The following is a 57,671-nucleotide window of genomic DNA, read 5'->3' on the forward strand; positions in this document are numbered from 1 at the left end:
TCGCCGCTGCGTAATGCGGCGGGTATCTTTATTCTCACCACCTTGTTCTACTTTATCGGTGCGGAATTACGTCTGGTCGAAGCCTTGTCGCTGTTCTGGCCGCTGAATGGCGTGATGGCGGGCGTCTTTGCCCGTTATACCTATCTCAATCGCCTGCATAACTACGCGGTGTCGTATGTCGCCATGCTGATGTACGACGCGGTCACCACCAACTGGGGAATGGCCTCGGTGGTCATCAACCTGTCGAATATGGTCTTTATCGTCGTTGTCGCATTGCTGGTGGTGCGTGATAAACGGTTGATGAAGAAAACCCCCGATCCCATTAATGCGCTGCGGCTGTTCAATTATTGTCTGATCGCCGCCTTATTATGTGCGCTGCTCGGCGCGACCGGGTCGGTGGGGATCGACAGCCATACCTTCTGGCCGCTGTTTGCCGACTGGTTCAGCGAGCAGTTCTCAACCGGCGTGCTCATTTTACCCTGCATGCTCACGGTCAGTATGCCGACGCGGGCATTCAAGCTGCGTCTGGAGCAACTTTTACCGGTCATTGCGCTGATTGTCTCGGTGATGGCATCGGTGGTGATTGGCGGGGCGGGAAGCCTTGCCTTTCCGCTGCCGGCGCTGATCTGGTGTGCGGTCCGCTACTCCTTGCCCGCGACCTGTCTGCTGACGTTTCTGACCGGCGGTCTGGAGATCGTTCTGGTCGCTAACTCCATTATAAATATCGCCGTGGGCACGCCGCTCTCTACCCCGATGATGTTCTCCGCACGGCTGGGGATTGCTACCATGGCGATCTGTCCGGTTATGGTCTCCGTCAGTATGGCGGCCATTAATTCGCTCATCCGTCAGGTGTCATTGCGCGCGGATTATGATTTTCTGACCCACGTTTATTCACGCTCCGGGCTCTATGAGGCGTTAAAGCGGGAAGAGGCGCAGCGGCAGACACGTTTTCTGTCCGTGATGCTGCTGGATATCGATTACTTCAAAAGCATCAATGATAACTATGGGCATGAGTGTGGCGACCGCGTGCTGGCCGCGTTTGCCCGCGAGGTTCAGCAGGTTGTCGGAGACGACGGTATGGTGGCGCGTATGGGCGGAGAAGAGTTCGCGGTTGTGGTGAACACCGGTGACGCGCAGCACGGCTTTGCGCTGGCGGAACGTATCAGACTCACCATTGCCGCTCATCCGTTTACCTGGCGCCAGCAAACGCTCTATCTGACCGTGAGTATTGGTCTCGGGAGCGGGAAGGCGGCGTCGTGGCAGTTGACCGAAGTCTTCAACAGGCTGATGGCCGAAGCAGACGATCATCTCTATCGTTCCAAAAAAGCGGGGAGAAATCGCACCAGTGCGCGTGTGTCAGACGATCCCATTACCCCGACCCCGGAGAGTGAAACCTGAGCGCAGCCTGCATTCTGCCGGGGATGAATCATAACGAATAGCAGATAAATTGCTTGCTAGGTATTTTTAACGTCAATAAGATACCGTAAGAAAGCTATCGGAAAATTCGCAGAATGAATGCAGCTGACAAACTCAGTAGACCCCCTCGTGTACCAGGAAGCCGGTTTGTCAAACGTATGTATCTGATGCGTATTCTCGGCACGTTTCTCTGTTTTATTCCCATCCTCTCCGTACTGATTGAACAGAATCGTTCAATCTGGCTGATGTGTTTGCTGGCGTTGAACGCGTTTATCTGGCCTACGTTTGCCTGGTATCGGGCGCGAAATTCGGCCATGCCGCTGGTGACTGAGCATCAGAATCTGGTGCTGGACGCCGGGGCGGGGGGATTCTGGATCGCCATGATGGCGGTTAATCCGCTGCCGTCGGTGGTCATTGCCACCATTATGCTGACCGACCGGCTCTCGGCAGGGGGCGTTAGGCTGATGAGAAAGGCGGCCATCACCATGGTGGGCGTTTTTCTGATGACCTGGCTGACGCAGGGAATGGCGGTGGATATGTACGTTTCGCAGCGCACCATGTTTGCCACGCTGCCTCTGATTGCAATTTATCTGCTGGCACTGAGCATATTAACGGACAGCATTGCGCTGCGCCTGCGGATCAAGAGCCGGGAGCTTGAGCGGATCGCGATGATGGATCCGCTACTGGATATCGCGAACCGACGTCTGCTCGAAAAGCGCATTGACCACGAACTGAATAAACTGCGCCAGACGTGCCGGGAATCGGCCCTGATGTTCATCGATATCGACAATTTTAAAGACGTTAACGATCGTTTTGGCCATAAGGTTGGGGATGCATTGCTGGCGGCCGTCTCGCAAATACTGCATTTGTCGACACGCCCGAACGATACCCCCGCACGCCTTGGTGGTGACGAATTTGTGGTGTTGCTGCCGGATACCACCCTTGAAGAGGCGCAAGTTGTCGCCAGACGCATTATGGATGCGGCTGCAATGAAAAAGGAGGTGGCTCAGGAGACGGTGCATTGCACGCTCAGCATCGGTATCGCCTGTGCCACGCGAGAAATGATAAGCGTAACCGACTGGCTACAGGCCGCGGACAACGCCCTGTACCGCGCCAAGCGGGACGGTAAGAACAGAATATTCGCGCACTGACAATGTCTCTGTTTAGGCTACGCTTTGAGTAACGCTTTGCGTCAGGAGACGTTATGAAAACACCTGCAACCCCAGCAAATGAAATGGAACGTCTGAACTCGCTGCGCGAGTCAGGCCTGCTTGAGATCGACAGTTCCCCGGCGTTTGACCGACTGACACGTCTGGCAAAACGCTTCTTCCAGGTTCCCCTGGCGATGGTCAATCTTATTGATGAACACTCGCTGATTGTGAAGTCGGCCGATGGTCAGGCGCCTGACACCGTTCCGCGTAATATCTCGTTTTGCGGCCATACGATCCTCAGCGAAGCGCCGCTGGTGGTTGCCGATATGCGTCAGGACGATCGATTTGCCGATAACCCGCTGGTGGCCGGTGAGCCTGGCGTAAGGTTCTATGCCGGTTTTCCACTGCGTTTACGTGACGGGGCGAGCGTGGGATCGCTGTGCCTGATTGATTATTCTCCTCGTGAATTTTCCGCAGCCGATCTTGCCGTGCTGGGCGACCTGAGCGCGCTGGCGGAAGACGAGTTTGCTGCCGTCAGCGCGGCGACAACCGATGAATTAACCGGTCTGTTTAACCGTCGGGGCTTTAACCAGCTGCTCCGGTTCACGCTCTCCGTAGCCAGACGTCGGGCGGAGCCGTTAACTCTGGGCTGGCTGGATCTGGATCGCTTCAAAGAGATTAACGATCGCTACGGACATGAAGAGGGCGACAACGCGCTGAAAGTGATGGCGGAACTGATGCGCACCTCTTTCCGTGAAGCGGATTTGCTGGTTCGCTTTGGCGGCGATGAGTTTGCCGTGCTGTTTGCCGATACCGACGAGCAGGGGGCCTGGATTGCCATGCAGTATCTGGCCGAGCAGGTTGAACAATACAATGCGCGCAGGCTGCATCCCTGGTCACTCCATTTTTCCTGGGGGCTGAGCGAGTTCGATCATAACGGCAACGATCTGCAGCAGTGGATGAAAGACGCGGATGAAAAAATGTATGCCATGAAGCAGCAGCGCAAGCGGGCAACATGACATAACAAAAGCCTATGTCTGATGTGATTGCGTTACGTAAATGTTAAATGCACAGTGAGCGTATTCAACGTAAGGAAAACCCATGAATACCTCACTGCAGATCAAAACCCTCACCCGGGACGATATTCTCACCCACCTCGATGCGCTGGCCGATATCCTTGAAAACTGTGTCAGGGGCGGCGCTTCCGTCAGTTTTATGTTGCCATTCAGTACCGATAAAGCTCGTGCTTTCTGGCAGGATATTGCCGGGAGCGTAGGGCGTAACGAACGCGTTGTGCTGGCCTGCATCGATTCTCAGGATGGCGTGATTGGCACCGTGCAGCTCATTACCGATCAGCCGGAAAACCAGCCGCATCGTGCCGATGTGGCAAAGCTGCTGGTGCATGAAAAAGCGCGTCGTAAAGGTGTCGCGATGGCGCTAATGGAGGAGCTGGAAGTGCAGGCCAGAGCAAGAGACATCTCGGTGCTGGTGCTGGATACCTCAACCGGCAGCGGAGCGGAGACCTTCTACCAGCGTGCTGGCTGGCAAAAAGTGGGGGAGATCCCGCGTTATGCGCTAATGCCGGATGGCGCGATGACTGCCACATCGGTCTTCTATAAGTTCTTGTGATTATTTCACTCAATGACGTGATGAATTGATCAAAAGCGGGGTTCTGGTCGAAAACCTTTGGTAAGTTATCATACCAATTTAATCAGGTTGTACGACTAATCATAAAAGGACCCCATTGTGAACACACTTAACCGTCGTGATTTCCCCGGTGCTCTCTACCCCGAACGAATCATTCAGTTTGGCGAGGGCAATTTCCTGCGTGCGTTTGTCGACTGGCAAATCGACCTGTTAAACGAACATACCGATCTCAATGCCGGCGTCGTGGTCGTACGCCCAATTCAAAGCGACTTCCCGCCGTCATTAAGCACTCAGGATGGCCTGTATACCACGATCATTCGTGGTCTGAATGAGCAGGGCGAGGCGGTCAGCGAAGCGCGTCTTATCCGCTCGGTGAATCGAGAGATCAGCGTCTACAGCCAGTACGATGAATTTCTGAAACTGGCGCACAATCCGGAGATGCGTTTTGTCTTTTCCAACACCACCGAGGCGGGGATTAGCTGGCACGCGGGCGATCGTTTCGAAGATGCGCCAGCGGTGAGCTATCCGGCGAAGCTGACGCGGCTGCTGTTTGAGCGCTTCAGCCATTTTAACGGCGCCGCGGACAAAGGCTGGATCATCATTCCGTGCGAGCTAATAGACTATAACGGCGAAGCGCTGCGCGAACTGGTGCTGCGCTATGCACAGGCATGGGCTCTGCCAGCGGAATTTATTCAGTGGCTGAATGCGCATAACAGCTTCTGCTCCACGTTAGTTGACCGCATTGTAACGGGGTATCCGCGCGACGAAGCGGCGACGCTGGAAGCCGGGCTTGGCTATCACGATGCGTTCCTGGATACCGCTGAACATTTCTACCTGTTTGTTATTCAGGGGCCTGAATCCCTGGCCAGCGAACTGCGTCTGGACAAATTCCCGCTGAACGTGCGGATTGTGGATGACATTAAGCCGTACAAGGAGCGCAAAGTGGCGATTCTCAACGGCGCGCACACAGCGCTGGTGCCGGTGGCGTTCCAGGCGGGGCTGGATACGGTGGGCGAGGCGATGAATGATGCCGACATATGCGCATTCATCGAAAAAGCGATCTATGAGGAAATCATTCCGGTCCTGGATTTGCCGCGTGATGAACTGGCGTCTTTTGCCAGCGCCGTTACGGGTCGTTTCCGCAATCCGTATATCAAGCATCAGCTGCTGTCGATTGCCCTTAACGGCATGACCAAGTATCGCACGCGCATTCTGCCGCAGCTGTTGGCGGGGGTGAGGGCATCTGGCACGTTGCCCGCTCGCCTGACGTTCGCGCTGGCCGCACTGATCGCGTTCTACCGTGCAGAGCGTAACGGGGAGAACTATCCGGTGCAGGATGACGCGCACTGGCTTGCTCGTTACCAACAGCTGTGGGCGCAGCATCACGATAAACAGATCACCACCCGCGAGCTGGTCGCCTCCGTTTTAAGCGTTACTGAGCACTGGGAGCAGGATTTAACTCAGGTAGAGGGTCTTGTCGGTCAGGTTTCGCGCGATCTCGACGCGATTCTGCAACAGGGGATGCGGGCCGCAGTAAAACCGCTTTGTTAAACCATATCCGGCTTCGGCCGGGTATTTTATACCTTATTAGTTACAACATACTATGAACTCTTTTATGTAAAGCAGGCTCTAGCACCGTGCGGTTTATTGCTTATAAGGTGATAAAATGCAATCTCTTATTAACAAGCTTGCAACCGTGACAGGGATCACGTTTAATAACGCGGCTCTTTCCTTTCCTGAAGCTGACTATGATTGTTCGTCCCAAACAGCACTGGCTACAACTGATTTTCGTCTGGCACGGTTCGGTACTTCCTAAAATCTATACCCGGTTGTTACTTAACTTCCTGCTATCCATCGCCGTTATTCTGATGCTGCCGTGGTATACCTCGCTGGGCATTAAATTTACCGTTGCACCGTTCAGCATCCTGGGTGTGGCCATCGCTATCTTTCTGGGGTTCAGAAACAACGCCTGCTATTCGCGCTACGTTGAGGCTCGCCAGCTGTGGGGGCAACTGATGATAGCGGCACGCTCGTTATTTCGCGAGGTTAAAAACACCTTGCCGGATGATAAACATCTGGGTGAGTTCGTCCGCCTGCAGATCGCCTTTGCCCATTGTCTGCGCATGAGCCTGCGTCGTGAAAAGGGGGAAGGGCAACTGGCGCGCTATCTGGCGGCGGAGGATTTACGCAACGTCATTGCCGCCAATTCCCCGGCGAACCGTATTCTGCTGATCATGGGTGAATGGCTGGCCGTCAGACGCCGTAACGGAGACCTCTCCGATATTCTGTTCCACAGCCTGAACAACCGTCTCAACGATATGTCGATTGTCCTGTCAGGCTGCGAGCGCATCGCCACCACGCCCGTGCCATTTGCTTATACGCTTATCCTGCACCGTACGGTCTATCTGTTCTGCATCATGCTGCCGTTCGCGCTGGTCGTTGACCTGCACTACATGACGCCGTTTGTCTCTGCGCTGATTTCGTATACCTTTATTTCGCTGGATACGCTGGCAGAAGAGCTGGAAGATCCGTTTGGTACCGAAGACAACGATCTGCCGCTGGACGCCATCTGCAACATGATGGAACGCGATCTGCTGCAGATGAACGATGAAGAGAACATTCCGGAAAGGCTGATGCCTGATAAGTATTATCAGCTGACCTGACGGGCGTTCCACTCGTCCCGGGTGATTTCCCACAGCTCAGAATCGAGCATACCGCTGACGTACGCTTTCTTTTCCGTTCTGATAAGCCGCATGCCGCTACTGTCTGAAATACGACGGGAGCGGCTATTGGCGGCCGCCTTCGGCGCGCGCAATACGGGTTTGTTCAGCGTGTTAAACCAGTAATCCGTTGCCGCAATGCTGGCTTCGCGCATATATCCCTTTCCCTGAAACTCCGGCGCCAGCCAAAACCCGCGGTTGTTATCTTCCACATCGTACAGGCAGATAACCCCCATCAGTTCATCCGGCGCGTCACGACGGCGGATGCTCCAGAACCAGGCAATCCCTTTCGCCATATCCGGCAGCGCCACGTTGTTGACATAGTTTTCCGCGCCGTTATCCGGGTAGGGCCAGGGCACGGAAGAAACCAGATAGCGGACGATCTCCCAGCGCGGATAGCGCTTTTGTATCTGAACGGCATCTTCGGCAACCAGCGGTTTTAGCAGCAAGCGTTCTGTCGTGAGCGTCGGTATCGTCATCCGCAGATCTCCATATTTAAGCGTTATGATTTTGTTTGCGTTCTGGTATTTTCATCTCTATCACATTCAGTTGAGGCGTGCTGAGTTTATACCCTACCAAAAATAGGCATCATTTCTTCAATGGCGAAATTTTAATGCGCTTGTGGTCTCTTTTAACCGGACGTGTTTTCCAGGATCTCCTGCAGCATGGCAAAGAGATAGAGGAGGCCATTGCTCGTCGTGATACCCGTGTTTTGAATCATTCCACCCCCGAGCTGGAAGGGTATTTTTCTCGCCCCCTCAGCGAGCTTCCGCGTCAAAATCCTTACCCGGTAGCGGCGCTGTTACCTCTTTTTTTAGTGGCGTTTGCGTTAAACCTTCTGCCTTTTCTCAGCGCGTTGCAGGGTTTGTCACCTTTACACCATGCACTGAGCTTTTTCGCACCATCATTAATAATGACAGGCGCGCTCATTGTTATCAGCGTGCTTCTGGCCCGAGGGGTAACGTCAGGATTGTTGGGGTTTATGGCAGTGTTCATCATTCTGCTGGTCATAACTCTCGTTCAGGTTCTGCATCTTCTGTTTTCTCATAGCGGAAACCTTTGGCCACTGGTCACCGCATCCTTCGCGCTGATACTTTGTCGGATGGTAATGAATAGCAGCGGCTTTGTGCTGTTTACCCTCTATTGTCGCACTCAGCGTATTGCCAGAGTTGCTCGTGAAATCCGGTTAAAAAGCCATTAAAGAGGTGATATGACGTTACGAAAAGCGCATCCGCAGGAAGCTGAAATACTCTGGAATATTCGCAATCAGGCGATTCGTCACGGCTGTAAAACCAGTTACGACGCGGACGTTATTGCGCGCTGGACGCCCGACGACATGCCGGAGCATTACCGGCAAATGGTCATTGAATACCCTTTTTACGTGGTGGAAGATGAAAAGGGCGACATTGCGGCAACTGGCTATCTTGATCTGGATACCCACTGTCTGGAGGCGATATTCACCTTGCCGGCGGCATCCGGAAAAGGCATGGCGACCCGGATTATCGAGGCGCTCAAACAGGAGGCACATAGCCGGGGGTTAACCCGCCTGACGCTCGATGCAACGCCTAACGCCCGGTCGTTTTACCAGAAGCTGGGGTTTGTCACGCTGAGCGAAAAGTATCATCACTCGCGCATGGCGGGCGCTGATTTACGCTGTTTTGAAATGGCGATCAACTTGTAATGTGAGGAACGCATGGCTGTCACGGTAAGACCTTTAAGCGCAGACGATTACGCCCAGTGGCGACCGCTATGGGACGGGTATACCCATTTTTATGGTTGTTTTCTTGATGAATCGGTTACCGCATCGACATGGGAAAGGGCGCTCTCAGCGCATTCACCGATGTTCTGCCGCGTAGTAGAGAAAGACGAAAAGATCATTGGTTTCGCGATGTGCATTCTCCACGAAGGCACCTGGTCAACGGCCCCCGTTTGCTACCTGGAAGATCTGTTTGTCGATGCCACCGAACGCGGTGCGGGGGCCGGGAAGGCGCTCATTGATGCCCTGATAGCCGAAGGCAAGCGCGAAGGGTGGTCGAAACTGTATTGGGTGACCCGGGAGAACAACCCGGCGCGTAAACTCTATGACAAATACGGCGAAGCTGACGATTACGTACGCTACCGCCTCTCGCTGTAAGCCTGAATCACCTGTGTTTGTATCACACTGTATCTGCGTACCGGATACATACACAGGATTGCAATAAACCCCCTTTCGCACATATCCGCTATACAAACGCGTGTTGTTATATCCCCGTCAACTGTTCTTAACCGGAGATACCAACATGTTCAGCAAACTCGCGTATTCAACCCTGGCGTTAACCGTTTCTCTTGGCACCGTCATGTCCTGTCAGGCCGAAGTCACCGGCAAAGATGTTGCCGCAGCCTTCGATCACCCTCAGCAAATTAACGCTGGCGATCTGAATATCGGCTATGTCGATATCGGACCAAAAGAGGGACAGCCGGTGATTCTGTTACATGGCTGGCCCTACGATATTCACAGCTATGCCGAAGTCGCACCCGCGCTGGCGGCAAAAGGCTACCGGGTCATTGTGCCTTCGCTGCGCGGCTACGGCACCACGCGCTTCCTGTCAGCAAGCACGCCGCGTAACGGCCAGCCTTCGGCCATGGCGAAAGATATCGTTAACCTGATGGATGCCCTCAACATTAAGCAGGCTGTTTTTGCGGGATACGACTGGGGCGCCCGTACGGCGGACATTGTCGCGGCGCTGTGGCCTGAACGCGTCAAATCCCTTGTTTCGGTAAGTGGCTATCTCATCAGCAGCCAGCAGATTGGTAAACAGCCGCTGCCGCCAAAAGCAGAGCAGCAGTGGTGGTATCAGTTCTATTTCGCAACAGAACGCGGTGCAGAAGGCTATGCCAAAAATACCCATGACTTCGCCCGTCTGATCTGGTCTCAGGCCTCACCAGACTGGAAGTTTTCCGATGCAACCTTTAACGCCAGCGCAAAATCCCTGGATAACCCCGATCACGTCGCGGTTACGCTCAGCAACTATCGCTGGCGTTTAGGCCTCGAAAAAGGTGAGCGTAAATACGACAGCTACGAGCAAAAGCTGGCGACATTGCCAAATATCACTGTTCCAACAATCACCATCGAAGGCGGCAACAACGGGGCGCCACATCCTGCGCCGCAGGCCTATGCCGGTAAATTCACCGGTAAATATGAACACCGCACCTTTGGGGCCACCGTGGGGCACAACCCGCCGCAGGAGGATCCGCAGGATTTCGTCAAGGCGGTTATCGACGCGGATAAGCTGTGATATGTGCTATTTTCAATACGTTACCCCTCAGTCAGGAGATCCCGGTGGAGCATATTGATCATATCCTTGTCGTCGATGACGACAGGGATATTCGTGAATTGATTGTCGACTATCTCGTCAAGTCGGGCTATCGCGCGTCTGGCGCGGCAAACGGCAAAGAGATGCGGGCCGTGCTAGATAAACAGCATGTCGATCTGGTGGTGCTGGACGTGATGATGCCAGGCGATGACGGATTAACGCTCTGCCGGGGACTGCGCAGCGGTAAACATAAAGATCTGCCGATCCTGATGCTGACCGCGCGCAACGAAGAGACAGACCGGATCCTGGGGCTGGAAATGGGGGCCGATGACTATGTCGTGAAGCCCTTTGTTGCGCGCGAACTGCTGGCGCGTATCAAAGCTATTTTGCGCCGTTTTCGTACCATGCCACCCAATCTGCAGGTGACCGAGGCCGGGCGCCTGGTGATGTTCGGCGACTGGCAACTGGACACCGTTGCTCGTCACCTGATCGACAGCGAGGGGATGATTGTGGCACTCAGCGGGGCGGAATACCGACTTCTGCGCGTGTTCCTAGACCATCCTCAGCGTGTGCTGAGCCGCGATCAGTTGCTTAACCTGACCCAGGGGCGAGATGCTGAACTCTTTGAGCGCTCGATTGATCTTCTTGTCAGTCGGGTTCGTCAGCGACTGAATGAAGATGCCCGCACGCCGGCCTACATCAAGACCGTTCGCAGCGAAGGGTACGTTTTTACCATGCCGGTGATCATCAAAGAGGCCAATGAATGAGGCTCTGGCCACGCTCGTTACTGACGCGACTGCTGATCATCGTGATGCTGGGGCTCCTGCTGGCCAACGCGCTCAGCCTCACGCTGGTCATGCTTGAGCGGATGCGCAGCGCCCGCACGGTGATGCTCGGCAACCTGGAATATGACGTTTCCACCAGTGTGGCCATCCTCGACCGGCTTCCCGCGGGGGAGCGTCCAGCCTGGCTGGAACGACTGGCGCGGGGGAACTATCGCTACATTCTGGGCACCGGTGAACCGGGGCCCGCACCGCATGACAAACGCTCGCAGGATGCCATCCGCACCCTGACAGAGGCGCTGTCGGCAACCTGGCCACTGACGTTTACTGCCGTACCGGGGCCGGTTTCCCATATTCAGGCCCACCTTACGCTGAGCGATGGTTCGCCGCTGACCATTGACCTTATCCCCCGAATGCCTCCGGTCGCCAGCTGGCTGCCTGTAGTGCTTGTGTTGCAGCTACTGCTTCTGGCGTTCTGCTCATGGATTGCCGTGCGCCAGGTTATTAGACCCTTTTCTCAGTTTACCCGGGCGGTGGATTCCCTCGACCCGGCAGCAAGCTCGCCAATGACCGAGGCAGGGCCGGTCGAGGTGCAACGGGCCGCGCACGCCTTTAATGCGATGCAGGCGCGTATCCAGTCTTACCTGCGCGAGCGCGCGCAGATCCTGGCCTCCGTATCGCACGACCTTCAGACCCCGATAACGCGCATGAAGTTGCGCGTCGAAATGGCGGACCAGCCGGAGCTACGGGACAAGTTGCTCAACGACCTGGATAATATGACGCGCCTGGTGCGGGAAGGAATAGCGTATGCCCGGTCATCAGAATCTCTGGAAGAGACCTCGCTCAAGCTGGAGTTGAATGCCTGGATAAACAGCATCGCCAGTGATTACCAGGACATCGGGAAAAACGTGCAGCTTCAGGCAACCGATGCCCGTCTGCCCGTGGTCACGCGTCCGCAGGCGCTACGCCGGGTGATGACCAATCTGCTGGATAATGCGCTGAAATTTGGCGACTACGCCGTCATTACGATTCATTCAGATGCCCGTCATGCCACGATCGCCATTCGCGATGGCGGACCGGGGATACCGGACGCCGAACTGGAGGCAGTATTGCAGCCGTTTTATCGGGTGGAAACCTCACGAAACCGCGACACCGGGGGCACCGGATTAGGGCTGGCGATCGCCGCCCAGTTGACTGCGCAGTTAGGTGGGAAATTGCATCTGGCGAACCACGCCGAGGGTGGGCTGGAAGTTTCGATTACGCTGCCGCGCGGGTAATTGTACGGTTTTGTATCGGACAGCCCTCATGATACGCGCGCAGACAATTCGCGCTGATTTGCACACATCCTGAACATATCAACACGGTGAAATAACCTCACTGCAGCTTCGCAGGGCATCTGTAATGTGAGGTCACTATGTTTCTGATAATCGCTTTTCTGGGCGGGATGATAAGCCTGCTCAGCCCATGCACACTCCCGGTTATTCCACTGCTGTTTGCCGGGTTCCAGGGGCAACGACGGCATATTGTGGCGTTGCTCGCGGGGATGATTGTAATGTTCACCCTCGTGGCACTGGTGGCTACCGCAGCCAGCAACTGGATCGCCCAGGCGACGATAGCAGGGCGCTGGGTCGCACTGGTTGTACTGGCAATAGCCGCGCTGGCTCTTATTTTCCCGACATTCGCCCAGCGTATTGCCGGACCGGCCGTCAGCGCAGGTAATCTCCTCAACACACGCAGCGGGCAGACGCACGGTACTCTCTCCGCGTTTCTGGCCGGGCTGGCCGTTGGGTTGCTCTGGTCGCCGTGCGCCGGACCGATTCTGGGTGCCATCTTCAGCCTGAATATTGCCGGTCACTCCGCCATTGCCACGGGGGCACTGCTGGCCGCTTACGGCAGCGGATGCGCGCTGATGCTGGGGCTGCTGGTTATCGGTGGTCGCGCGCTAATGGCACCCCTGCGTGCCAGATCGGCATTGATGGAAAGGTTACGCAAGGGGGCGGGCGTGGTGATGTTAGCGACCGTTGCGTTTAACGCCACCGGGATGACGTCCGTTCTGAAAGGCGCCAACGGGGTCGCAGACCGTCTGGAAAATTCGCTCCTGACGCTGGCGAAACCCGCAACGGCACCGGTGAAGCTTCAGCCGGTGATGACCGAGCCCAGCAGCCAGTTACCCTCCTTAAGCGGCGGAACAGGATGGGTTAATGGTGACCCTGTCACGTCTGACTCTCTGCGGGGGAAGGTAGTATTGATTGATTTCTGGACGTGGGACTGCATCAACTGTCAGCATACGCTCCCGCACGTTCGCGACTGGGCCAAAAAGTACCAGGCGCAGGGTCTGGTGGTAATAGGTGTGCATACGCCGGAATACCCGTGGGAAAAACCGCTCGCCTCGGTACAAAAAGCAGTGACGAAATGGCAGCTCCCGTATCGGGTGGTCACGGATAATAACTATAAGATCTGGAACGCCTTCGGGAATCAGTACTGGCCCGCGCACTACTATTTCGATGCCAAAGGGCAACTGCGCTACACCTCCTTTGGCGAGGGCAATTATGACCAGCAGGAAAAAGTCATTCAGCAGTTGCTGAAAGAGGCTCGCTCCTGAGCCGACTTATGGCTGACGTTGAGCAACGATAAACAAGCGTGGAAATGCCAGCAGTATCTGCCCGTTTTCCTGAAGCGGATACTGCTCTTCCAGCAGTTCATGGTAGCGTTGCAGGAACTGCTTCTGCTCGCTTTCATTCAACTCCTGTAACCACGGACGCAGCCCCGTGGCGCTGACCCAGTCAATAATCGCCTGATGCGATCCCATTTTATGGAAATAGGTCGTGCGCCAGATATCCACGTCGCAGCCTGCCTCCGTCAGAATATCGTAATACGCATGGACACCGGGCAGAGGTTCACGGCCTCGATTCGGATAACCTTGTTCAACAGCCACTTCGCGCATCGAGACGTGTGTCGGTTCAAGCCAGTTATCAGGCATCTGGATCGCCAGCACGCCGTTTAGCTTCAGCAGCGAAACCAGATGCGGCAGGAGATCGTAATGGTCAGGGATCCACTGTAGCGAGGCATTCGCATAAATCAGGTCCAGCGGCTGGCCTGGCTTGTACTGGCGAATATCGGCCTCAACGAAGTGGCAATCGGGCAACGCCTGGCGCGCCTCTTCGAGCATCGCCGGTGAGTTATCGACACCGGTGATGTGGGCAGAAGGCCAGCGATGCTTCAACAGCGCGGTGCTGTTTCCCGGTCCGCAGCCTAAATCAACGATGGTGGACACCTCATCCAGTGGAATTCTGGCGAGCAGTTCAGCAGCAGGGCGCGTGCGTTCGGCACCGTATTGCAGATAAAGCGAAGGGTTCCAGTCGGCCATTTTTGCCTCTCCGTGTTGAATTCATCAGCAAGAATAGCACAGGCAGAGACCCGCACTGGGGCAGGTCTCGACCGACGCAGTGACTACAGAACGCCTTTCAGCGCGATATGGTAAAGCAGCATGATCGTTTTGCCGTCGACAATCCTGCCGGTATCAATACCGCGCAAGGCCTCATCCAGCGGCATTTCCAGCACGTCGATATCTTCTCCCTCTGACTTGATGCCGCCGCCTGCGCTGGCCCGATCCTGCGGCTGATACTCTGCGATATAAAAATAGAGTTTTTCCGTGACGGAGCCTGGGCTCATGTAGGCTTCAAAAACTTTCTCAACACGGGAGACACGATATCCGGTCTCTTCTTCCGCTTCCGCCTTGATGCGGCTTTCGGGATCCATGTTATCCAGCAGCCCGGCAGCGGCCTCGATAAGGTCGTCCTCATGGCCATTGATAAAGACCGGAAAGCGGAACTGGCGCGTCAGGATCACCGTTCTTTTATCACGGTTATAGAGCAGTATCGTGGCCCCGTTTCCCCGGTCATACACTTCGCGGCTTTGCCGCTGCCATTCACCGTCGCGTCGCTGCAGCTCAAAGGTGTACTTTTTCAGGATGTACCAGTTATCCGACAGCGTTTCATTTTCAATGATGCGCACATCTGCACGTTTCGATTGCACGTTTGCTGCTCCTTACGTAGAGTGATCGTCATAAACAGCATTATCATGCACATTCAAGATAAAACGTGCAACATCAGGAATCCACAATGCTCACCAGTCAGCGAAAACAATTAATCCTCGAGAAGCTTGCCGCTGAAGGCCAGGTCCAGTCTAAAGCGCTCAGCGCACATTTCGCGGTGTCAGAAGACACCATTCGTCGTGATCTCCGCGAACTGGCGGCGGAAGGGCGTTTGCAGCGTGTCCATGGCGGTGCGCTGCCGGCCTCGTCGGCCACTGTGCCATTTGCCGAGCGTAAATCGGTGAAGATGGACGCAAAAAAAAATGTGGCCCGCAAAGGCGCAAAGCTCATTTCCCCTGGGCAGGTGGTGATTGTCGACGGCGGCACAACTACGTCGGAACTGATCGCGTATTTACCGGCGGATTTACGCATTACCGTGGTCACACACAGCCCGAGCATCGCCCTTGGGCTCGTCGAGCATCCTTCGATTGAAGTGATCCTGATCGGAGGACGTCTGTACAAACACTCCATCGTGACGGTAGGCGCAGCGGCCATTGAAGGCATCGACAATATCCATGCGGATCTGTTCTTCATGGGGGTTACCGGCATCCATCCTGAAGCGGGGCTTACCACCGGCGACTTCGAAGAGGCGTGCATCAAACGTGCATTTTCCGGCAGGGCCGCCGAGACAGTGGTCCTGGCATCGCCAGAAAAAATTAACACCGCGTCATCGTTTGTGATTGGCGAGCTATCGCTGGCCAATACGATTGTCGTGGAAGACGATACCGATCGCGCCTGGATTAGCGCGGTAAGGGAGAAGGGCGTCTCCGTGGTAACGACCTCAGATCCAGAATAACCCTTGAACCTGCCTGTGATCAGCAGGCAGGTTCAGGCGCGTCCTCAGGCCTGAGGGATGCTTTCTAATGAGGTGTAAACGTTCAGCCCGAGCTTACGGGCAACCTCGATATCCATATCAGCTCCCTTAGACGCACCGGCAATACGATAAATCGCGTCGCATTTCCCAATAAGCCGGTGTGCAACGGGATAGAGCATCGCTTCACTGATTTCATCCCCAATGGACGTTGAACCAGCGGCCTTTGCCAGCGGTAGCGCAAGCCATTCACCAATCACCGGAACGTGGCCACGCTGGTATACGGCTAACGCTGCGTTTTCCAGACGGGCAAGGTTTTCATCCATTTTGGCCTGGTCGCCATCAGTCCCGCTGCGCCAGGGGCCCGCTATTAAAATCAACTGTTGTGTCATACATACCTCGTTGCGTGATGGTGCATGAATTTGCACGTTATTATTTGAAGCATCGGTTTTTAGCTCTTAAACGTATCTTAATAGGCATTATCGTGCAAATACAAGCAGTGTCATGCATGGCGGTGATGTTGCATAAGCGCGACGCTGGTCTATGCTCAACATGCAGAGACTCGCCATTCTCTGGGGCAATTGAAAAATAACAATAAGTTGCGTTTCAGGGGGTGGAAATGAATAAGGTCCTGCTCGCATTATTATCCTGCGTGCTCTCGGTCATCTCATTTACTGGCGTCGCCGCCGAGCCACGCCAGGAGCCTACTGAGCAGGAGCGGGCCCGAACCGTTTATATTTTTCATCAACCGATTGTGATGTTGCAGGCCAAATTTGGTCTCACGACGCCTGAAGAACGCGTGTTACGTATTCGCCATACCCTGCGCAATTTCACGCAGCAGGACGTACGTGAGCCGCTGAAAATTGTTCCCGTCACCCGTTACAACCAGCAGGGAAGGCTGATTGTCATGAACAATAAGCCTGTTTTATTGCTTACGCAGGCGGACCTGGATGAGGGGGACGATTTGACTCTCGACCAGGCCGCTCAGCGCGTGCTGGCGCGGATGGAGGCGCAACGTACGGCGCTTCGCGATCAATATGACACCGGCTGGCTGGCGCTCTCCGCCGGGAAAACGGTCGTCGGGCTGCTGGTTCTGTCTCTTTTCTGGTACGGGGCGTGGCGGTCGTGGCGCTGGGTTCGCAATGTCTGTCGTCGCCGCATCCTTGAAAACCGCAGCGTTATCCCGCAGAGCTGGCGTAAGTTTGTCGGCGCAATTGAGGCTCGTTTGTATGCTTTGCTGATGATTTTACTGGGCATTCTCGGATTGTATCTCTGGCTGAGTTGGGCGTTCAGCTTGTTCCCCTGGACACGCGTCTGGGGCGCATCGTTAGGCGACTGGACCATGCGCGTGCTGCGGGATATTGCGCTGTCGATTGTCTCGGCCATGCCGGGAATTATGATTGTCCTGATCATCTTTGTGATTACCGCCTTTATTCTGAAGCTCCTGAAGGTGTTGTTAAATCAGGTGGAAGCAGGGCGCCTGCAGCTGCCGGGCATTCATCCTGAAACCGTGGGAGCTACGCGTAAACTGATTTCTGTCGTGGTGTGGTTATTTGCCCTCTCTGCGGCCTATCCGTTTTTACCGGGAGCGAATTCTCTGGCGTTTAAAGGCATTAGCGTCTTCTTTGGCCTGATGCTTACCCTGGGTTCGGCAGGCGTGATGAACCATGCTATGAGCGGACTGGTACTGATCTACTCACGAGCGTTGAGGAAAGGAGACGTTATACGGGTGGCGGATAACGAAGGGCTGGTCACGGAGATAGGCATGCTGGCGACCAAGATCATCACCCGCGAGAATTATGTTGTGACCGTACCCAATGCGGTGGTGGTGAGCGGAAAAATCACCAATCTGAGCGTACAGAATCCTGACGGTGGCGTGAACCTGACGATTGGCGTGACGATTGGCTATGACACGCCGTGGAGACAGGTTCATGCCATGCTGGAGATGGCGGCGAGACGGTCGAAATGTGTTGACCCTTCGCAGCAGCCCCTGGTGCGTCAGCTGGGGCTGATGGACTGGTACATTGCCTATGAGCTGCAGGTAAAATTGCAGCCCGGACAGTCACTTGCCGAAGCCCGCAATGAGCTCCACAGTAACATTCAGGACGTTTTCAACGAGTTCAACGTGCAGATTATGTCGCCAAACTTCGTGATGCAGCCGGAAGGTGCGGTCGTCGTCGCGGAAGAAAACTGGTTCGCAGCACCGGCAGAGAAACCCGCACAAAAACCATCATGAATCAGTCCGGTGCATGACAGACCGCCTCGATATTATGGCCGTCAGGCGGCGAACATCATCCTTTTGTGCAATCCTGTCCAATGCCGAAACGGACAAATGGCATATTCAAAACGTCAGGGTTCGAACTGCTGAAATACACCATTCCCGTACGGTTATCCATCGGCTTGTATTTTTTCAGCATCTCCAGTTCGATACCGGTACTCATAAATGATTTGCCGTTTTTATCAAACAGGAAGAAACACATTTTATTGTCTTTGCCCGGCTCAATACTTTTATCAGACGCGTTATTCAGTGTCACCTTGTAGCTAACCATGTACTGCGCTTCGCCAGTTGTGCTATCCCATTGACTTCCCTGGGATTGCTTTTCAGCAAAAAGAGTAATACCGCCCTGAGACGCTTTCTGAGCTGCCAGGGCAGTTCCGGCTGCAGAAACCGCTAAAGTTAGACATACTGCTTTAATTAAGTTACAACGCATTTTTCCTTCCTCCTGTTAAAATACAGAGCCGCTAAATGGCGGACCGTTTCCGCCCAACAAATGTCCAACGCAGGTAGTCATAAAGCCAGTTAAAGAGCATCGTGTATGGCAGAAAAAACAGTACCAGACCGATCTCGACAAAAAATGCCTCAGTGACTGTTAAATTCAGCATTACCATCGCGACAGGAATTAATGTAATGATAAGTCCTGTTTCAAAGCAGACAGCATGGATTGCACGCACGAGAAATGTTCGTTGAAATGCATATTTTTTCTGCAAGGCGTCAAAGAATTTATTAAACACAAAATTCCATGCCGTGGCGGCAAGTGCAGATATCACGGACAACGAACCCGACTGAAGCACCGACACGTTCATCAGCCACGCAAGTGACAGCGCAGTGATGACATTGGCCGTCACTTCGAAAAGAACCGCATGCAAAACGCGTTCTTTAAAACTTTTATCCAGTTCAATTTCCATTTACTTAGTACGGCTTTTTTTAAAAACTGAAGTATATCAGACGTGCTTCAACTTTCTCTAAACGTGAAGGTTAGAATGGCTGTCAGGCCCCGGTTATTCGGGGCCTTGCTCTATGTTCTGAGGAAAAGATGGAAAATCAACCCGATTACCGCACATGCGGCAATTACGTGTGTGACTTTATATTTGAACCTGAAAAGTGCGATAGCGGCAGCAAGTGCAATGACCGCTGCTATCCAGTCCATTTTGCCATCAAAACCCTGTGGCCAGAGCACGTGGTAGCCAAAAAAGAGTGCCAGATTCAGGATCACGCCAACCACCGCTGCAGTAATTGCGGTGAGTGGCGCGGTGAAATTAATATTGTTGTGCGTCGTTTCAATAAAAGGCCCACCGGCCAGGATAAACAGAAACGATGGCAGAAACGTAAACCAGGTCGCCAGCACGGCCGCTACAGCACCTGCCAGGAAAAGCTGATCCGGGCCATACGCCATATTCACATAGCCACCAACAAATCCCACAAATGCCACAATCATGATAAGCGGCCCCGGCGTGGTTTCGCCCAGAGCCAGACCATCAATCATCTGCGTTGGCGTGAGCCACTGATAATGACAAACCGCGCCCTGGTAGATATAAGGCAGTACCGCATAGGCACCCCCAAAGGTCAGCAGCGCCGCCTTGGTAAAGAACCAGCCCATCTGGGTAAACGGGTGCATCCAGCCAAGGCTCAGATAGAGCATCGCCATTGGCGTTGCCCATAAAAAAACACCGGCAATGATAATCAGGGTCAAGCGTGACCAGTTGAAAACCGTATGCGGAGCCGCTGGCGTATGGTCATCAATAATGGCAGCACCGTAGGATTTTCGGCTGGCGTCATGGGCGTTACCCTGACCAAAATGGTCGGGGAAAAGGCGCCCACCCACATAACCCATCATTGCAGCTGACAGGACAATAACGGGAAAAGGGACATTGAGGGCGAAAATGGCGACAAACGCGGCGGCAGCGATTGCCCACTGCGTGCGGTAACGCAGCGCCCGAGAACCGATACGGTGCGCAGCCTGCACAACAATCGCCGTAATTGCCGGTTTTATGCCGTAAAAGAGACCGGCCACGACAGACAAATGGCCATACGCCACGTAAATCCACGACAGGACAATAAGGATAAAAAGGGAAGGGAGCACAAACAGTGTCCCGGCAACCACGCCGCCCCAGGTGCGGTGCATCAGCCAGCCAATATAGGTCGCCAGTTGTTGCGCCTCCGGGCCCGGAAGCACCATACAGTAATTCAGTGCATGCAAAAAGCGCTGTTCGGATATCCAGCGTCGGTTTTCAACCAGCTCCTGATGCATTATCGAAATTTGACCAGCCGGCCCGCCAAAGCTGATGAATCCCAGCTTCAGCCAGAATAAAAAGGCTTCACGGAAACTGACATGCGGAGGTGGAACGCCCGGTTCGTCGTCGACCGGAGGCAGATTGCTGTTCATGAGTATCTGAACCTGTTTTTGAATTCTGCTGAGAGAAGGATCCGCTAAGCATATGCCATATTTATGAAAGATGAGTGATGATGGCTGAATCAGCAAATTCGATATATGTTGCATATTGTACGTTTCACAAACTCACCCCTTGTATATCGATATCAGGTTCGATACGGTACAAAAAATTGCTCATCGATAAGGATTATCCATGTATATCGCCGTCCCCCCTGGACAAAAAAGTGTAGCGTGGTCAGAAATGGCGCTTGATCGCGAAGCCCGCAGATTAGTGAATATCGCCAATATAATCTCATCAACACACCTCAAGGATGGCCTGACGCGCCTCAGATTTGTGGAAGAAATCCGCGATCTTATCTCTCAGCAGTTGGCAGCAGCTCGTAGACTTAAAACGATTGAATCTTATACGCACTCAACAGAGATATTACGTACAGAGACGGCAAACTTACTGGAACAGGACAGATTAATACGCACCAGGGCCGCACAAATTTACGCAAAGATTGAATTTGTGAAGGAGAATAATGAAATTGTCGGATATGTAATCAGCGCTGTTAGTGTAGTGTTATCAGGTTTTGAAATCGTTGGCGGAGTGGCTCTTTTTGGCACTATGACACCTGTAGGGATGCTCGCCGGAGCTACGTTAGTTATGGACGGTCTGAACGGGATTTCCAGGGAAATAAACAATCAGCTTTTAGAAAAGGAAAATTCTCAGGGTGTTTTTGCTGATGGTGCGATCGCGGCGGCTCAGTTTTTAGGATTTCGCGGGAATACAGGGTTAGCTTTATATAATGGTGTCAGTCTGGCCGCGAACATCTATGGTGTGTTTGGGCTAATGAGAAAACCAGATGCATGGCGACTTTTTCACTATGTACCACAAGATTATTACAGAAAAGTCAGTTCAATGAGTCGCCCAATGTTGACGATGAAAATTGTAGGGTATGGACTCAAAGCAAAAATCATTTTTGATCTGTTAGCAACTGAGAAGAACTCTTAGCGGATTTTCTTTTTAAATTTCCATGCCTTATAGGAAAGAAGCGGTGGCTGGAAAAACCAAATGATGAACAAAGCGATCAACATAGCAACACCTGTGGATATAACATTTTCTCTGGACGCTATGGTAAGTACTACGAGGTAAACAGCAGCAAGCAATATGGTCAACAACAATGCTGCGTTAAAACGTCTGGACAAGTCGGATATGACCATATCCAGAGAAAGGGCATCTTTAATTATGTACTTACGCAGCTTCTGCAGGTCCGAGGATGTAAATCCAGAAGCCAGAAGTTTTTCTTCGGTTATCGCCATGTTTTCTTCCTGAGCGGTGATCTCTTCTCGTAATGAATACTATCAACCATTTAGCCAAGTGGATAGTGATCTGTAGGAAACGCGTAAATGATCTTACAACAACTATGAATAGGCAGAGGAAATGACGGCCATGAAAAGCTCAATTCTCCCAGATTCAATGTTGGTGCGCATAATGTATATTATGTTAAATTCGATAAATCCTTAAATCATGTCCTGTGCCTCAGCCTCTGCTCTCACATCATAATCAGTCAATGATGTCGGAAGGCTTTTCAAACTCTGGCGACCAGTACCCTCCACTTCCATGGTACGTTTCTGCCCCCAGGACGAACTGGGTACCGCAAAAGTTGCATGCAAAGTGGTAATCGACAATGTCGCCCCATATCATCTTTTCAGCGCACTCACTGAAGCTGTACTGATTCCAGTCGTCCTTTGTCAGAACTTCTGACAACATCCCTTCGTTGATTGCATTTCTGGCAATACGAATTGCTTTTCGTAACTGATCGGGCGTCCGGATAACGTACTTAACACAGAGTTCACGGCAGTGCTCGCAGCTCATATGGCTGAACCTCTTTCGCATGACGGGCTGATGACGTTTATGTCATTATATACAAATGATTAAAGCACTATATCGTCGACTAAACCACTGTAACGACCTGGCGGTAAGAATCAGCAAGGCCAATACTGCACAACTGCAACAGTTAAAAGCGGAACTGGCCGAACTGATCGGGACACCGACGGGATGCTATACCATGGGCATTCCAGCTGTTCTCAGTACCCTTGGGGTGATCGTCAGTTTTGGGATACCGCAGCTGTGGTTGGGTTACAACGTCAGCGCCGCCCTCGGGCTGCCTGAAGAAAGCGTATTTATATGGGTGGTTTTGATCGCCCTGCTGTTCTCAGGCATCAATGGCATGACGATGTTTCTGATTGGCAAAGGCCTCATGCGTGCCGTGCAGATGCATCTTACGCTGGCGGTTATAAGCCTTGTGTTAACGACAGTCTATCTGCTGACTGCGCTAAGCGGTGCGAGTGTTCCGGGCGTCAGTCTCATCGCGGCGCTGATAAGCATCTTTATGCTGCTGCTCAGCGGTTACTGCATCCACTCTACTTCTTTCTATAAGATGCTGCTCTTTACCCTGCACAATCGTGCCTTGCGTAAACTTTTGCACCAGACTCGTAAAACGTAAGACCCCGCCATCTCTGGCGGGGGTCTGTTTATTGCTTTTTATACCTGCGCAACCAGATAAGCTTATACGCCGCCGGAATGATAAACAGCGACAGCAGCGGCGCTGTTATCATCCCGCCAATCATCGGCGCGGCGATCCGACTCATCACTTCTGAACCCGTTCCGGTTCCCCAGAGTATGGGCAGCAAACCCGCAATAATAACCGCCACCGTCATCGCCTTGGGTCGGACACGCAGAACCGCGCCATGGTACAGGGCTTCATCCAACGCTTGTGCGGTGAATGTCTCCCGTCGGGATAAGGCAGGGTTCGCTTCGATGGCATGACGCAGATACATCAGCATCACCACGCCAAACTCGGCGGCCACCCCGGCCAGGGCAATAAACCCGGTGCCGGTGGCGACAGACATATGGAAGCCCTGCCAGTACAGGAACCAGATCCCCCCGACCAGAGCGAACGGCAGACTCATCAGGATCAGCAAGGCTTCATCAACGCGTCGGAATGCCAGATACAGCAGAATGAAAATGATCATCACCGTCATCGGCACCATCAGCTTCAGTTTCTTATTGGCATGTTCCAGCAGCTCAAACTGACCGGAGAACGACACGCTGGTTCCCGGTCTCAGCTTCACGTTCTGGCTGATGGCCGTCTTAAGGTCATTGACCACCGACACCATATCCCTGCCGCGGGCATCAATATAGATCCAGCTGGTTGGTCGGGCATTTTCCGTTTTAAGCATCGTCGGGCCGGAAACGACACGTATGTCCGCCACATCCCCCAGCGTGATTTGCTGCTTCATCGGGGTCAGGATCGGCATCTCTTTCAGAGCCTGTGGGCTGTTCCGGTAGTCCTGAGGATAACGGATATTGATCGGGTACCGGGCCACGCCCTCGACCGTTTCCCCTACCGTCTCGCCACCAATGGCGGAGGAGACAAACAGCTGCACATCCCCCACCGTCATACCGAAGCGGGACGCTTTTTCACGATTAATATCCACATCAATGTAACGCCCGCCTTCCAGCCGCTCTGCAAGAGCAGACACCACGCCGGGTACGGTTTTGGCGACCGCTTCAATGCTCTGCGCCGTGGCGTCGATATCCGACAGAACGGTGCCTGACACCTTGATACCGATTGGGCTTTTAATCCCGGTAGAAAGCATGTCGATGCGGTTACGGATCGGCGGCACCCAGAGGTTAGCCAGACCCGGCAGACGGACGGTTTTATCGAGTTCGTCAATAATCTTGTCAATCGTCATCCCGGGTCGCCACTGATCCTCGGGTTTCAGTTGAATGGTGGTTTCCACCATTTCAAGCGGTGCGGGATCCGTTGCGGTCTCTGCCTTACCGGTCTTGCCAAACACAGACGCCACTTCAGGAACGGTTTTGATGAGCTTGTCCGTGGTCTGCAACAGCGCAGCCGCTTCAGCCGGAGAAACGCCCGGCAGTGTTGATGGCATATACAGCAGATCGCCTTCGTTGATCTTCGGCAGAAACTCGCCGCCCATCTGACTCAGCGGCCAGATAACCGTGAAGATTGACAAAGCCGCCACCAGCAGGGTTGTTTTTGGCCAGTGAAGCACCCGCAGCAGCAGCGGATGATAGGCTTTAATCAGCAGCCGGTTCAGCGGGTTACTGCTCTCGGCAGGAATTTTCCCCCGGATCCAGAAGCCCATCAGAATGGGAATGACGATAATGGCCAGCGCGGCTGCGCCTGCCATGGCGTACGTTTTGGTAAAGGCCAGCGGACCAAACAGACGCCCTTCCTGACCTTCGAGGGTAAAAATAGGGATGAACGATAAGGTGATGATCAGCAGGCTAATAAACAGCGCGGGGCCTACTTCAACGGAGGCGTTGGTGATCACCTTCCAGCGGGTCGCGTTATCAATCTGCTCGCCAGGGTGCTGATGATCCCACTCCTCAAGCCGTTTATGCGCGTTTTCAATCATCACGATGGCGGCATCCACCATCGCCCCCACGGCAATGGCGATCCCGCCCAGGGACATAATATTGGCGTTCAGCCCCTGGAAATGCATGACGATAAAGGCAATACACAGGCCTAGCGGCAGAGAGATAATCGCCACCAGCGCAGACCGCACATGCCAGAGAAACAGCGCGCAGACGATGGCCACCACAATAAACTCTTCCAGCAGTTTATAACTCAGGTTATCAATGGCCCTATCAATCAGCTGGCTGCGATCGTACGTGGTAACAATCTCAACACCTTCCGGCAGGCTGGCCTTCAGCGTCTCCAGTTTATCTTTTACCGCGGTAATCACTTCCCGCGCGTTTTTACCCGAACGCAGGATCACCACGCCGCCCGCGACCTCTCCCTGCCCGTTAAGCTCGGCGATCCCGCGCCGCATTTCAGGCCCGGTTTGTACGCGAGCAACATCACGCAGATAAACCGGTACTCCGTTCTCGCCGGTTTTCAGGACGATGTTATTGAAATCATCAATGCTCTGAAGATAGCCGCTGGCCCGGACCATATACTCTGCTTCCGCCATTTCGACCGATGAGCCCCCTGCTTCCTGATTAGAGGATCCCAGAGCCTGCTTCACATCAGCCAGACTGATGCCGTATTGCGCCAGTTTCAGCGGATTGACCTGGATCTGATACTGCTTCACCACCCCGCCGACCGAGGCCACTTCCGCCACGTTCGGGATGGTTTTCAGCTCAAATTTCAGGAACCAGTCCTGCAAGGAACGCAGTTCGGACAGGTCGTGTTTTCCGCTGCGATCCACCAGCGCATATTCAAAGATCCAGCCCACGCCCGTAGCGTCTGGCCCAATTTCCGAACTGACACCAGCAGGCAGCTTCCCCTGAACCTGATTGAGATATTCCAGAACGCGCGAGCGGGCCCAGTAGAGATCGGTCCCGTCTTCAAAAATGACGTACACATAGGAATCACCAAACTGTGAAAACCCACGCACGGTCTTCGCACCCGGCACCGACAGCATGGTAGTGGTGAGCGGATACGTCACCTGGTTTTCGACAATTTGCGGTGCCTGGCCGGGGTAACTCGTTTTAATAATCACCTGAACATCAGACAGATCGGGTAAGGCATCCACCGGCGTATTGATAATGGTCCATGTTCCCCAGACGCTAAGAAACAGCGCCCCCATCATCACCAGGAAACGGTTGGCGACAGCACGCCGGATAATCCATGCAATCATCGTCGTCTCCTCAATGGCCTGAATGACTCTTTTCAGGCTGACGCATACGCTCCAGCGCACCGGTAATATTGGCTTCGGAATCAATCATGAACAGACCGCTAACCACCACCGACTCCCCTTCGTTGAGGCCGGATCCTACGGCGGACTGCTGCTGGGATTCGTGCAGAACGTGGATCTGCTTCGGCACAAACCGCCCTTCCGCGTCAACGGTGATGACCCGCTGTTCTTTACCCGTATCGATAACGGCCTGGGAGGGGATCAACAGCATCTCCTGGCTTTGGGTGTTCAGCTTCAGATATGCATTCATGCCCGGCTTGAGCCGTTCGTCTTTGTTGGAAACCTGCAAGCGAACCTGCAGCGTACGGGTGGCAGGATCGACGCTTGGCAAAATGTTCCATTTTTCAACGTGAAACGATGTATCCGGGTACGCCGGGACCGAAATGTCAAACTGCGAGGAGTCTTTCAGCAGATACGCGATGGATTCAGGTATGGCCGCGCTGATCCACACCGGATCCATCCCCTGAATCTGTGCCACAACCTTATCTTTCGAAATATTCATCCCGGTACGCAGGTCAAAGCCGGTGATCACCCCGTCAATGGGGGCTTTGATGGTAAACCGGGTCTGGACCGTGCGGGTCGAGCGTAACCTTTGAATATCCGCTTCCGGCATGCCTGCCAGACGAAGCCGTTCAAGCACCCCTTTCAGCTGCGTGGGCGTGCCACCGGTGCCGGACAACAGAAGGAACTCACTCTGCGCTTCCACCCACTCCGGAATGGTGATATCGATGAGCGGCGTACCTTTCTTCACACGATCGCCTGTCGTCAGGGGATACACTTTCTCCACAAAGCCTTCGGATCGTGCCTGCACAATCACAAACTGATATTCGTTATAACTGACGTTGGCCGGGATGGTCTGGGCATAATTCAGCGTGCCGCGGGTCACTTTTTGCGTTTTTAATCCCAGGTTCTGAACCTGCGTCGGATCAATACGGATACCGGCACCGTTTTTATCGTCATTCTCATCCGCGTATTTAGGGACCAGATCCATATCCATAAACGGCGATTTACCGGGTTTATCGAATTTAACGTCGGGCTTCATCGGGTCATACCAGAAAAGCACCTTTCGTTCCGGCGGGGTAATTTCTTTTTTTTCTGCAGCATAAATATACTGCCACGCCGTCACTGCAATCAGCCCTCCCGCAAGAAGGCTGCCGATTATCATTGCAGCATATTTAACCTTTAACGATGCCATGCCGTGTCTCGCTATTTAATGCTCTTGAGTAAAGAGATATTGCCCTGCTGCACAAAAGAAAATTTCACGCGGTTGCCGACTTTTACGGCCTTAATACTTTCGTCTGCGTCAGTAAAGGTGAAACGCATGGTCATGGCGGGCCAGCCAATTTCCGGGATGGCTTCATGAGCGATCGTTACCTTTTTGTTTGTGAGATCAACGCCCTTCACGATGCCAGTCCCGGAGACAACCTGCTCTGTGGCCCCTTCGCCGGCAGCACTCATCTCTGCATGCTGATGAACCTCGGCCTGCAGGCCGGCAGAAAACATCATGGAGATCGCACCGAATACAACGGCCTTCATTGAATTACGCATATTATTTTCCTGTTGAGTTAATTATGGTTATTCGACCCAACCGCCGCCCAGCGCGGTGAAGAGATTAATTTCATTAACCTGTCGGGCATAAATAAGGTCGAGAATGTTTTGCTGCGTGGAAAACAGCGCGCGTTCCGCGTCTAATACTTCGATATAACTGACCGCACCGCGGGTATATAACCCTCTGGCACGCTGCAGGGTGATGTTTAGCGAATCAAGATACCGCTGTTGCGCAGCAAGCTGCTGGCTGAGGCTGTCCCGCAGTGCGAGCGCGTCGGCGACCTGTTTAAAGGCGGACTGAATTTTTTGTTCGTAATTTACAACCGACTGCTGCTGGCGAATTTCGGCCAGCTTCAGGTTGGCTTTATTCCTGCCCGCATTAAAAATGGGAATGTCTATTTTGGGAATAAAATTCCACATGCCGCTGCCGGACGTGAAGAGGCCAGATAATTCCGTGCTGCCCGTTGAAAGCCCGCTGGTCAGGGAGATGGACGGGAAAAAGGCAGCGCGCGCCGCGCCAATATTCGCATCGGCCGCTTTAAGCTGATACTCCGCTTCCATAATATCCGGGCGCTGCAGCAATATTGCCGATGAAAGATGGGGTGGTAGTTGTACCGGCACAATATCGCTGGCGTTCATTCCGCCGTCGCCCGGTAGCGCGCGATACGTTCCGAGGACCAGCTGCAGGGCATTATTGGCCTGTGCCAGCTCCCCCTCTCTTTTGGCAATTTCTGCCCGGGTACTTTCGATCTGCCCCCGGGCCTGTTCCAGCGCCAGCACGTTCGTGCTTCCCGTCACCAGCTGTTGCTCAACGAAGGCGTAAGACTGCTGATAATTTGACAGCGTATCCCGCGCGATACGCAGCTGTTTGTAGACCAGCTGCTGGTTGAAATAGCTCTGGGATACATTAGCGATAAGCAAAATATGCACGGCACGACGGGCTTCTTCGCTGGCGAAAAAGTTTTGTCGGTCGGCATCGCTCATGTTCTTTAGCTTGCCAAAAAAGTCGAGTTCGTAGCTAAGCGCAAGTCCCGCGTCGTACTGCTGGGAAGTGGGTTTGTCACTCTTAAGCCCCCCGCTGTAAGTGATGCCCGAGGAGGCGTTCAGTTGAGGATAACGATCCGCATCCGTCACGTTGAACTGCGCCCGGGCCTCTTCAACCTTCAGCGCGGCCATTTTTATATCGCGGTTGTTCTTCAGGGCCTCTGTAATCAATCCCGCGATTTGCGGATCGACGAAGAAGTTGCGCCAGCCGGTGTCCTGATACATGCCCTCCACGGGCGTCAGGCTGTTACGCGACAGCGAAAACTGCTGGGGTACCGGTGACGTCGGGCGCTGGTATTCAGGGGCCAGCGAGACGCATCCTGTCAGGATAAATACCGTAGTGATGCTTAGTCGTTTTAGCAGGAACATAGCGGTTCAGATGAATTCCAGAGTATTTTTAGGGCTACTCTACTGAACGCGTCCTGTTTGACGGGTGACAGGATAATGACAATGTTGTCATTTATGGCGTAAGTCATTGTTAACGGTCACGGGTGCAATAGAATGTGCTGAGCAGCCAGTCGGGGAAGCGTGATGAAAATATTGATTGTTGAAGACGAAATTAAAACCGGTGAGTACCTCAGCAAAGGGCTTACGGAAGCGGGGTTTGTGGTGGACCGCGCTGACAACGGCCTGACCGGCTACCATCTCGCCATGACCGCCGATTATGACCTGCTCATTCTGGATATCATGCTTCCTGATGTGAACGGCTGGGATATCATCCGCATGCTCCGCTCTGCCGGAAAGGGAATGCCGGTCCTGTTGCTGTCGGCTCTCGGCACCATTGAGCACCGGGTGAAAGGCCTGGAACTGGGGGCGGATGATTACCTGGTTAAGCCCTTTGCCTTTGCTGAGCTGCTCGCCCGGGTCAGAACGCTGTTACGACGCGGCAATACGGTGATCGCCGAGAGCCAGTTTACGGTGGCAGATCTGAGCATCGACCTCGTATCAAGGAAGGTAAACCGCGCCGGAAACCGCATTCTGCTCACCAGCAAGGAGTTCAGCCTGCTGGAGTTTTTTGTTCGCCATCAGGGTGAAGTGCTGCCCCGCTCGCTGATTGCCGCGCAGGTCTGGGACATGAATTTCGACAGCGACACCAACGCGATTGACGTCGCGGTGAAGCGGTTACGCGCCAAAATCGATAACGATTATGAACCGAAGCTGATCCAGACGGTACGCGGCGTGGGCTATATGCTGGAGGTTCCGGATGCAGAGTAAGCCCGCCAGACGCCCCTTCTCCCTGGCTCTGCGCCTGACGTTCTTTATCAGCCTCTCCACCATTCTGGCTTTTTTCGCGTTTACCTGGTTTATGCTCCACTCCGTTGAAAAGCACTTTGCCGAGCAGGATATCAGTGATTTGCAACAAATCAGCCGCGCCATGCACCGCATACTGCAGTCACCCGCGGATCCGGATGAAAAGAAAATCAGCAAAATAAAAGAGTCGCTGGCCAGCTATCGCAACGTTGCCGTCCTGCTGCTCGATCCCCGTGGCAATGTGCTCTTCAGCTCACAGGGTGAGGCCATCCGGCCAGCGGTGAATACCGCGGATTTCAGCGCCCATCGCCGCGCGCAGGATGTCTTTCTCTGGACGGTGGAGGATGCAGGCAAGGCGATGCACGCCGGGTCCGACATGAAGACGGAAACATACCGGATTATCGCCTCTTCCGGCACGGCGACATTGCAGGGAAAAGAACAACACTATCTCATGCTGATCGGCCTCTCCATTAATTTTCATCTTCACTACCTCGAGGCGCTGAAAAAGAACCTGATTGCCATCGCGGTGGCGATCAGCCTGCTGATTATTCTGCTCATTCGCATCGCGGTACGTCAGGGACACCTGCCCCTGCGTAACGTCAGCAATGCGATAAAAAATATCACCTCAGAGAATCTGGATGCGAGGCTTGAGCCGTCGCGGGTGCCGGTTGAGCTGGAGCAGCTGGTGATCTCGTTTAACCACATGATTGAAAAAATTGAGGATGTCTTTACCCGTCAGGCAAATTTCTCTGCCGATATCGCCCATGAGATCAGAACCCCGATCACCAATCTGGTAACGCAAACGGAAATTGCGTTAAGCCAGAACCGCTCGCCGAAAGAGCTGGAGGATGTGCTGTACTCAAGCCTTGAAGAGTACAACCGGATGACCCGAATGGTCAGCGATATGCTGTTCCTGGCCCAGGCGGATAATAATCAGCTGATCCCTGACCGGGTAACCTTTGATTTGAGCGCAGAGGTGATAAAAGTCTTTGATTTCTTCGAGGCCTGGGCGGAAGAACGCCATATCACGCTGCGTTTTAACGGCACGCCCTGCCTGATAGAAGGCGATCCGCAGATGTTCCGGAGAGCCATCAATAACCTGCTCTCCAATGCCCTGCGCTATACGCCGGACGGAGAAACGGTGACCGTGTTGGTAAACGAAAAGGGAAACGCGTGCGAGCTGATCGTTGCCAACCCCGGCAAGCCGATCCCTGAGGCGCATTTGCCCCGGCTGTTCGACCGCTTTTACCGGGTGGATCCGTCCAGACAGCGAAAAGGCGAAGGCAGCGGGATCGGCCTGGCGATTGTGAAATCCATCATCACCGCGCATCACGGCAACGTGCGTGTGGAATCCGATGCTGTGTCGACCCGTTTTATATTATCGGTGCCGCGACTGATGGCACACCGCTAGCACCTTCTCTCTGAGCCACCGGTGGCCCGGATCCTGTTCCATCCGCGGGTGCCACATCTGCGATACGGTAATGGTCCGGGTGTTGAACGGCAGTTCAAAGATGTGCACATTCTCGCTCATCGGTTGATTGAGCAGATACAATGCCGGGACCATCGCAATCAGATCGGACGCCAGCGCCACGGATAACGCAGTCGGAAAACCGGGCACCACGCTGGCGATTTTGCGTTTCATCCCCCGCGCGGCCAGGGCATCATCAACAAAACCGTGTGATGAGCCATTTGGCGCGGTCACCACATGACCCCAGGCGACGTAATCCTCAAGGCTGACTGCTGGCAGCACCGCCAGTGGATGTCCTTTGCGCACCGCGCCAACAAAGCGGTCCTCAAAGAGCCGCTGCAGACGAATTTCGGGCCCCATGTTGCTCTGCACACCAATTTCCAGGTCAACCAGCCCCTCCCGCAGATAACGCGACGTTTTCTCCGGTTTTGGGGCAAAGCGGATGCAGACATCCGGCGCCGCTTCCGCAACGGCCGCAATCAGCAACGGGCCAAACGCCACCACAAAGCCATCATTGGCTCTGACAGTAAACACCCGTTCAAGATTTTCTGCCCGGAAGGTGTCCGTTGAAGGCTGTAGCACCGCCCTTGCCTCATGCAGCGCATTTCTGGCGCGATCCCGGGTGGCTTCGGCCCACGGAGTCAGCACCATCTGACGCCCGGCCCGCACCAGAATCGGATCGCCGGTGACCTCACGAAGCCTGCTCAGCGTGCGGCTCATGGCTGAGGTGCTCAGGTTAAGACGCCGCGCCGCCCCCGCCACGCTGGCTTCAGCCAGCAGGATGTCGAGTGCGACAAGCAAGTTGAAATCAGGAACGGTCACAAAACCTCCTCATACAGGGCGTTTGATGCAACGTATAAGTGCAAATGCTGCGTCTTCCGCCCTGTATAACCCATTACTATAGTGTCGTCATCAACATTCTTGCCTGGAGATAACACGATGACGCTCTTTTCAAACCAACCCGGCGACGAAGGGTTACCGGGACATGAACGCGCCCGGGTGATGGCTGCGGTGATGACCACCACGTTGATGGGCGTCTTCGATGGCACCATGATCAACATTGCCCTGCCATCAATGGCCAGCGCGATGCAGGTGCCCGCGAACGTCGCAGTCTGGTTCGCCAACGGTTACCTGCTGTCTGCGGCAATGACGTTAGCCATCTTCGCCGCACTCGCCGCGCGCGTGGGTTACCGCCCGGTGTTTCTGGCAGGACTGGCTACGTTTACCCTGACCTCGCTCGGCTGCGCGCTGGCAACAACGCCGGAAATGCTGATCGGGATGCGTATTTTGCAGGGTATCGGCGGCGCGGCCACGCTGAGTATTGCCCCGGCGATCCTGCGCTCGGTATTCCCGGGACGGCTGCTTGGCCGCATTCTGGGGCTGCACGCCCTGCTTATCGCCGCCAGCACCGCTATTGCGCCGGTGCTGGGCGGAACAATACTCGACGTACTGAGCTGGCAATGGCTGTTCGCGATCAACATTATTCCCGGCACCGTTGCCCTGCTGCTGGCCTGGAAAGCGCTGCCGCGGGCGACGGCTTCTGATAGGTCCCCGTTTGACGTGCCCGGTGCCCTGTTGTCCGTGATCCTGCTGGGGTCGATGATCATGGCGGCAAACAGCGTAGAGAATAGAGCGCACGCCATCAGCACCGTTTGCTGGGCACTTGTCGCCACGGTCAGCCTCATCGCTTTTGTCTGGCATATCCGCCGCGCCCGGAGCCCCATCCTGCCGCCGGTGATATTCAGCAACGGACGGTTTACCCTCGCCGCGCTAACCTCGCTGGCCTCGTTTGTGAGTCAGGGCATTACCTTTATCGCGCTGCCGTTTCTGTTTCAGAGCGTGTACGGCTATAGCCCGGCGATCTCCGCTTTACTGTTCACCCCCTGGCCGATAGGTATCGTACTCATTGCGCCGCACGCGGGCCGTTGGGCAGACACGATCTCCGCCCCGTTGATCTCCACGCTTGGACTGATGATTTTTGTCGTTGGGTTGATTTTGCTGGCGACGCTGCCTGCCAGCCCTTCAGCCTGGGATATCTGTCTCAGGAGCCTGGTGTGCGGTATCGGCTTTGGCTGTTTCCAGAGTCCCAATAACCGTGAAATGCTCTCTAACGTTGCCCGGGAGTACGCCAGCTATGCTTCCGGGGTGTTGTCCATCGTCAGAACGTTCGGCCAGTGTCTCGGTGCCGCCGTGGTGGGAGTTTTGCTGGCTGCGACCGCAGGGTCAGATCATCAAATGCTGGATGGCGGTGCCGTTCATATTGCGCTGTGGATCGCGGTGATCGCGTCAACTGCGTCAGTATTATTTAGCGTTAGCCGACTGCGTCGCGCGCGACAGGCTACGGCATAAATGCCAGGGCAGCGTCCTGCGACGCTGCCCCCATATTTACTCCAGCGCCAGCAGCGCAAAACTCGCCAGCCAGTGCCCACCGCTGTAGTGGCTGCCGACAACATGCCCGACGCTCGCCTTCAGGTGTTTTGCCACCGCATCACGCAGCGCCTGCTGCGCCGGATGATCCTCCGGCAGCGCACTGGCAATATGCTTCATGCACCAGGCGCGGCTGAGGTTTAATCCGTCCAGATGCGCAATTTTGGGGTCGGTACGGTCGCTCACTTCTGCCGGGTTCATCAGCGCTGAAACAGCCCCGATATTCGGCAGAAACGCCTCGAACCAGGCCGGGAAATTCTCCGCGACCTTGCTCATCAGCAGAGCCTCTGTCAGCGCGCCGGACACATACTCATCACCACCCGGTTCATAGTGAGCCGGATACTGGGTATCCGCGAGATAAAACCGCGTCGCCGCCTCCAGAATGGCACTCTCCAGCGCGTTATCTTCCACCGCCCGGGCGTAATCGATCCCCAGCGCGAGGGCAAACGCGGTGTTGTAATGCGTGCCAACCCGGATCGGGTACGTCAGCTTACTGAGGTAATCCACCAGACGGTTGCGAATGTCCTGCGTTAACGGCGCAAGCGTCTGATACCAGCCTGCCGCCTGCGGCAGCGATGACTGTTTCAGCTCCTGGGCCAGTGCCAGCAGCCAGCCGTAACCATACGGACGCTCGAACGAGGCGCGGAACGGCGCGTTGAAATAGGCCAGCTCCTGCGCCACGTTTTCTGGCGTGAGATGGTCGGCAAACAGCGTGATAATGTCATCCCGGCACGACAGTTCCGGGTAGAGGCGCAGGCAGCGCAGCAGCAGCCAGTAGCCGTGTACCGCCGAGTGCCAGTCAAAACAGCCATAAAAAATGGGATGCAGTTCGCGCGGCGGCAGGACGTCCCCGTCATCATTGAGCAGATGCATAATGTGGTTCGGGTATTCCTGGCGCAGATAGGTCAAAGGCATTCTGGCAAAAGCATCAGCCTGGTGTTGCGTTAATTCCATCACAGCTCCTTAGGTTGCCACGCTTAGCGAAACACGAGGAAGTACATTAAGAACACGTTGACCACCAGCAGGGTTAACGCGGTCGGGATCTGGATCTTAATGACCTGATATTTGTCTTTCAGCTCCAGTAACGCGGCGGGAACAATGTTGAAGTTCGCCGCCATCGGCGTCATCAGCGTGCCGCAATAGCCAGCGTACATACCAATCGCCAGCAGCGGTGCCGGATTACCGTGATGCACGTGGATCAGAAACGGTAAGGCGATACCGGCGCTGAGCACCGGGAAGGCCGCAAAGGCATTACCCATGATCATGGTGAACAGCGCCATGCCGACGCAGTAAATCACCACCAGCATAAAGCGGCTGTCCGGATTCACAAACAGGCTGACCACCTTCTGCACGGAGTTGCCGGTATTGGCCACCACAAAAACCCCGCCCAGCATGGCCAGCATCTGCGGCAGGATCACCGCCCAGCCAATGGTATCCACCAGGCGGCGAGACTGACGGACGGCATGCAGCGGCGTACCTTTTGTCAGCCACCAGCCGGTAAGGATGGCCGCCACACAGGCCACGCACAGCGCCGCCAGCGTGAGCTGTTTTTGATCGAGCAGGTAAACCCCGCCAATCGACACCCCTTTCAGGAACAGCGTGCCGATAACCGTCACTACCGGGATCATCAGGGCCGGTAAAAACAGCCAGTTTTTCAGCCGGTTTGATGAGGCAATACGCTCAGGCTCACTGGCCATTTTGTACTGTCCTTTACCGACCAGCCCAAAGCCTGCCAGAAGGGCAATTACAATCACGGCTCCGCCAATGATCCGGTACGCCAGCGAGCGGCCCAGCTCCTGCACCATCAGGTCACCGAACAGGAAGATCCCACCGAACAGAAACCAGAACAGCGCAGTGGTAAAACGTTTGGGGTTGGCGCGATCGCGCAGGGTCATGACCACCAGCAACATCACGACGAAGCCAATCAGGTAGTACACGCGATTAATGGTGAGCAGTGTCATCATGGCGCGATCTCCTGCGTTCCCTGCCCGGCTTTCCACGCCATCACGTCACGGCGGATGCTGGCATCCAGCCTCAGCAGACGCGTCATATGAATAATCAATGCCGCAATCGCCGTCGGGATCGCCCACAGGCCGATATGCAGCGGTTCAATACCCTGAATACCGTTCTCCTTCAGGAAAGCGTCGATCAGCAGCACCGCCCCGAAGGCGATAAAGATATCCTCGCCAAAGAACACCGCGATATTGTCGCACGCGGCGGCATGGGCTTTGATTTTGTCGCGAATATGCTGGGGCAGTTCGCCGTATTCGTTCAGCGCCGCCCCTTCGGCCATCGGTGCCAGCAGCGGACGCACCGTCTGGGCATGACCGCCCAGCGACATCAGCCCCAGCGCGGCCGTCCCCTCGCGGGCGACAAAATAGATCATCAGAATACGCGCCGAAGTGGCGCTGGCGATCTTCGCCACCCACGCCTGTGCGCGCTCTTTTAGACCGTAATATTCCAGCAGACCAATAACCGGCAGGATCAGAATGAATGTAGCCAGAGAGCGGCTGTTGACGAACTTCTCGCCGAAGGTTTCCAGCAGCATGCCGAAATCCATCCCAACCAGCAGACCCGTCGCCAGCCCCGCTACCACGACCACCAGTAGCGGGTTGAAGCGCAGGGCAAAACCAATAACCACCACCGGGATCCCGATAAGCGGCAACAGTGTAGAACCGTCCATAAACGTTACCCTATCCAAAGTGAGCGTTGCGCGCCGACGGCTATTTTTTTAATTTGCGGCGAGCGATGTTGTGTTTTCCGTCAGGCTTCGAAAACCTGCGTTAAAAAGCTATATCTGAACCGCAAAAACATGTAAACAATTTATCAATAAAATGTTCTTATTTTATCGATGAGTTTACATTTCCGGGCAACAGCCACACTCCCGTAAGGAACGTTATGACCCTGAAGAAAAGTGCTGCATCAATGAATCACGACGACATTAACGACGGCCGGATCGTCTCCTCCCGCCATCTGGTTTCCGAGCGCTGCGCGGAGCTATCGGAGCTGGAGTACGCGCTGATCATGACCAGTAACGCGTTCAATAAATGGATGGTGCGCTGCATGACCGCGGCCGGTGAGCCGGATATGGGGGCCTTTGACGTCTCGCTTTTGCATCATGTGAATCACCGCAATCGCAAGAAGAAGCTGGCCGATATCTGTTTTGTGCTCAACGTGGAAGACACCCACGTGGTGACCTACGCGTTGAAAAAGCTGGTCAAGGCGGGCTACGTCACCAGTGAAAAGGCAGGAAAAGAGCTTTTCTTCTCCACCACCGAGGCGGGAAAAGCACTGTGCATGAAATACCGGGATGTGCGCGAAGCGTGTCTGATCAACATACATGCCGAAAGCGGGATTTCGGGTGCCGCTATCGGTGACACCGCCCAGCTGCTGCGCACCATTTCATCCCTGTATGACACCGCCGCACGGGCGGCGGCATCACTTTGACATCACGGGCGTCTGAAGAGAGTAATACTGCGCCCCGCCAGTTCGTAATCCACGGTCCGGGTGATGACCTCGCCCGTGGCAACTTCCCCCGCCGTGGAGAGTTCCAGCACCCAGCCTCCTTCACCAAACTGCGGGATCTGGAACGACACGGCGCCTTCGAACGGGTTGAACAGCATCAGCACGTCGTGCCAGATCCCCTCCTCCTGGATGAGATCGGGCCGGCTGATGGAGACGCCGATTGTCGAGCCTTCCTCCCATTGCTCAGACTGCTGCGGTCCTCCTCCGGCGTTAAACCAGCGGATCTCAAGACCGTCTCGCCAGCTCTCCCGGCGCAGCAGCGGCTGTTTCGCGCGAAGCGCAATCAGGTGCCGGGTAAACTCGCGCAGCGCGACGTCGTTTTCTGACAACCCTTTCCAGTTGATCCAGGAGATCTCGCTGTCCTGGCAATAGCCGTTGTTGTTCCCTTTTTGCGTCCGGCCAAACTCATCCCCGGCCAGCAGCATCGGTGTACCGTGGGAGAACAACAGCGTGGTGAGGAAGTTCCGTTTCTGCCGTTCACGGGTGGCAATAATGTCGGGGTTCTCGGTCGGGCCTTCCTCGCCATAGTTATACGCGCGGTTATCGTTATGCCCGTCGTTGTTCTCTTCACCATTATCGGCGTTGTGTTTCTCGTTGTACGACACCAGATCGTTCAGCGTGAAGCCGTCATGCGCGGTAATAAAGTTGACGCTGGCCCACGGGCGACGCCCGCGTAAATCATAGAGATCGCCCGAGCCCAGCAGGCGGGCGGCAAAATCAGTGGGAACGTTATCGCCCCGCCAGTATTCACGAACGGTATCGCGATATTTGTCGTTCCACTCGCCCCAGCCGGGCGGGAAGCCGCCCACCTGATAGCCGCCGGGGCCGATATCCCAGGGCTCACCGATGAGCTTGAGTTTTGATAAAACCGGATCCTGGGTCATGGCATCAAAGAAGCCACCGCGCGGATCGAACCCTTCTGGCTCGCGCCCCAGTATCGTGCCCAGATCGAAGCGAAAACCGTCGATATGCATCGATTCCGCCCAGTAGCGCAGCGAATCCATGATCATCTGCAGCACACGCGGGTGTGAGGTGTTCACCGTATTCCCCGTGCCGGTGTCATTGATGTAATAGCGATGCTGATCCGGCAAGGTGCGGTAATAGCTGTAGTTATCGATACCCTTGAACGAGAGCGTCGGGCCAAGCTCATTGCCCTCTGCCGTGTGGTTATAGACCACGTCCAGAATCACCTCGATACCCGCGTCATGGTAGGCGCGGACCATATCGCGAAAACCCTGGATCCCCGCCGGGCCGTAATAGCGTGACGCGGGCGCAAAAAAGCCCAGCGTGTTATAGCCCCAGAAATTCTTCAGGCCGCGGTCCAGCAGGTGCTGATCGTCCGGGAACCAGTGAACCGGCAGCAGCTCGACGGCGGTGATACCCAGACTTTTGATGTAATCGACCGAGGCTTTATGCCCCATGCCTTCAAAGGTGCCGCGCAGCTCGGGCGGTATCGCCGGGTTGAGCTGGGTAAAGCCTTTCACATGGCTCTCATAGACCACGGTATGCGGCCAGGGGATCGCTGGCCGCTGATGGTCCTGCCAGTCAAACGCATTCGGATCGATGACCCTGCATTTTGGGGTGAACGGCGCGCTGTCCCGCGTATCAAAGCTCAGATCCAGCGCATCATGACCCAGTTCGTAGCCAAAATGGGCATCATTCCAGTCGATATCGCCCACCAGTTCACGGGCATAGGGATCGATGAGCAACTTATGCGGGTTAAAGCGATGCCCGTTTTCCGGATCATAAGGCCCGTAGACGCGATAGCCATACAGCGCGCCGGGCTGGAGGTCGGGCACATAGCCGTGCCAGATCTCGTGGGTATATTCCGGCAGCTCCAGACGGGCGATTTCCGTTTTACCGGAGGGGTCAAACAGACAGAGCTCCACCCGCTCGGCGTGAGCAGAAAAAAGCGCGAAGTTAACCCCTTTCCCGTCATAATTTGCACCCAGCTGCTGGCCATGACCGGCCCGTATGTCAAACGTATTTTCCTTTGCCATTTTCGTTCTCCACGATTATTCGCAGGTAAGCAGAACTAACAAACTTCCTGTTTCAGACGTTAAATCCAGCGTCTCCCGCAGCGCCCGACGTTCAGCGGTAAACAGATCCCGGTAGCGTTTCCCGGAAAGCTCTTCGGGGATGACGACCGAAGTGTTGGCCCACAGCGTTTCGTTTGTGGGGCTAGCAAAAACCAGACGCGGTACGGCAACAATCAGCGCCTCCCCGTCCTTCACGCGCGCATAGACAATCAGGTTTTCCTCGCGCTCGCCGCTGACCTTCAGCGGCAGCCAGTCGCCGTACTGGAAGAGCGATAAATAGTGCTGCCGGACGCGTAACAGCGTGGCGGTGACATACTGCTTCACCCTGCCGTTTCGCCACTGTTGTTCGTCGGCAAAGAGCTTTGCGTCGGCGCTGCTCAGGTTTTGCCTCAGCGTGGCGAAATCCGGCTCCAGCCGGTTATCCGGGTCGACCAGGCTAAAATTAAGCGCCTCGCTTCCCTGATAGATGTCTGGTACGCCCGGCGCCGTCAGTTTGATCACCGTCTGGCTCAGGCTGTTCATCAGCCCGGCGCGGATAAAAGGTTGCAGGGAGGACGAGAAATCATGCAGGAACAGCGTGTTCTCAGGGGACAGCAAGTGCCGGACGTAATTCAGCACCACGCTCTCATAGCTCTCATTGCTGTCGATCCAGTCGGTACGCTGTTTGGCCTCGCGCAGGGCTTTCTCAATAAACCCGAGGAAACGCGCTACGAGAGACTTCAGCCCTTCACTATCGTCAGGCGACAACGTTGCAGGCCAGACGCCCGCCAGCGCCTGGTAGATCATCCAGGTATCGGCCGCGTTTGGCGCGGTACCGTCATTGAGAAAACGCACCTGGGTCTGGTTCATCTGCCGCCAGCGCGCCAGATTTTCACCCCACTGTTCCGGGGCTTCCGTCAGGGTGTAGAGGCGCGCCCGCGCGTCTTCCCCGCGCTTGGTGTCGTGCGTGGAGGTCCCCAGCAGCGCATCGGGCTGACGGGCCAGACGGATGCGCATCTCCTGGTGAAAGCGGGATAACGAGAATGCGCGCGGGGTGGGATCGGCCCCCACTTCGTTCAGGGCGAGCTCGAGGTTATGGCGGAAAAAGAGCGTATCTTCCACCGATTTCGCCATCAGCGGCCCGGTAAGCTGCTGGAAGCGGGTTCTGAACAGCGAGGCCGCATCGCGGCTGCTGGCGTCCAGGTCGCCGGTGAGGATCCTCACCAACAGGCTTAACGCCGGTTCCGGTGCGTCGACGCTGGCGACAACGCGGTTCAACAGCGCGACATCCGGGGCGGTTAACCCGTCGGCGGTGCCGTAGGTGCGGTAGACCGGAAACGCAATCAGCAGTTCGCGCAGCGTGTAGCGTATGTCGTCCTGCGGCACGTCAATGTCGTTGCATCGGGCAAGGTCGGTGGCAATGTTAAGCAGCGTTGTGAATTCACCCTCAAAATTGCGATCGGTCATCAGCCCTTTAGCGTTGCGAAGTTCCGCATGGCGATCGACCGTTACGCCCAGCGTCTCGTCGTGGATTTTTTCCAGCCGCCCGAGGTTATTATCGTCGACCAGCACTTCGGCCAGCGAGGCGATAAACTCATATCCGGTGGTGCCGGATACCGGCCATTCCACAGGCAGTTGTTCCCCTTTGGCGAGAATTTTTTCCACCGTGATATAACAGTCGGGACCGGTAGCCTGCCGTAACCGCTGCAGGTAACCCAGCGGGTCGGCCAGCCCGTCGATATGGTCAATGCGCAACCCGTCGACAATGCCGGTATGCACGAGCTCGAGGATCAGGCGATGCGTATCCTGAAACACCCCCTCGTCTTCCACTCTGACGCCCACCAGGCCGGTAATTTCAAAAAAGCGCCGCCATGAGAGCTGTTTCGGCGCTTCCCGCCAGGACATCAGCCGCCAGCTCTGCGCCTCGTGGATCGCCTCGATGCTTTTCTCCGCAGCCCATGTTCCGGGGTTAAGCGGATAGGCTGTGTCATAGTAGACCAGCGCGGCCTCATCGGTGACACTGTCACGTTTCAGAGTAATTGCCCCCTTCTCCAGCTCGGCCTCAAAGGTGTCGCCAAGGAACGGCAGCGTCAGCGGGCGCGACCAGTCGATATCAAAATAGTGCGCGTAACGGCTTTGCTGACCAAACGCGATAACGTCCCGCCACCAGCGGTTTTGCAGCGAGGTCGACATATGGTTAGGGACGATGTCCAGAATGAGCCCCATTCCCGCCTGCCTGAGTGCCGCCGTCATGCGGTCGAAACCGGCGCGCCCGCCAATGGCAGGATCGATTTCGTTAGGATCGGTAACGTCATAACCGTGGGTTGAACCGGTGGTGGCGGTAAATATCGGTGAGGCATAGAGATGGCTGATCCCGAGGTCTTTAAGGTATGGCACCAGCTCCACCACGCGGTCAAAGGTCATGCCATTGCGGAACTGTATTCGGTATGTGGCACAAGGGATCATGATGCGTCTCCATCTGCAAAACGAACGACAATGCTGTTCGGCGCTAACACCTCAGCGGCCTCCGGCCAGCTAAAGAGCGTTTCGCCTGCCAGCGCAGGAACGTCAACGGGCTTATTACCGATATTCAGCGCCAGCGACAATGTACCCGTCGGGAAAGACCAGCTCACCGCCACCATACCGGGAGCGGTCTTAACGATTTTGCCCTCAACGGTGCCGCCAGGGCGAAGTAACGGCACAAGATAGCGATGCCGCAGGACCAGCAGGCTTCGCGTGAAGCGCAGCCAGGATTTACCCTGCGCAGTCGTCACGTTGTGCCAGTCCAGTTTTGAGCGGGCAAAAGTCTGCTCGTCATTCGGATCCGGTACATCGCCATCGTGTCCGCTGTGGCCGGTAAACTCTTTTGCCCGCCCTTCCCGCACGGCTTTCGCCAGATCGCCATGAAAATCCGTAAAGAACAGGAACGGGTTGGTTTCGCCATACTCTTCGCCCATAAACAGCAGCGGGATATGGGGTGACAGCAGCAGCGCGGCGAGCAGAACGCGGGTTTTATCCGCGCCCGCCAGGGTAATAAGCCGTTCGCCCTGAGCGCGGTTACCGGTTTGATCGTGGTTTTGAATAAAATCGACAAAGAAGGTCGGCGGCTGGGTGTGGCATTCCACCCCGCGTGAGTGTCCGGTCTGCAAAGAGACCTCACCCTGATAGACAAACCCTTCTGCGAGCGCTCTGGCGAATTTTTTCTCAGGTTCGAAGGCAAAATCCTGATAGTAGGCATGCGTTTCGCCGGTGGCAAAGACGTGGGCGGCGTTGTGGAAGTCATCATTCCACTCGGCGGTAAACAGCGGCGTGGCTCCCTTCTCATCCCGAGGATGCAGGAAAATCACGTTACGGCTGTCCTCGGTGGTGAGATGGATATGACGATCCGGGAGCGCTTCGCGGATCGTTTCCGCGATCTGCTGAAGAATATGTTTCGACGCCGTATCTTTAATCTGGTCGATGGCATCAAACCGTAAGCCATCCAGACGGTATTCAGTCAGCCAGAACAGGGGCGCGTCCAGAATGTAGTGTCTGACCGGCTCCCGTTCATAGGCGATACCGTTACCCCACGGCGTCATTCTCTGCGCATCAAAAAACGCGGGTGACAGCAAGGGTAAGTAGTTTCCTTCCGGGCCGAAATGGTTGAGTACGATATCCAGCACGACAGAAAGGCCCAGGCCGTGCGCCGCATCGATGAACGCGTGAAAATCCTCCGGCGTGCCGTAGGCGGAGTGCGGGGCATACAGCAATACGCCGTCATAGCCCCAGCCGCGGCTGCCGCCGAACTGTGAAACCGGCATAACTTCAAGCTGGGTGATGCCGAGTTCAGCCAGATACGGCAGCTTGTCGATAGCCGCCCGGAAGGTGCCCTGCGGTGTAAAGGTGCCAATATGCAGTTCGTAAATCACCGTCTCTTCCCACGGTCGCCCTGCCCAGTCTGGGTTGATGGGCTGATAGCGGCCGGGGTCAATCACCACGGAGGGGCCATTAACGTCCCCTTTCTGCGCCCGCGATGCGGGGTCAGGTACCGCCATGCCGTCCTGTAAAACGAACTGATACTCGGTGCCATGCGTCACGCCAGGTACGTCAATCTGGAACCAGCCGTTACCGACCGCCGTCATGGGCAGATCGCGTTCTGCCAGACGTAGCGTAAGTTGTTGTTGTCCCTCAGCCCAGACGCGAAAACGTACAACGTCACCGGAAATAAACTCAGCACCCCACTGCTTTTGAAATGTCCTGAATTCCATTCATTGTCCTCGAATGACCCACATTTTACGCGGAATGAAGTACAAGCTTAGTTCAGGATCGAAAGCACGTTTCAACAGAGCCCCAACGTGCAACCGTCATTTTTCTGTCACTTAAATTCATTACGCTTTCGTCATTTTGACAAGGGTGTTAAGGAAACAATAATGAATTCAATAGCTAAGGCATTACTGGTGGCAGTACCGATGTTGAGCGCAACCGCTACCGCGGCAAATAATGAACTGTGTGAACCAAAAGCTTACGAAATGGCGCTGCGCTACCAGCAGAAGTCAGCTGAAATCATGGCGCTTCAGCTGCAGACGTACCGTTTTGCCACCGGCCGTTTTGACGAGAAAGTGAAAGATCTGAAAACGCCAGAAAATTACGCGGTGGTCATGGATCTGGATGAAACCGTGCTCGACAACACCCCGCTGCTGGTGCGCGACATGGAACAGTGCCATGACTACACCCAATGGGATACCTGGAGCGACTGGGAAAAACAGGGAAAACCCGGCCTGATCCCCGGCGCGAAGGCGTTTCTTGAGCATGTGAATCAAAGCAAGGTGCGTATCTACTACGTCTCTGACCGCATGCAGGAAAATAAAGCAGATACCATCAACACGTTAAAATCCCTTGGCCTGCCGCAGGCCTCGGACGACAGCGTGCTTCTGGATACGGTGAGTAAAGAAGAGCGCCGCCAGAGCATCCTTAAAAAGCGGCAGATCATTATGTTGTTTGGCGACAGCCTGCCGGATTTCGCCGTGCAGTTTAAAAACAAAAAACCGAGTGAGCAGCAGCGCGAGCTGGTTGAGGCAAGCGCAGAGCATTTTGGCAATGACTGGATTGTGCTGCCTAATGCCGCTTATGGCTCATGGTCTAAAGCCACGCCGGACAGCTGGAAGCCGTAACAATCTGCCCGCCGGGCATGGCATTGCCGTTGCCTGGCCAACCCACTGAGCTATCCATCCCATTTATAGGTCCTATCACTGTTGAGCGGGTTCTTAAATTTTGATGCATAAGTAAGATGAGGACTTACTAAAGGAGATCATCATGCTTACTGTCAAGAAACTTGCCCTCTCTACGCTTATCACCAGTTCACTGCTCTTTTACCCTGCGCTGCACTCCCTGGCAGAGACGCCTCAGCACGTGGTGAAACAACCGGCGGGCGGCTACAGCGTTCAGGTGGGCGACGTGCTGGTTACGTCGTTTACGGACGGCAGCGTCGCGCAGGATCTGCACACGCTATTGCGCCGGACCACAGAGCAAAAAACCGATGCGTTACTGGCGAAAAATTTCCAGGCGAACCCGGTTGAGGTCTCCATTAACGCCTTTCTGATTGCGCTGCCGGGACACAAAATTCTGGTCGATACCGGTTCAGGCCAGCTTTTTGGTCCGGGCAACGGCGGGCGTTTAATCGAGAGCCTGGCAACGCAGGGGATCAAACCGCAGGACATCACGGAAATCTTACTGACGCACGCGCATTCCGATCATTCCGGTGGCCTGATAAAGGACGGTAAGGCGGTATTTACCAACGCCCGCGTGTTCGTGGGGAAACCGGATATCGACTTTTTCTTCAATGAAGAGAATCAGAAAAAAACCGGTTACGATCAGAACTACTTTGACGTGGCACAGAAGACCTTAAAACCCTATCTTGATGCCGGCAAAGTGGTGCCGTTTACCGGTACATCAGCGCTGCTGCCGGGTATTACCGGAACGGTTCACCCCGGCCATACACCGGGTTCGGCCTTCTATACGCTGGAAAGTAAAGGCGAGAAAATTACCTTCGTGGGCGACATTATCCACGTCGCTGCGGTACAGTTCCCGCAGCCTGATGTGACCATCGCCTACGATGAAGATCAGGACGGAGCAGCCCGTGTGCGCAAGCAGGCCTTTGACGACTTTGTCAAAAACAGAGATCTGGTTGCCGCGCCACACCTGCCGTTCCCCGGTATCGGTTATGTCACCAAAGGCGAACGCGCGGGCTATGCCTGGGTTCCCGTTACCTATACCAACCGGGACGCCAGCACAGCTAAATAAACAACGGAAAACAACATGACGCCATTTTCAGACCTGGATATTGACCTGATATTGACGTTGGATGCACTGCTCACCGACCGGAACATCACGCACGCCGCCGCACGTCTGGGGGTCAGCCAGCCCGCGCTGTCAGCCCGTCTTTCGCGCCTGCGTGCCATTTTTGGCGAGCCGTTGTTTATCCCTTCCCCACATGGACGTGGGGTGTTGCCCACACCCCGAGCCGAGGCGCTGAGGCCTCAGGTCGCGGCCGTTCTGCGTGGCATCAGCGCGATGCTTGCCCCCACCGGGTTTAACCCCCGCGAGAGCAATCGCACGTTCGTCATTGCCCTGCATGAAAACCCGGCCCTGATGCTTGGGGCTGAACTGCTGAATCACATCAGACGTGAAGCGCCGGGGATCCGCCTGCGTTTCGCCCTGCCGGAGTGGGTGAACCTGCCCCAGCAGCTGGAAAGCGGCGACGTTGATATTTACATCGGCGTGAGTGCGGGCGCGCATGACGGCTGGGTCAGACGCAAACTGTTTGAAGACGCATTTGCCACCGCCCAGCGCAAAGGGCATCCTCGCGGTACGGGGCCGCTGGATCTGGCGCAGTATTGCGCCCTCTCTCATCTGGTGGTCTCCTCCCAGGGCGATCCATTTACCGGCTTTGTCGACCAGACGCTGGCCGGGCTGGGATATCAACGCAACGTGGTGATGTCCACGCAAAGCTATGCCATGGCACCGCCTCTGGTGGCGGGGACTGACCTGATTTGCACCTTACCGGGACGCATGTTGCAGCAGTTCGCCACCACGCTCGATATTTTCCCGCCCCCGCTGCCGCTCCAGCCGATCGCCATCAGCATGTTCTGGCATCCTAAAAACAGTCAGGACACGGCGAACGCCTGGCTGCGCGAACAACTGCTGCTGGCCGCCGGGCGTCAACCCTGAGCAACGGTGGTGAGGTATTTTTTTAAGACTTCAGAACGAATGATTCGGTGACAAACCAGCGTCAGCTCGCTCTCCCTGAGCCGATCAATAATGTCGACGTAAACCACATTCCCGACGTTCACCGCCCTTGCTGAGGCGGGCAAGAGCGCAATGCCAAATCCCGCCGCGACAAGGCTGATGACGGTGGGCACGTCGGTGGCATTCTGCACCACCTCCGGCTGGAAACCCGCACCGTTACAGGCGTCATAGAAATATTGTTCCAGCCCCATGCCTTGCGGATCGCGCAGCGAGATCCACTTTTCGTCCTTCACGGATGAAAGCGTCAGTGCGGATGACGTGGCCAGGGGGTGTTGGCGAGGCAGCGCCAGCACCGTTTTCTCTGAGGTAAAGGGGCGAGATTGCAGATCGTCAGGTAACGCAGGCAACGGAGCCCGGATAATCGCCACGTCCAGCTGGTTGGTCTGCACGGCTTCGTAAAGCGTCTGCACGTTCCCGGTCATCAGCGAAATGGCAATTGCGGGCCAGTTCTCGTGCAGCTGGCGCAGCGTTGCAGGCAGCTTATCGTCGAACATCGCACTCGATACACATCCCAGATTCAACACCCCCTGTTCGCCACGGGCGGTTTGTCTGGCGTCCAGCACGGCCTGCTCGGTCATCGCAATTGCCAGCCGGGCTTTGACCAGAAACGCGTCTCCGGCAGGCGTCAGGGTTAAGCGACGATGTGCCCGGCTAAACAGTGTGACGCCCAGACGCGCCTCCAGCGCTTTAATCTGCTGGCTCAGCGCAGGTTGCGCCATGTTCAGACGCTCCGCGGCGCGGTGCATATGGAGCTCTTCGGCTACCACCAGAAAATTACGCATCAGACGAAATTGCATGATGAAGTCCCGCGAAAATTGATAATAAAATTCTTATCAAAATATCATCTATGATGCAATTGATGATATATGTCGTTCGCCCAACAATGGAGGTCAGCCATTAAGGGAGAAAAACATGCAAAACCCCATTAACGATCTCAGAAGCGCCATCGCGTTGCTGCAACGCCATCCAGGTCACTATATCGAAACCGATCACCCGGTAGATCCCAATGCTGAACTGGCGGGCGTCTACCGCCATATCGGCGCGGGCGGTACCGTAAAACGCCCCACCCGCACGGGCCCGGCCATGATGTTCAATAGCGTGAAGGGCTACCCCGGCTCCCGCATCCTGGTAGGTATGCACGCCAGCCGGGAAAGAGCGGCGCTTCTGCTGGGTTGTGAACCCTCGAAGCTGGCGCAGCACGTTGGTCAGGCGGTGAAAAACCCGGTTGCACCGGTGGTGATTCCGGCCTCGCAGGCACCGTGCCAGGAACAGGTCTTTTACGCCGACGATCCGGACTTTGACCTGCGTAAGCTGCTTCCGGCCCCGACCAACACGCCGATTGATGCAGGCCCGTTCTTCTGTCTGGGGCTGGTACTGGCAAGCGATCCGGAAGATACCTCGCTGACCGATGTGACCATTCACCGTCTCTGTGTGCAGGAGCGAGATGAACTCTCTATGTTCCTTGCCGCCGGTCGCCATATCGAAGTCTTTCGCAAGAAGGCCGAAGCGGCGGGCAAACCGCTGCCGGTAACCATCAATATGGGACTTGACCCGGCTATCTACATTGGAGCCTGTTTCGAAGCGCCAACCACGCCATTCGGTTACAACGAGCTTGGCGTCGCCGGGGCATTACGCCAGCAACCGGTGGAGCTGGTACAGGGCGTGGCGGTAAAAGAGAAAGCGATCGCGCGGGCGGAAATCATCATCGAGGGCGAACTGCTTCCCGGCGTGCGCGTAAGAGAAGATCAGCACACCAACACCGGCCACGCCATGCCGGAGTTCCCGGGCTACTGCGGCGAGGCGAATCCGTCTCTGCCGGTGATCAAAGTAAAAGCCGTGACGATGCGTAACCACGCGATCCTGCAGACGCTGGTGGGCCCGGGCGAAGAGCACACCACGCTTGCCGGTTTGCCGACCGAGGCCAGCATTCGCAACGCGGTCGAAGAGGCTATTCCCGGCTTTCTGCAAAACGTCTATGCGCACACCGCCGGGGGCGGTAAATTCCTCGGCATTTTACAGGTGAAAAAACGCCAGCCGTCAGACGAAGGTCGTCAGGGCCAGGCGGCGCTTATCGCCCTGGCCACCTATTCCGAGCTGAAAAACATTATCCTCGTGGATGAAGACGTGGATATCTTCGACAGCGACGATATCCTGTGGGCAATGACCACCCGCATGCAGGGCGATGTGAGCATCACCACGCTTCCGGGGATCCGCGGCCACCAGCTGGATCCGTCGCAGTCGCCGGATTACAGCACCTCGATCCGTGGAAACGGCATTTCCTGCAAGACTATCTTCGACTGCACGGTGCCGTGGGCGCTGAAGGCGCGGTTTGAACGGGCGCCCTTCATGGAGGTTGATCCCACACCGTGGGCGCCGGAGCTGTTCAGCGATAAAAAATAGACCATCGTCGTCGTTTCTTCGCCCCACCGGGTGAAGAAACGCAAGCTTAAATTGCCGCTTCCCCTGCTTTCTTGTACCCTTTCAGCGTTTACCCCAATCCCCTGAAAATCGAGACACCGGACGCCTATGACTGCACATATTTCCAAAGATCCTTTGCATGGCGTTACGCTGGAGATGATGGTCAACGCCCTGGTGGCGCGATATGGCTGGCGCGAGTTGGGCGATCGAATCAAAATTAACTGTTTCAGAAATGACCCAAGCGTGAAGTCGAGCCTGAAATTCCTGCGCCGTACCCCCTGGGCACGCGCGGAGGTCGAGGCCCTGTATCTTGATTCCCTCAATGATAACGGGACCGCTGAACGCGAGGCGCCCGCCTTTAACCCCTGGGCCAATAGTCGGATAACCAAGAGCTAATACGCAAATGATGCGACATGTAAAACGGACTGGTGCGCTGCTTGGCTGCGCGCTTTTACTTGTTAGTTGCTCCTCAAAACCCCCAAAGTCGCTGGTCACACCGCTCCCGCCCCCAGGCAAACCGACGCAGCAGGCAAACGAGCCGATGCGTGGGATCTGGCTGGCGACTGTCTCCCGTCTCGACTGGCCGCCGGTCGCGTCGGTGAATGGCCGCAGTGCTGACCAGCGTATTGCGATGCAAAAACAGGCGCTGATCGACAAACTCGACAATCTGAAACGCCTGGGAATTAACACGGTGTTTTTCCAGGTGAAACCGGACAGCACCGCGCTCTGGTCGTCCAAAATCCTGCCGTGGTCAGATATGCTTACCGGCAATATTGGCGAGTATCCGGGCTACGATCCGCTGCAGTTTATGCTCGATGAAGCCCACAAGCGTGGGATGAAAGTCCATGCCTGGTTCAACCCCTATCGCGTTTCAACCAATACCAAACCGTCAACCATCGTCGCGCTGAACCGCACCTCATACCAGCAACCGTCCAGCGTCTATGTGCAGCACCCTGAGTGGGTTCGCATCGCAGGCGATCGGTTTGTGCTCGACCCGGGCATCCCGGAGGTGCGTGACTGGATAACCCGGGTGGTGACCGAGGTGGTGGCAAACTACCCGATAGACGGCGTGCAGTTTGATGACTACTTTTATGCCGAATCGCCTCGCTCAACGCTGAATGATGCGCAGACCTACAGACAATACGGCCAGGGGTTTAGCTCCAAAGCCGACTGGCGTCGCCACAATACGCAGCAGCTGATTGTGCAGGTCTCTCGGGCGATCAAACAGACAAAACCGCAGGTTGAATTTGGTGTCAGCCCGGCGGGTGTCTGGCGTAACCGCTCCTTTGACCCGGCAGGATCCGACACCCGTGGCGCGGCGGCGTATGATGAATCCTACGCGGACACCCGTCAGTGGGTGCAACAGGGGCTGCTGGACTACATTGCCCCGCAAATCTACTGGCCTTTCTCCCGCGATGCGGCACGCTATGACGTGCTGACCAAATGGTGGGCCGACGTAGTGAAACCGACCCATACCCGTCTGTACATCGGCATTGCGTTCTATAAAGTGGGCGAGCCGTCGAGAAATGAGCCGGACTGGACGATTCAGGGCGGCGTGCCGGAGCTGAAAAAACAGCTCGATCTCAACGACTCCCTGCCGAACGTGAATGGCACGATCCTGTTCCGCGAAGATTACCTCAACCAGCCGCAGACGCAGCAGGCGGTAAACTACCTGAAAGGACGCTGGGGAAGCTAAGTACAGTCAGGCAGAAACGCCCCGTTTCTGCCTGATTTTTTACGGCTTCGGCCCGAACATCGCCTCAAGCTGCTTCGCGTCCGGCATACCGACAACCTGCTGGAGCTCATTCTGGTCATTGAGATAATAAATGGCCGGTGTGGCATTCGCCCCCAGACTGTCCATTAACGCCTGGTGTTTTTGCAGTATCGCCACGGTTTCACGCGAGGCGGTGCCTTCCGGTTTAGGCAGTTTTTTACCGCCGGACAGTTCATACTCCTTCCACGCCGTAACCGGATCTTTTGCATTCAGGATCGCAGATGCGTTACGGCCGCTGTTTGGGTTCAGAAACGCCACCAGCAGCGTATTGAGCTGCACCTTACCCGCCGTCACCCACGGCTGTGCTTCTGACCAGAATGCCTTGCAGTACGGGCAGAACGGGTCGGCGAAGACAAACACTTTGCGTGGCGCGTTATCCGGCCCCTCTTTCAGGGGGTGCGCAGCGTTAAGCTGTTTCCACATTTCGCGTCCCATCGGGGCGTAGATCTCTTTCTGGAAAATACCCTCGCTGAGGTTTTTACCCTTCTCGTCATAGAGATAACCCGAAATAACGTGCTTTCCGTCAGGTGTCAGAAAGAGCGTCACCCCCATGTCCTGATATTGTCCCAGCCAGGCGGGTGCGCCACCGGGCACGTCGATCTTCTTGAGGATCTTAATCTCCTGCTGCTCGCTAAAGGTCTTCACGACATCAGGTATAGCATCCGCAGCCTGCGCCAGCCCTGACGCGGTCAGCAGCGAAAGTAACAGTAATTTTTTCATGTCCCTCTCCGGTTTGTTCGGGGGCCTGAGGCCCCCTTCAGGTTAGCGGTTTTTCAGTGCATCGGTGACCATTTCATCAAACTGTTCGAAAGGCACCCAGCCGGGTAACAGCCCTTCGCCAATCAGCGTGGCCGGTGTCCCCTGAATACCCAGTTTTTCGGCGATGATCAGGCTGCGTTTTACCGTGACCAGGCTCGTATCATCCGGCGTTGCAACATTCACGCCCGCGCGCTTTTGCGCCTCCTGAATGCTGGCATCATCGTGATACCCTTTTTTCGCCATCAGGGTTTCGTTGAACTTCATAAACTGCTCAGGGTGTGAACGCCAGACGGTTAACGCGTCGCGCGCGGCGGTTAGCGAGCTTTCCGAACGGAACGGCAGAAACTTAAACACCACGGCCACCTGCGGATGTTTCTCAACGATCTTCTCCAGATACGGATCGAATTTTTTGCAGTATGGACAGTTGTAGTCCGTAAACACCACCAGCGTCAGCGTTGGATTTTTGGCACCGATACGCGGTGAATCCGGGTCGTTAAACAGAAAATCGTAGACCAGCTTCTGAGCGCGTTGCTCCTGATCCGGGGTGATCGGGTCCGCCGCCATCACCTGGGCCGAAGCGAAAAACAGCAGAAACGTAATAAGGATTTTTTTCATAACAGCGTTAGCCTTTTGCTTTGTTCAGGGTGGTCATCAGGGTGCGTTTGTCCAGCAATGGCGAGAGGATGTCGCCCTCCGGCGTTCCTGGGCCATACACCTGGTTAAACGGGATGGCGTAGCGATTGCGTGATTTCAGAAACGCCGCAATCGTCTCTGATGGCTGGCTCCAGTCTCCGCGTAGCGCAACCACATCCGGCTGGCGCAGCGCGGCGATAACCTCCGGCTGATTCAGCACCCGGTGCTCATTCACCTTGCAGGTGACACACCAGTCCGCCGAGATATCCACAAACACCCGTTTCCCCTGCGCAAGCGCATCGCTGATTGCCTCTTCACTGAGCGGCTGCCACGGGATCGTCTGTTCGCTATTCTCAGCCGTGGTTACCGGCGTTGCGTTCACTATCCCGCGCAGCTGATATCCCCCGAATACGGCCAGCGCAATCACCACCACCCAGAACAGCGGCGATGATGTCTGACCGCGAAGGGCATAGACCACAATGGCGACCACAATCAGAAGCAGCATGAGGATGTGGCTGAACATCTCGCCCAGATGCAGACTCAGCAACGTCACCAGCCACAGGCTGGAGGCCAGCATCATCCCCCCCAGAATCACCTTCAGGGTATTCATCCAGCGGCCAGGTTTTGGCAGCAACAAGGCGGTTGTGGGGATCAGCGCCACGAACAGCCACGGCAAGCTCATGCCCACCCCGAGCATCAGGAAGATAAGCCACAGAGAATGCAGCGGTGCGCCCAGCGCAAAGGCCACGGCCGTACCGAGGAACGGTGCGGAACACGGCGTGGCAAGCAGCGTGGCAAACACGCCTTCGCAGAAGCTGCCCGTCAGTCCGGTTCCGCCCGTTGTGGCGAGCCGTCCGGTGGCGGCGGAAGGCAGAAACAGCTCAAACGCACCAAACAGGTTCAGCGCGAAGAGAAAGGTCACGGCAACCATCAGCCCAATAAACCACGGGTTCTGGAACTGGATGCCCCAGCCCAGCGACGCACCGGTGAGTTTCAGAACGGTTACCATCGTGGCCAGCAGCATAAAGGAGGTCAGAATACCCGCACTGGTCGCCAGGAAACGCAGCCGGATTTTCCGCGTGTCCGTACCCGCCTGCAGGACGCTGCTGAGCTTCATGCCCATTACCGGCAATACGCAGGGCATCAGGTTCAGGATCAGACCGCCCAGCAGTGCAAAGGCCAACATTTTGACTGTTCCCGCTGGCGCACTCTGCACCGCGTCTGCGGGGGCTGCGCCTACGGTCAGTTGCGTTTGCTGGGCTTTATCGCCGTTGGTGACGACAAACGACAGCGTTTTCCCCGCAAGCGTCGCGGGTTTATCGCCCCACTCATCGGTAACCGGAACCGCGACCTGAAGCCGCTTTCCGGTGTGCTTAATCACCGGTTCGCCGGGCAGAATGTCACCCTCCAGCGGGTCAAAATAGATCCCGGGATTGACCCATTCGCCTTCCGTCGTGCCCGTCATCATCAGCTTGCCGTCTGATAACCAGGCGCTGAAGTCTGACGACACGCCTGACGAACCGGGTACTGAACGCATCGCGTCTTCAAATGCCGTACGAAAGCCCGCATCCGCTGGCGTGCGGAAATCCAGATGCAGCTTGTAGTCCGTCAACAGACAGACGTTGCTGCAGGTTGAGAGCGTAAGCGTGGCGTCGAGCATATCCGCGTCCGTCCCGGCGATCGTGATGGGGATCGTAACGCTATCGTGGTAGCCCTGAGTCGTCAGGCCCGAGATATCAAAGCGGGAAGGAACCGGCCAGTACCAGGTATCCTTAACGCCCTGTGGCCAGATGATTTTCGGGGCCACGCCGCCCTCGCCCGGCGAACGCCAGTAGGTTTTCCAGCCGGGCTGCAGCTCCACGCTGAGCAGGCCGATGATGCGGTCGTGATCCCGCTCAGCCTGAAAGCGGATGCGGGCGTGATCGTTTTGCGGTGACACCAGCCAGCCCGTATCTGCCGCATGAGCAATACCCATGCAGGACAGCCACAGGAGGACGAGTCCCCTGAAAAGGTTAACCATGTTTTACTCCGTGAATAGTGAAAATTATCGTGTGGTGACGATGCTTTTCATTCACGGAAAACGCAGTTTTTGAGGTGTATTCGGGGAGGCGGTGCCTGGACAGGCTGCTCCCTGGAGAGAAATGTGCGCCGTTGGGTAAATAACTGCAGCAGAGCGAAGAAGATAATAATCGCCGGTAGCGCACCGTCAAAAAACAGCGGCTGGGCGCAAAGCAAAGACTGTGCGCCAAGTTGACACGGCGACGGGCCGGGCTGTTCAGCCTCCTGACCCGGGGCGTCAGCCATCATGAGCGTTTGCACCTGAGGATCCAGCCCCTGTAAAAAATGGTTGAGATAAACCGCACGCTGAACCAGGCAAATTGCCATTGCCAGACACGTGATTATCAGAAGCCATTTACCGAGAAGCTGACGGTTGCGCATAACGTTCCAAAATAACAAGACGCCCCGATCATAAACGATAGTGATGAATCTACAAGTCCCGACAGTGTAAGGTTTTGTCTGCCGGGAACATTATCCCCCTGTCAGCGCGTCATACACATCCCGCAATCGCGTGCGCAGGAACAACACGGCCTTATGCTTACGCGATAATAATGCCTGCTCGCTAACCCCGGTTTCCCCGGCCAGCAATTTGATGCTGTAGCCCTGTAGCTCCGTCTTCTCAAAGACCTCGCGCTGCGCTGCGGGCAGTTCAGCCAGCGCCTGCCCCAGCTCTTCCCACAGCAGCGTTTTGAGGTACTCCTCTTCCGGGGTATGCGGAACGCCGAACAGGGTTTCAGCGATCTCATCTTCCGGAAAATCGTCATCCTCCTCGCCTGTGAAGCAGAAATAACCGGAGAGCGACACTTCACGCTTTTTCCGCGCCCGGTCGGTCATCTCATTTCGCGCCGCGCGAAACAGCCACGCGGCAACGTTTTCGACCGGCTGTTCCACCTTCATCAGCTGATACGTGATCTCCTGCAAAATATCGTCGGCATCGTCACGTACCGGGGTTCTTCCGCGAATAAAGGCTCTCAGCCGGGCGCGGCAGGCATTAACCGCCGACATCAGCAAGGATCCGCCCGCCTCCCCGGTTTTCATCTCGCTCACTCTGCGTCCGGCGCTTTCGGCGCGTTGTCTTCACGCTTGTCGTCACGGTGGCCGTGCCAGCCACAGTGCCCGCGACCATGGCGCCCAAATCCTTCCCGGCGCTGCTGCATGAACGCTTCACGCTGTTCGGGCGTCATGTTCATCCAGCGTTCGTGCATCCGGCGGTGCGCACCAAACATACCCGGACGGAACCCCAGACCACCAAACAGGATCCGGCTCAATATCAAAATGCCCAGCGCCTGCCAGAAGCCAATGGCTTTCACGCCGAGGATCGCCGGGAGTAAGGCGTTCCACAGGGACATCACCAGCAGGCCGAGCACGATAAAAATGACCGCGCCGATGACTAAGCCCTTGCCCATACGGTGGCGACCGAATCCGCACCCGTGACCTCTGCCGTGCATATCAAACTCTCTCATGGTGTTGACCTCGTTTACAGTAACTGATTATGGCTTGTGATGAGGTAGACGGATGAGGAACAAAAATATTGCTAAAAATTTTTAAAAACATCGTAGTCAATGTGGTTTACGCTTTTCGCGACTGACGAATGGAAACAGCATAAAAATTAAAACCCTTAATAATGTCGTTCTGTTCGCGCTTTTAAATCAGGTTATTTATTCAGCAGGTTTGATATTGATGCTTTTTAAATGCCCTATCCCTGTTGTTGAGACTATTCCTATAATCATCCAAAAAACCTTCTATTTAACAATACTCTAAAGCGAGGCTTAATTAACTATTTTTAGTTAAAGGTTTGTAATCATTACATCTCTGTCTATTATTCATAGCGTCATGCCCTGCAGCAGGAAATAGAAACAGACACATTAAAAAGGAGCAATCCGGTAATGATAGGCAGACTGACGAATTATATCCTCTGGTACCACACTGTCTGGGTGTTTATATTTTTATTAGTGGTCGGCGTGGCTGCTGGCGTATTTTTTAATGCCATACTGCATTTCCATGGGGATGACGCATTCCTGACAGGATTAATTTTCTTTTTATTCCCGGCGCTACTGGTATGCCTTCGGCTACATCGGCTATCAGCGAAACATCGCCAAAGATAATGCCCGTCACACCGGTTGTTGAATCAAAACACTTTGCAATATTAAGCTGAAACCAACAACTTAGCCGCGTTTATTGCCGGGTGGCGCTACGCTTACCCGGCTTACAATCCACAATAATATCAAGCCTGCACTGGCAAACTAAAACTCGAAATACTCCGCGTGAGCTGCTGGGCCTGCTCTTCCAGCGACGCGGCCGCCGCGGCGGACTGTTGCACCAGCGCGGCGTTCTGTTGGGTCACGCCGTCCATCTCCGTCACTGCCTGCCCGACCTGACTAATCCCGCGGCTTTGCTCTTCAGAGGCCACAGAAATTTGCTCCATCAGCGTGTTCACTTTATTGACGGAACTGATAATCGAGTCAATCACCTCCCCTGAGCGCCCCACCAGTTCGGCACCGTTTTTGACGCTGGAAACCGACTGGGCAATCAGGCTTTCGATGTCCTTGGCCGCCACCGCGCTTTTCTGCGCCAGCGTGCGAACTTCGCTGGCTACCACGGCGAAACCACGCCCCTGGGTACCGGCGCGCGCCGCTTCTACCGCCGCGTTGAGCGCCAGAATGTTGGTCTGGAAAGCGATGCTGTTGATCACGCTGGTGATGTCCTCGATGCGCTTCGAGTTTGCGGCAATGGTATTCATCGTTTCAATCACTTCACGCGTGACGGCCTCCCCGGTGTGGGCATTTTTCACCGCGTCCTGCACCAGTTTTCCGGCCTGATAGACGTTATCGGTGTTATTGGCGACGGTCGCGCTCAGTTCTTCCATGCTGGCCGCCGTCTGGGTTAGCGCAGAAGCCTGCTGTTCGGTGCGCGAAGCCAGGTCGATATTCCCGGAGGCAATCTCCTGTGCGGCATGGGTCACGGTATGACTCGCGTCACGCACCTGGGCGATGGTTGCCAGCAGCGCCTGGCGCATCTGCTCCATAGAGCCCATCAGGTGATCAATTTCATTGCCGGAATTCCCCTTCACCGGCACCGGAATATCCAGTTTGCCTGCGGCAATCTGGCTGCAATGTTCACGTGCCAGATTAACCGGTGCCAGAACAAGGCGTTTCATAAGCAGGCT

54 protein-coding genes (1 of these 54 running past the window's edge) are annotated in these 57,671 nt (G+C 55.4%); 27 read left to right on the forward strand and 27 right to left on the reverse strand.

Translation table 11 applies throughout. The features are described from left to right. The 6 genes from AK59_RS0116590 to AK59_RS0116615 all read left to right on the forward strand — a co-directional run. Nucleotides 1-1,398, forward strand: a 1,398-nt coding sequence (locus tag AK59_RS0116590; RefSeq protein WP_029883277.1) for a GGDEF domain-containing protein, incomplete at its 5' end; no start/stop codon positions are given. Nucleotides 1,399-1,574: 176 nt separating this feature from the next. Continuing rightward, on the forward strand, nt 1,575-2,567 hold the full coding sequence (locus AK59_RS0116595; protein WP_032618633.1) for a sensor domain-containing diguanylate cyclase: 993 nt from the start codon (nt 1,575-1,577) through the stop codon (nt 2,565-2,567). A gap of 53 nt (nt 2,568-2,620) precedes the next feature. Continuing rightward, nucleotides 2,621-3,586, forward strand: coding sequence for a sensor domain-containing diguanylate cyclase (locus AK59_RS0116600; protein WP_013096606.1), 966 nt, complete (start codon nt 2,621-2,623; stop codon nt 3,584-3,586). An 82-nt stretch (nt 3,587-3,668) separates the two neighbouring features. Continuing rightward, the gene (locus AK59_RS0116605) at nt 3,669-4,196 is read left to right on the forward strand and encodes a GNAT family N-acetyltransferase (protein ID WP_029883279.1); all 528 of its coding nucleotides are present in this window, start codon (nt 3,669-3,671) and stop codon (nt 4,194-4,196) included. Between the two features lie 117 nt (nt 4,197-4,313). Beyond that, entirely contained in the window at nt 4,314-5,765 is a 1,452-nt protein-coding gene (locus tag AK59_RS0116610; protein ID WP_029883280.1) for a tagaturonate reductase, read from the forward strand. Nucleotides 5,766-5,962: 197 nt separating this feature from the next. Further along, a complete protein-coding gene (locus tag AK59_RS0116615) occupies nt 5,963-6,877 on the forward strand; it encodes a bestrophin family protein (protein ID WP_029883281.1) in 915 nt (304 codons plus the stop codon). On the opposite strand, the gene AK59_RS0116620 is transcribed toward AK59_RS0116615, so the two are convergent. Beyond that, entirely contained in the window at nt 6,865-7,413 is a 549-nt protein-coding gene (locus tag AK59_RS0116620; RefSeq protein WP_029883282.1) for a GNAT family N-acetyltransferase, read from the reverse strand. The genes AK59_RS0116615 and AK59_RS0116620 overlap by 13 nt on opposite strands. Nucleotides 7,414-7,547: 134 nt before the next feature. Between AK59_RS0116620 and AK59_RS0116625 the strand changes: the two genes are divergently transcribed. From AK59_RS0116625 to AK59_RS0116655, 7 genes are all read left to right on the forward strand, one after another. Continuing rightward, nucleotides 7,548-8,135: a hypothetical protein gene (locus AK59_RS0116625; RefSeq protein WP_029883283.1), complete on the forward strand. Its 588-nt coding sequence runs from the start codon at nt 7,548-7,550 to the stop codon at nt 8,133-8,135. Between the two features lie 9 nt (nt 8,136-8,144). Next, on the forward strand, nt 8,145-8,615 hold the full coding sequence (locus AK59_RS0116630) for a GNAT family N-acetyltransferase (protein WP_020688637.1): 471 nt from the start codon (nt 8,145-8,147) through the stop codon (nt 8,613-8,615). A 12-nt stretch (nt 8,616-8,627) separates the two neighbouring features. Further along, nucleotides 8,628-9,068, forward strand: a complete 441-nt coding sequence (locus tag AK59_RS0116635; RefSeq protein WP_029883284.1) for a GNAT family N-acetyltransferase — start codon at nt 8,628-8,630, stop codon at nt 9,066-9,068. A gap of 145 nt (nt 9,069-9,213) precedes the next feature. After that, nucleotides 9,214-10,209, forward strand: a complete 996-nt coding sequence (locus AK59_RS0116640) for an alpha/beta fold hydrolase (protein WP_013096598.1) — start codon at nt 9,214-9,216, stop codon at nt 10,207-10,209. 44 nt (nt 10,210-10,253) lie between these two features. Further along, the gene (locus tag AK59_RS0116645) at nt 10,254-10,994 is read left to right on the forward strand and encodes a response regulator (RefSeq protein WP_020688639.1); all 741 of its coding nucleotides are present in this window, start codon (nt 10,254-10,256) and stop codon (nt 10,992-10,994) included. Then, nucleotides 10,991-12,286 carry a sensor histidine kinase gene (locus AK59_RS0116650; RefSeq protein WP_029883285.1) on the forward strand — a complete coding sequence of 432 codons (1,296 nt, stop codon included), beginning with the start codon at nt 10,991-10,993 and terminating at the stop codon, nt 12,284-12,286. Before AK59_RS0116645 ends, AK59_RS0116650 begins: the two co-directional genes overlap by 4 nt. 137 nt (nt 12,287-12,423) lie before the next feature. Then, nucleotides 12,424-13,611 (forward strand): cytochrome c biogenesis protein/redoxin, encoded by a 1,188-nt coding sequence (locus tag AK59_RS0116655; protein WP_029883286.1) that lies wholly within the window; start codon nt 12,424-12,426, stop codon nt 13,609-13,611. Nucleotides 13,612-13,617: 6 nt separating this feature from the next. On the opposite strand, the gene tam is transcribed toward AK59_RS0116655, so the two are convergent. Next, complete coding sequence (gene tam, locus AK59_RS0116660; protein ID WP_029883287.1) at nt 13,618-14,376, reverse strand: trans-aconitate 2-methyltransferase; 759 nt, start codon at nt 14,374-14,376, stop codon at nt 13,618-13,620. Nucleotides 14,377-14,459: 83 nt separating this feature from the next. Beyond that, nucleotides 14,460-15,044: an NUDIX domain-containing protein gene (locus AK59_RS0116665; protein ID WP_029883288.1), complete on the reverse strand. Its 585-nt coding sequence runs from the start codon at nt 15,042-15,044 to the stop codon at nt 14,460-14,462. An 86-nt stretch (nt 15,045-15,130) separates the two neighbouring features. Between AK59_RS0116665 and AK59_RS0116670 the strand changes: the two genes are divergently transcribed. Beyond that, nucleotides 15,131-15,898, forward strand: a complete 768-nt coding sequence (locus AK59_RS0116670; RefSeq protein WP_023619584.1) for a DeoR/GlpR family DNA-binding transcription regulator — start codon at nt 15,131-15,133, stop codon at nt 15,896-15,898. A 44-nt stretch (nt 15,899-15,942) separates the two neighbouring features. Here AK59_RS0116670 and AK59_RS0116675 read toward each other — a convergent pair whose 3' ends face one another. Beyond that, complete coding sequence (locus AK59_RS0116675; RefSeq protein WP_023619585.1) at nt 15,943-16,305, reverse strand: DUF4406 domain-containing protein; 363 nt, start codon at nt 16,303-16,305, stop codon at nt 15,943-15,945. A gap of 227 nt (nt 16,306-16,532) precedes the next feature. On the opposite strand from AK59_RS0116675, the gene AK59_RS0116680 reads away from it, so the two are divergent. Further along, the gene (locus tag AK59_RS0116680) at nt 16,533-18,149 is read left to right on the forward strand and encodes a mechanosensitive ion channel family protein (protein ID WP_029883289.1); all 1,617 of its coding nucleotides are present in this window, start codon (nt 16,533-16,535) and stop codon (nt 18,147-18,149) included. A 55-nt stretch (nt 18,150-18,204) separates the two neighbouring features. On the opposite strand, the gene AK59_RS0116685 is transcribed toward AK59_RS0116680, so the two are convergent. The 3 genes from AK59_RS0116685 to chrA all read right to left on the reverse strand — a co-directional run bounded on the left by AK59_RS0116685 (nt 18,205) and on the right by chrA (nt 20,577). Continuing rightward, the gene (locus tag AK59_RS0116685) at nt 18,205-18,624 is read right to left on the reverse strand and encodes a DUF4354 family protein (protein WP_029883290.1); all 420 of its coding nucleotides are present in this window, start codon (nt 18,622-18,624) and stop codon (nt 18,205-18,207) included. A 31-nt stretch (nt 18,625-18,655) separates the two neighbouring features. Beyond that, on the reverse strand, nt 18,656-19,099 hold the full coding sequence (locus AK59_RS0116690) for a PACE efflux transporter (RefSeq protein ID WP_029883291.1): 444 nt from the start codon (nt 19,097-19,099) through the stop codon (nt 18,656-18,658). 110 nt (nt 19,100-19,209) lie between these two features. Continuing rightward, a complete protein-coding gene (chrA, locus tag AK59_RS0116695; RefSeq protein WP_029883292.1) occupies nt 19,210-20,577 on the reverse strand; it encodes a chromate efflux transporter in 1,368 nt (455 codons plus the stop codon). A 199-nt stretch (nt 20,578-20,776) separates the two neighbouring features. Here chrA and AK59_RS0116700 point away from each other — a divergent pair, with 199 nt between their 5' ends. Then, the gene (locus AK59_RS0116700; RefSeq protein WP_029883293.1) at nt 20,777-21,577 is read left to right on the forward strand and encodes a DUF4225 domain-containing protein; all 801 of its coding nucleotides are present in this window, start codon (nt 20,777-20,779) and stop codon (nt 21,575-21,577) included. Here AK59_RS0116700 and AK59_RS0116705 read toward each other — a convergent pair. Then, a complete protein-coding gene (locus tag AK59_RS0116705; RefSeq protein ID WP_029883294.1) occupies nt 21,574-21,885 on the reverse strand; it encodes a hypothetical protein in 312 nt (103 codons plus the stop codon). The two genes, AK59_RS0116700 and AK59_RS0116705, sit on opposite strands and share 4 nt — an antisense overlap. Nucleotides 21,886-22,496: 611 nt before the next feature. Between AK59_RS0116705 and AK59_RS0116715 the strand changes: the two genes are divergently transcribed. Then, nucleotides 22,497-23,072 (forward strand): hypothetical protein, encoded by a 576-nt coding sequence (locus AK59_RS0116715; RefSeq protein WP_029883295.1) that lies wholly within the window; start codon nt 22,497-22,499, stop codon nt 23,070-23,072. 28 nt (nt 23,073-23,100) lie between these two features. Here AK59_RS0116715 and silA read toward each other — a convergent pair whose 3' ends face one another. Genes silA through AK59_RS0116735 form a run of 4 tightly spaced genes read right to left on the reverse strand, consistent with a single transcriptional unit; the run spans nt 23,101 to nt 29,259 of the window. Further along, nucleotides 23,101-26,241, reverse strand: a complete 3,141-nt coding sequence (silA, locus tag AK59_RS0116720) for a Cu(+)/Ag(+) efflux RND transporter permease subunit SilA (RefSeq protein WP_029883296.1) — start codon at nt 26,239-26,241, stop codon at nt 23,101-23,103. 10 nt (nt 26,242-26,251) lie between these two features. Then, nucleotides 26,252-27,493, reverse strand: a complete 1,242-nt coding sequence (locus AK59_RS0116725) for an efflux RND transporter periplasmic adaptor subunit (protein ID WP_029883297.1) — start codon at nt 27,491-27,493, stop codon at nt 26,252-26,254. A gap of 11 nt (nt 27,494-27,504) precedes the next feature. Next, entirely contained in the window at nt 27,505-27,846 is a 342-nt protein-coding gene (cusF, locus tag AK59_RS0116730; protein WP_029883298.1) for a cation efflux system protein CusF, read from the reverse strand. 27 nt (nt 27,847-27,873) lie between these two features. Beyond that, on the reverse strand, nt 27,874-29,259 hold the full coding sequence (locus tag AK59_RS0116735) for an efflux transporter outer membrane subunit (RefSeq protein WP_029883299.1): 1,386 nt from the start codon (nt 29,257-29,259) through the stop codon (nt 27,874-27,876). A 162-nt stretch (nt 29,260-29,421) separates the two neighbouring features. On the opposite strand from AK59_RS0116735, the gene AK59_RS0116740 reads away from it, so the two are divergent. Beyond that, on the forward strand, nt 29,422-30,105 hold the full coding sequence (locus AK59_RS0116740; RefSeq protein WP_029883300.1) for a copper/silver response regulator transcription factor: 684 nt from the start codon (nt 29,422-29,424) through the stop codon (nt 30,103-30,105). Further along, a complete protein-coding gene (locus tag AK59_RS0116745; RefSeq protein WP_029883301.1) occupies nt 30,095-31,552 on the forward strand; it encodes a Cu(+)/Ag(+) sensor histidine kinase in 1,458 nt (485 codons plus the stop codon). The genes AK59_RS0116740 and AK59_RS0116745 overlap by 11 nt, the downstream gene beginning before the upstream one ends. Here the strand turns inward: AK59_RS0116745 and AK59_RS0116750 are convergent. Next, nucleotides 31,520-32,431, reverse strand: coding sequence for a LysR family transcriptional regulator (locus tag AK59_RS0116750; RefSeq protein WP_029883302.1), 912 nt, complete (start codon nt 32,429-32,431; stop codon nt 31,520-31,522). The genes AK59_RS0116745 and AK59_RS0116750 overlap by 33 nt on opposite strands. Nucleotides 32,432-32,548: 117 nt before the next feature. Between AK59_RS0116750 and AK59_RS0116755 the strand changes: the two genes are divergently transcribed. After that, nucleotides 32,549-33,958 (forward strand): MFS transporter, encoded by a 1,410-nt coding sequence (locus tag AK59_RS0116755; RefSeq protein WP_029883303.1) that lies wholly within the window; start codon nt 32,549-32,551, stop codon nt 33,956-33,958. Between the two features lie 36 nt (nt 33,959-33,994). Here the strand turns inward: AK59_RS0116755 and AK59_RS0116760 are convergent, their stop codons facing one another. Genes AK59_RS0116760 through AK59_RS0116770 form a run of 3 tightly spaced genes read right to left on the reverse strand, consistent with a single transcriptional unit; the run spans nt 33,995 to nt 36,719 of the window. After that, on the reverse strand, nt 33,995-34,990 hold the full coding sequence (locus AK59_RS0116760) for a DUF2891 domain-containing protein (protein WP_029883304.1): 996 nt from the start codon (nt 34,988-34,990) through the stop codon (nt 33,995-33,997). A 23-nt stretch (nt 34,991-35,013) separates the two neighbouring features. Further along, entirely contained in the window at nt 35,014-36,000 is a 987-nt protein-coding gene (locus AK59_RS0116765) for a DUF979 domain-containing protein (protein ID WP_013096574.1), read from the reverse strand. After that, on the reverse strand, nt 35,997-36,719 hold the full coding sequence (locus AK59_RS0116770) for a DUF969 domain-containing protein (protein ID WP_023619610.1): 723 nt from the start codon (nt 36,717-36,719) through the stop codon (nt 35,997-35,999). Before AK59_RS0116770 ends, AK59_RS0116765 begins: the two co-directional genes overlap by 4 nt. Nucleotides 36,720-36,934: 215 nt before the next feature. Between AK59_RS0116770 and AK59_RS0116775 the strand changes: the two genes are divergently transcribed. Further along, complete coding sequence (locus tag AK59_RS0116775) at nt 36,935-37,483, forward strand: winged helix DNA-binding protein (protein WP_013096572.1); 549 nt, start codon at nt 36,935-36,937, stop codon at nt 37,481-37,483. A 2-nt stretch (nt 37,484-37,485) separates the two neighbouring features. On the opposite strand, the gene glgX is transcribed toward AK59_RS0116775, so the two are convergent. From glgX to treZ, 3 genes are read right to left on the reverse strand one after another with little or no spacing between them, the layout of a single operon-like run. Continuing rightward, nucleotides 37,486-39,561: a glycogen debranching protein GlgX gene (glgX, locus tag AK59_RS0116780; RefSeq protein WP_029883305.1), complete on the reverse strand. Its 2,076-nt coding sequence runs from the start codon at nt 39,559-39,561 to the stop codon at nt 37,486-37,488. Nucleotides 39,562-39,576: 15 nt separating this feature from the next. Beyond that, the gene (gene treY, locus AK59_RS0116785) at nt 39,577-42,045 is read right to left on the reverse strand and encodes a malto-oligosyltrehalose synthase (RefSeq protein ID WP_029883306.1); all 2,469 of its coding nucleotides are present in this window, start codon (nt 42,043-42,045) and stop codon (nt 39,577-39,579) included. After that, nucleotides 42,042-43,826, reverse strand: coding sequence for a malto-oligosyltrehalose trehalohydrolase (gene treZ, locus AK59_RS0116790; RefSeq protein WP_013096569.1), 1,785 nt, complete (start codon nt 43,824-43,826; stop codon nt 42,042-42,044). Before treZ ends, treY begins: the two co-directional genes overlap by 4 nt. A gap of 162 nt (nt 43,827-43,988) precedes the next feature. On the opposite strand from treZ, the gene AK59_RS0116795 reads away from it, so the two are divergent. The 3 genes from AK59_RS0116795 (at nt 43,989) to AK59_RS0116805 (ending at nt 46,785) form a co-directional block, all read left to right on the forward strand. Next, nucleotides 43,989-44,729, forward strand: a complete 741-nt coding sequence (locus tag AK59_RS0116795) for a 5'-nucleotidase, lipoprotein e(P4) family (RefSeq protein ID WP_029883307.1) — start codon at nt 43,989-43,991, stop codon at nt 44,727-44,729. A gap of 142 nt (nt 44,730-44,871) precedes the next feature. Then, nucleotides 44,872-45,858, forward strand: a complete 987-nt coding sequence (locus AK59_RS0116800) for an MBL fold metallo-hydrolase (protein WP_029883308.1) — start codon at nt 44,872-44,874, stop codon at nt 45,856-45,858. Between the two features lie 15 nt (nt 45,859-45,873). Then, complete coding sequence (locus tag AK59_RS0116805) at nt 45,874-46,785, forward strand: LysR family transcriptional regulator (RefSeq protein WP_013096566.1); 912 nt, start codon at nt 45,874-45,876, stop codon at nt 46,783-46,785. Here the strand turns inward: AK59_RS0116805 and AK59_RS0116810 are convergent. Then, nucleotides 46,776-47,660 carry a LysR substrate-binding domain-containing protein gene (locus tag AK59_RS0116810; protein WP_029883309.1) on the reverse strand — a complete coding sequence of 295 codons (885 nt, stop codon included), beginning with the start codon at nt 47,658-47,660 and terminating at the stop codon, nt 46,776-46,778. The genes AK59_RS0116805 and AK59_RS0116810 overlap by 10 nt on opposite strands. Before the next feature lie 115 nt (nt 47,661-47,775). Here AK59_RS0116810 and AK59_RS0116815 point away from each other — a divergent pair, with 115 nt between their 5' ends. The 3 genes from AK59_RS0116815 (at nt 47,776) to AK59_RS0116825 (ending at nt 50,977) form a co-directional block, all read left to right on the forward strand. Beyond that, nucleotides 47,776-49,263 carry a UbiD family decarboxylase gene (locus AK59_RS0116815; protein ID WP_029883310.1) on the forward strand — a complete coding sequence of 496 codons (1,488 nt, stop codon included), beginning with the start codon at nt 47,776-47,778 and terminating at the stop codon, nt 49,261-49,263. A 126-nt stretch (nt 49,264-49,389) separates the two neighbouring features. Next, the gene (locus AK59_RS0116820; RefSeq protein ID WP_023619621.1) at nt 49,390-49,677 is read left to right on the forward strand and encodes a VF530 family DNA-binding protein; all 288 of its coding nucleotides are present in this window, start codon (nt 49,390-49,392) and stop codon (nt 49,675-49,677) included. 7 nt (nt 49,678-49,684) lie between these two features. Beyond that, nucleotides 49,685-50,977 (forward strand): glycoside hydrolase family 10 protein, encoded by a 1,293-nt coding sequence (locus tag AK59_RS0116825; protein ID WP_029883311.1) that lies wholly within the window; start codon nt 49,685-49,687, stop codon nt 50,975-50,977. 39 nt (nt 50,978-51,016) lie between these two features. Here AK59_RS0116825 and dsbG read toward each other — a convergent pair whose 3' ends face one another. The 7 genes from dsbG to AK59_RS0116865 form a co-directional block, all read right to left on the reverse strand. Continuing rightward, entirely contained in the window at nt 51,017-51,775 is a 759-nt protein-coding gene (gene dsbG / locus AK59_RS0116830) for a thiol:disulfide interchange protein DsbG (protein WP_029883312.1), read from the reverse strand. Between the two features lie 42 nt (nt 51,776-51,817). After that, on the reverse strand, nt 51,818-52,429 hold the full coding sequence (locus AK59_RS0116835; RefSeq protein ID WP_029883313.1) for a DsbA family protein: 612 nt from the start codon (nt 52,427-52,429) through the stop codon (nt 51,818-51,820). A gap of 7 nt (nt 52,430-52,436) precedes the next feature. Beyond that, nucleotides 52,437-54,467: a protein-disulfide reductase DsbD family protein gene (locus AK59_RS0116840; protein WP_029883314.1), complete on the reverse strand. Its 2,031-nt coding sequence runs from the start codon at nt 54,465-54,467 to the stop codon at nt 52,437-52,439. A 47-nt stretch (nt 54,468-54,514) separates the two neighbouring features. Next, a complete protein-coding gene (locus AK59_RS0116845; protein ID WP_013096558.1) occupies nt 54,515-54,886 on the reverse strand; it encodes a hypothetical protein in 372 nt (123 codons plus the stop codon). A 90-nt stretch (nt 54,887-54,976) separates the two neighbouring features. Continuing rightward, nucleotides 54,977-55,543, reverse strand: a complete 567-nt coding sequence (locus AK59_RS0116850; protein WP_081852458.1) for an RNA polymerase sigma factor — start codon at nt 55,541-55,543, stop codon at nt 54,977-54,979. A 5-nt stretch (nt 55,544-55,548) separates the two neighbouring features. Next, nucleotides 55,549-55,968, reverse strand: coding sequence for a hypothetical protein (locus tag AK59_RS0116855; RefSeq protein ID WP_029883316.1), 420 nt, complete (start codon nt 55,966-55,968; stop codon nt 55,549-55,551). Nucleotides 55,969-56,729: 761 nt separating this feature from the next. Beyond that, nucleotides 56,730-57,671: the 3' portion of a methyl-accepting chemotaxis protein gene (locus AK59_RS0116865; RefSeq protein ID WP_023619630.1), read on the reverse strand. It continues 609 nt past the right edge of the window; 942 of the gene's 1,551 nt are visible here — the last part of the coding sequence; the start codon falls outside the window, past its right edge; it ends in the stop codon at nt 56,730-56,732.

Origin of the sequence: Enterobacter sp. T1-1 (genome assembly GCF_000710795.1) — a bacterium.
GTDB lineage: Bacteria > Pseudomonadota > Gammaproteobacteria > Enterobacterales > Enterobacteriaceae > Enterobacter > Enterobacter cloacae.

Bases quoted from the DNA above. Each gene is read 5' to 3' on its own strand.
- AK59_RS0116595 (WP_032618633.1), top strand. From the start codon at position 1,575: ATGTATCTGATGCGTATTCTCGGCACGTTTCTCTGTTTTATTCCCATC.
- AK59_RS0116600 (WP_013096606.1), top strand. From the start codon at position 2,621: ATGAAAACACCTGCAACCCCAGCAAATGAAATGGAACGTCTGAACTCG.
- AK59_RS0116605 (WP_029883279.1), top strand. From the start codon at position 3,669: ATGAATACCTCACTGCAGATCAAAACCCTCACCCGGGACGATATTCTC.
- AK59_RS0116615 (WP_029883281.1), top strand. From the start codon at position 5,963: ATGATTGTTCGTCCCAAACAGCACTGGCTACAACTGATTTTCGTCTGG.
- AK59_RS0116620 (WP_029883282.1), bottom strand. From the start codon at position 7,413: ATGACGATACCGACGCTCACGACAGAACGCTTGCTGCTAAAACCGCTG.
- AK59_RS0116625 (WP_029883283.1), top strand. From the start codon at position 7,548: ATGCGCTTGTGGTCTCTTTTAACCGGACGTGTTTTCCAGGATCTCCTG.
- AK59_RS0116630 (WP_020688637.1), top strand. From the start codon at position 8,145: ATGACGTTACGAAAAGCGCATCCGCAGGAAGCTGAAATACTCTGGAAT.
- AK59_RS0116635 (WP_029883284.1), top strand. From the start codon at position 8,628: ATGGCTGTCACGGTAAGACCTTTAAGCGCAGACGATTACGCCCAGTGG.
- AK59_RS0116640 (WP_013096598.1), top strand. From the start codon at position 9,214: ATGTTCAGCAAACTCGCGTATTCAACCCTGGCGTTAACCGTTTCTCTT.
- AK59_RS0116650 (WP_029883285.1), top strand. From the start codon at position 10,991: ATGAGGCTCTGGCCACGCTCGTTACTGACGCGACTGCTGATCATCGTG.
- AK59_RS0116655 (WP_029883286.1), top strand. From the start codon at position 12,424: ATGTTTCTGATAATCGCTTTTCTGGGCGGGATGATAAGCCTGCTCAGC.
- tam (WP_029883287.1), bottom strand. From the start codon at position 14,376: ATGGCCGACTGGAACCCTTCGCTTTATCTGCAATACGGTGCCGAACGC.
- AK59_RS0116670 (WP_023619584.1), top strand. From the start codon at position 15,131: ATGCTCACCAGTCAGCGAAAACAATTAATCCTCGAGAAGCTTGCCGCT.
- AK59_RS0116675 (WP_023619585.1), bottom strand. From the start codon at position 16,305: ATGACACAACAGTTGATTTTAATAGCGGGCCCCTGGCGCAGCGGGACT.
- AK59_RS0116680 (WP_029883289.1), top strand. From the start codon at position 16,533: ATGAATAAGGTCCTGCTCGCATTATTATCCTGCGTGCTCTCGGTCATC.
- AK59_RS0116685 (WP_029883290.1), bottom strand. From the start codon at position 18,624: ATGCGTTGTAACTTAATTAAAGCAGTATGTCTAACTTTAGCGGTTTCT.
- AK59_RS0116690 (WP_029883291.1), bottom strand. From the start codon at position 19,099: ATGGAAATTGAACTGGATAAAAGTTTTAAAGAACGCGTTTTGCATGCG.
- chrA (WP_029883292.1), bottom strand. From the start codon at position 20,577: ATGAACAGCAATCTGCCTCCGGTCGACGACGAACCGGGCGTTCCACCT.
- AK59_RS0116700 (WP_029883293.1), top strand. From the start codon at position 20,777: ATGTATATCGCCGTCCCCCCTGGACAAAAAAGTGTAGCGTGGTCAGAA.
- AK59_RS0116705 (WP_029883294.1), bottom strand. From the start codon at position 21,885: ATGGCGATAACCGAAGAAAAACTTCTGGCTTCTGGATTTACATCCTCG.
- AK59_RS0116715 (WP_029883295.1), top strand. From the start codon at position 22,497: ATGATTAAAGCACTATATCGTCGACTAAACCACTGTAACGACCTGGCG.
- silA (WP_029883296.1), bottom strand. From the start codon at position 26,241: ATGATTGCATGGATTATCCGGCGTGCTGTCGCCAACCGTTTCCTGGTG.
- AK59_RS0116725 (WP_029883297.1), bottom strand. From the start codon at position 27,493: ATGGCATCGTTAAAGGTTAAATATGCTGCAATGATAATCGGCAGCCTT.
- cusF (WP_029883298.1), bottom strand. From the start codon at position 27,846: ATGCGTAATTCAATGAAGGCCGTTGTATTCGGTGCGATCTCCATGATG.
- AK59_RS0116735 (WP_029883299.1), bottom strand. From the start codon at position 29,259: ATGTTCCTGCTAAAACGACTAAGCATCACTACGGTATTTATCCTGACA.
- AK59_RS0116740 (WP_029883300.1), top strand. From the start codon at position 29,422: ATGAAAATATTGATTGTTGAAGACGAAATTAAAACCGGTGAGTACCTC.
- AK59_RS0116745 (WP_029883301.1), top strand. From the start codon at position 30,095: ATGCAGAGTAAGCCCGCCAGACGCCCCTTCTCCCTGGCTCTGCGCCTG.
- AK59_RS0116755 (WP_029883303.1), top strand. From the start codon at position 32,549: ATGACGCTCTTTTCAAACCAACCCGGCGACGAAGGGTTACCGGGACAT.
- AK59_RS0116760 (WP_029883304.1), bottom strand. From the start codon at position 34,990: ATGGAATTAACGCAACACCAGGCTGATGCTTTTGCCAGAATGCCTTTG.
- AK59_RS0116765 (WP_013096574.1), bottom strand. From the start codon at position 36,000: ATGATGACACTGCTCACCATTAATCGCGTGTACTACCTGATTGGCTTC.
- AK59_RS0116770 (WP_023619610.1), bottom strand. From the start codon at position 36,719: ATGGACGGTTCTACACTGTTGCCGCTTATCGGGATCCCGGTGGTGGTT.
- AK59_RS0116775 (WP_013096572.1), top strand. From the start codon at position 36,935: ATGACCCTGAAGAAAAGTGCTGCATCAATGAATCACGACGACATTAAC.
- glgX (WP_029883305.1), bottom strand. From the start codon at position 39,561: ATGGCAAAGGAAAATACGTTTGACATACGGGCCGGTCATGGCCAGCAG.
- treY (WP_029883306.1), bottom strand. From the start codon at position 42,045: ATGATCCCTTGTGCCACATACCGAATACAGTTCCGCAATGGCATGACC.
- treZ (WP_013096569.1), bottom strand. From the start codon at position 43,826: ATGGAATTCAGGACATTTCAAAAGCAGTGGGGTGCTGAGTTTATTTCC.
- AK59_RS0116795 (WP_029883307.1), top strand. From the start codon at position 43,989: ATGAATTCAATAGCTAAGGCATTACTGGTGGCAGTACCGATGTTGAGC.
- AK59_RS0116800 (WP_029883308.1), top strand. From the start codon at position 44,872: ATGCTTACTGTCAAGAAACTTGCCCTCTCTACGCTTATCACCAGTTCA.
- AK59_RS0116805 (WP_013096566.1), top strand. From the start codon at position 45,874: ATGACGCCATTTTCAGACCTGGATATTGACCTGATATTGACGTTGGAT.
- AK59_RS0116810 (WP_029883309.1), bottom strand. From the start codon at position 47,660: ATGCAATTTCGTCTGATGCGTAATTTTCTGGTGGTAGCCGAAGAGCTC.
- AK59_RS0116815 (WP_029883310.1), top strand. From the start codon at position 47,776: ATGCAAAACCCCATTAACGATCTCAGAAGCGCCATCGCGTTGCTGCAA.
- AK59_RS0116820 (WP_023619621.1), top strand. From the start codon at position 49,390: ATGACTGCACATATTTCCAAAGATCCTTTGCATGGCGTTACGCTGGAG.
- AK59_RS0116825 (WP_029883311.1), top strand. From the start codon at position 49,685: ATGATGCGACATGTAAAACGGACTGGTGCGCTGCTTGGCTGCGCGCTT.
- dsbG (WP_029883312.1), bottom strand. From the start codon at position 51,775: ATGAAAAAATTACTGTTACTTTCGCTGCTGACCGCGTCAGGGCTGGCG.
- AK59_RS0116835 (WP_029883313.1), bottom strand. From the start codon at position 52,429: ATGAAAAAAATCCTTATTACGTTTCTGCTGTTTTTCGCTTCGGCCCAG.
- AK59_RS0116840 (WP_029883314.1), bottom strand. From the start codon at position 54,467: ATGGTTAACCTTTTCAGGGGACTCGTCCTCCTGTGGCTGTCCTGCATG.
- AK59_RS0116845 (WP_013096558.1), bottom strand. From the start codon at position 54,886: ATGCGCAACCGTCAGCTTCTCGGTAAATGGCTTCTGATAATCACGTGT.
- AK59_RS0116850 (WP_081852458.1), bottom strand. From the start codon at position 55,543: ATGAAAACCGGGGAGGCGGGCGGATCCTTGCTGATGTCGGCGGTTAAT.
- AK59_RS0116855 (WP_029883316.1), bottom strand. From the start codon at position 55,968: ATGAGAGAGTTTGATATGCACGGCAGAGGTCACGGGTGCGGATTCGGT.